Here is a 55,505-nt window from a genome sequence, read left to right on the forward strand (position 1 = left end):
GGCTCCCGGCACGAGACGGCGTCCCCGCACCCAGCGGCTCCCGGCACGAGACGGCGTCCCCGCACCCAGCGGCTCCCGGCACGAGACGGCATCCAAGCGCCCGTCAGTTCCAGGCGCGGGACAGCATCCACGTGCCCGCCGCCCGGTCGTGGCGCAGCTCGTACACCCCGACCGCCCGCTCCGGCGTCGCCTCGACGCGCCAGAACTCTCGCTCGCCGCCCTCCGGCGCCTCCGGGTGGCGTTCGTGCCACCAGTCGCGGGTGGTGACCCAGCGGTCGAGCACCCGCAGGACCGTGTAGAGCCTGCCGCGCCAGACGAACCGGGACGGCCTTCCGTCGGTGAGCCAGACCTCGACGGGATCGCCGTACACGCGGCTCACCGCCCACGACCCGGCGCGTCCGCACCCCTCGCGCGTCCATCGCTCGCTCCGCCCACGCGGGCCGCCCGCCTCTCGGATCGGTGACAGGGAGTGAGCCTGAGGGGAAGACAGGCGACGACTTCGAACATACGTTCGACGAAGAGGAGCGTCAAGCCCCGGATGCGGGCCGGGCCGGGAGACGCGGTTCCCGGCCGCGGGACGCGGACTCAGCGGCCGAGGGCCCGCGCGATCAACTCGGCGGCGCCACCGGGGTCGTCAGCGTCCGCCTGCCCGCCGCCGGCCCACAGATAGGACCACCGGATCCGGGACATGGGCATGGCGACCACGAGGATCCCGTGTCCGCTGGACGGCTCCACCACGCGCAGCATCAGGTCCTCGGTCAGGGTCGCCTGAAGGCCGCGCGCCTCGACTTCGCGGGCGAGCGCCTCCAGGTGACGGCGCCGCGGCCCGATCGCGTATCCCGAAGTGGCGGCCATGAGATGCCACCCCTCTCGCGCTTTGGACGATACGGCAGGAAGGGGTACGCCCTGGGGCGTTCAACAGGTAAGGTGCCTATCCGGTGGTGGCAAAAGGTGCCCAGATGGCAACGGTGAGTGACCTCCCCTGTCAGGATGTCCCGCCCCACTTTTACGTGCAAGCATTTTCGGACCAATAGATCAGACGGATTTGGCATCACCCGTGCACAGTTCAACGGCACCGCCGCGGTCCGGCCGCGGGTTTCGGCCTCACCGACCGCCGACCACCATCGGTCCCCCTTCTCCTCGCACCATGCGCAGGACGCTCGTCATGGAGGTGCCCCATGTCCGATGGCCGTAGTCCCACCGTCCGCCGCCGCCGGCTGGGAATGGAACTGCGCAGGCTCCGGGAGGCCGCGGGCCTCATGATCGAGGACGTCGCGAAGCACCTGGAGTGCTCCATGTCCCGCGTCAGCCGCATCGAGACCGGCAAGTCCGTGGCGCGCATCCGCGACGTCCGCGACATGCTGGACCTGTACGGCCTGCCCGAGGGCTCGCAGCGCGACCAGCTCCTCGGCCTCGCCAAGGACGCCCAGCAGCGCGGCTGGTGGACCGAGTACGAGGCGGTGCTGTCCGCGTCGGCGGGCCTGGACACCTACATCGGCCTGGAGGCCTCGGCCGCGTCGATCCGGACGTTCCAGACTCACCTCGTGCCCGGCCTGCTGCAGACCGAGGAGTACGCCCGCGCGTTGATCAAGGCCGGCCGGCCCGGCGAGTCGCCCGAGAACGTCGACCGGCGCATCGCCCTGCGCACCCGCCGCCAGGCCATGCTCCACGAGTCCGGCTCGCTCGAGCTGTGGGCCGTCCTCGACGAGGCGGTGCTGCGCCGGCCGATCGGCGGGGTGACCGTGATGCGGTCCCAGCTCATGCGGCTGCTCGAGGTCGGCGAACTGCCGGGCGTCACCATCCAGGTGCTGCCCTTCGCCCGCGGCGCCCACCCCGGCGTCGATGGCGCCTTCACGATCATCGGCTTCCCGGACCCCACCGACCTGGACGTCGTCTACATCGACTGCCCGGCCGGGAACATCTTCCTCGAGAAGGAGAAGGACGTCCGCCGCCACACGACCTGGTTCGACCACCTGCGTGCCGCCGCGCTGCCGCCCGACGAGTCGGCCGAGTTCATCACGGCGGCGGCCGACGAGTTCAAGGACGCGTCCCCGCACCCGCGGAGGTGATCCGCCCTCCAGGAAGGAGACCGAGGGATGAACGGCCACCCCGACCTCATCGACGTCGGCTGGCGGAAGAGCGTCCGTAGCTCCAACAACGCCGACTGCGTCGAGGTCGCCGTGGTCGGCGGCACGTCCGGCGACTGATCCGGCACCTCCCCTGGAGGACGGCCGCGGGTCCCGCTCCCGCGGCCCCACGGCCGGCGGCGGCCGGAGCGCGGCGCGGAGACGGGTTAGGGTCGGATCATCATCGGAGTCGCGCGGAAGGACACCGCATGCTGCCCTGGTCGGCCGACCTCGCCGGACGCATCGACGAACACGAGTTCACCAGCGACCTGCTGCGCGGCAACCCCCTCGGCGACCCGCACCGCCGGCCGCTGTGGGTGTACGTCCCGCCGGGCTACGACGACGAGCCCGGTCGGCGCTACCCCACCGTGTACGTCATCCAGGGCTACACCGGGTACCTCCCGATGTGGCGCAACCACGCGCCGTGGCGGCAGCCCTTCCCCGAACTGGCCGACGGGGTCTTCGCCCGCGGCGAGGCCCCGCCCGTGATCGTCGTGTACGTCGACGCCTGGACGGCGCTGGGCGGCAGCCAGTACCTCGACTCCCCCGCCACCGGCCGCTACCACTCCTACCTGTGCGACGAGATCGTGCCGTGGGTGGACGCCCACTACCGGACGCTGCCCGACCGCGACCACCGCGCGATCAGCGGCAAGTCCAGCGGCGGCTACGGCGCGATGATCACGCCGATGCTGCGGCCCGACCTGTTCGGCGCGCTCGCCACTCACGCCGGCGACGCCCTCTTCGACGTCTGCTACCGCCCCGGTTTCCCGAAGCTCGCCCGCATGCTGCGCGACTCGTTCGACGGCTCGATCGAGAGGTTCCTCGCCGACTTCCGCGGCCACATCGCCGGCACCAGGGAGACCGACTTCCCGCTCATCGAGATCTACGGCTACTCCGCGGCGTACTCCGCCGACGAGGACGGCACCGTCCACCTGCCCTTCGACGACACGGGCGCGGTCGTCCCCGAGGTCTGGGAGCGCTGGCTGGAGCGGGACCCGGTGCTGATGCCGCGGCGCCTGGAGTACGCCGAGGCGCTGCGCTCGATGCGGGCCGTCTGGATCGACGCGGGCGACCGGGACGAGTACCACCTCGACCTGGGCGCCCAGGCCTTCCGCCGCGCGGCCGAGGCCGCCGGCGTCAAGGACGACGCCGTGCACTTCGAGCTGTTCGACGCGGGTCACGGCGCGATCGAGTACCGCTACCCGCTCTCCCTCGCCTGGCTCGCCGACCGCCTCAGCCCCTGAGGCCGGTCACCCGCCCGCTCCGGCGAAGATGTCGGCGGCGGTGGCTCCCGGAGCGTCAGAGCTCCGGGAGGCTCGCGCGGTACAAGATGCCGGATCCGCCTACCTCGATGGGGCCGCCGCGGTGCTCGGCGAAGGCGGCGCGGCCCCGGGTCAGCTTGATCGCCTCGCCGTCGCGGCGCAGGTCGACGCGGCCCTCGGTGCACAGGAGCAGCTGCGGGCCGCCCGCGGGCAGCACCGCGCCCTCCCCTGCGTCGACGCGGGACAGCCGGAACTCCGGCGCGGGCGTCAGGTAGACCTCCTCCCCGGCCGTACGGACCGGGTCCAGGACGTCCGGCCGCCCGGGGTCGAAGGAGGCGATTTCCAGGAGCTCCGGGACGTCGACGTGCTTGGGCGTCAGGCCGGCGCGCAGCACGTTGTCCGAGCCGGCCATGAGCTCCACGGCCGTTCCGGACAGGTAGGCGTGCGGCACGCGCGGCGGGACGTACATCGCCTGGCCGGGCGTGAGCCGCACCTCGTTGAGCAGCATCGCCAGGATGACGCCCAGGTCCCCGGGATAGCGCTCGGCGAGTGAGGCGTACGGCTCGCCGGCGACCGCGGCGGCCTCGGGGACGACCCGGTCCGGTTCCGGCCAGGTGAGCACCGTCCGCACGGCTTCGCGCACGTCACCCGCCGCGAGCAGGTCGGCGACGGGGCGCAGCGCCGAGACCTTGCCCAGCAGGGCGGCGGTCTCGGCCGGGTCGCGCAGCCCGCACAGCGCGTGCACGTCGGTCAGCGCGCACAGCAGCTCCGGTTTGGGCCAGTCGTCCTTGTAGTTGCGCGCCGGGTCGCCGGGCGGGGCCTGCTCGGCGGCGTACCCGCGTTCGGCCTGGTCCCGGTCCGGGTGGACCTGCAGGGACAGCGGCGCGGCGATCGCCAGGACCTTCAGCAGGAACGGCAGGCGTGGTCCGAAGCGGGCGAGCGCGGCGGGCCCGAGCGTGCCCTCCGGGTCGGCCGCGATGTGCTCGTCCAGGGACGGGCCCGCGGGCAGGCGCGACGGCGCGGCCGGGTGCGCGCCGATCCAGAGCTCGGCCTGCGGCCGCTCGGTGGGCGACGGCCGGCCGAGGAGGTCGGCGAGGACGGTGTGCGAGCCCCAGGCGTACTCCTGGACGGGATTCTCCAGCAGGTGCATCGTCAGACGAACTCCGGGTCGTGGGCGAGGGCGGCGGCGCCGAGCAGTCCGGCCTCCGCGCCGAGTTCGGAGGGGACCACGGTGACGCGCCGGACGAAGGCGAGACCGGCGTAGTCCCGCATCGCGCGGACGAGCGGGGGTTCCAGGACGTCCCAGGACCGGGACACGCCGCCGCCGATGACGACGCGGTCGAGGTCGCACAGCGCCGCGGCCGACGCGATCCCGGCGGCCAGGCCCCGGCAGGCGCGCTCGAACGCCGCGACCGCCACCGGGTGCCCGGTGCGGGCGTCGGCGGCGAGGGCGGCCCCGTCGGGGGCGGAGTGCGTCCAGCCGTTGCCGAGCGCCCAGCGCACCATCGCGGGGCCGGAGGTCAGCGTCTCGACGCAGCCACGGGACCCGCACGGGCACGGCTCGCCGTTCAGGTCGACCACGGTGTGCCCGACGTGCCCGGCGTTGCCGGTCGGCCCGGCGTACACCCGTCCGTCGAGGACGAGCCCGCCGCCGACGCCGGTCGAGACGACCATTCCCAGCATGGCCCGGCTGCCGCGGCCCGCGCCGTGGCGGTACTCCGCGACCGCGCCGGCGACCGCGTCGTTCACGAGGGTCACGGGCGTCCCGCCGAGGAGGGCGGCGAGCCGGTCGCGCACGGGGAAGCCCCGCCAGGACCGGATGTTCACGGGGCTCACGGTGCCCGCGACGGCGTCCAGCGGCCCGGCGCTGCCGATCCCCGCCGCGGTGACGGTCTCCTCGCCCAGGGCGTCACCGACGACGGCGGCCAGGGCGGCCCAGACCTCCTCGGTGTCACCTCGCGGGGTCGGGCGGACGGCGTGCCCGCGCAGCCGGCCGTCCGGCTCGACGAGCGCGGCGGCCAGTTTGGTGCCGCCGATGTCGACGGCGAGGACGGCGGTTCCGGGCGATCCGCCCGCGACCGCCCCTGTCGTGTCGGGGGCCGTCGCGGGGACGACGCCGGTCATGTTCGCAGCTCCAGCACGCGCACACCATACGGCCCGAGCGTGAACCGGTCATCTCCGGCACCGCCGTTGCCCGCCACGAGGAGGCGCACGGTCGGTTCGGCGTCCGCCTGTCCGACGAGCACGGCGAACCGCGTCCCGTCGGATCGGACGAGGTCGTCGGCCGACACGCGCGGGTCCCCGACCCGTACGGGCCGCCGCACGCCGGCCGGCTCCGCGAGCGCGTCGTAGATCCGGTACGCCGGCTCGGGGTTGACCCGGGGGGTGACGGCCGCCATGTGCTCCAGCGGGTACGTGCACAGCACGAGGTTCTTCTCCTCCGCAGTTCCCGTCGCAGGCCCCGGGCGAGAGTACGGGCGTGGCACCCTGGGGGCATGCGGGTGCGGTGCGTCGGAGCGATCATCCATGACGCCGAGGGACGGCTCCTCCTCGTCCAGCGCGGGCATCCGCCCGGCGAGGGCCTGTGGTCGATCCCGGGCGGGCGGGTCGAGGCGGGCGAGACCGACGCCGACGCCGTCGTGCGGGAGGTCGCCGAGGAGACGGGACTGCGGGTCGTCCCGGGGTCGCTGGTCGGTTCCGTCGACCGCGCCGGCCCCGGCGGGGCCGTCTATGACATCCGCGACTACCGGGCCACCGTCGACGGCGGTGTCCTGCACGCCGGTGACGACGCCCGCGCCGTCCGCTGGGTGGACGCCGGCGAACTGGCCACCCTGCCCACCACCGACGGCCTGAAGGAGACCCTCACTTCTTGGGGCGCCCTCCCCCGCGGCGCCCCGTGACGGCACTTCGCCGCCGCCGTTGCCCGGGGGGAGCCCGGATCGCCGGGTTCGGGACGGCGACGGCGGCGAAGTGGTGCGCGTGTCCGGCGGGCTCAGGACAGGTCGCGCAGGTCGACGCGGCGGAAGGTGATGGTCTCGTTCGCGCCGGTGGTGCCCGTCTCGTAGAGCAGGCCGACGGTGCGGGCGTCGATCTGGACCAGGTCGGAGTAGGCCGCCGGGAGCGGGGACAGCGTGAGCGCGGATCGCCAGGTGGCGCCGCCGTCGTGGCTGGTGCGCAGCGTCATGGCGGCCCGCCTGCTCGGATCGGCCGGGCCGGCGAAGAGCAGCGGCGCCTTCGGCCCGCGCGTCTGCAGGACGCTGCCCTCGACGACCGGTCCGGCGAGCGCCGGCTGCGGCTGGAACGGCCGCCGCAGCGTCCGGCCGCCGTCCAGGCTGTAGGCGTCGGCCCGGTTGCCCGGCGCGGCGCCGTTCTGGTCGCGGGTGTTGAAGTAGACGCGCCCGTCCGGGAGTTCCGTGGCGGTCGTCTCGTTCACGTTGACCTGGCCGTCGGGGACGTCGTCGACGTAGCCGATGTGCCAGGTCCGGCCATTGTCGTCGCTGTAGAGGTCGTGCCCGCCGTAGTACTTGGCCTCGGACCCGAGGTCGGAGGAGCCCGCGGGCGGCGCGACGGAGTGGTTCGCCGGGACGAGGAGCCGCCCGCGGTGCGGGCCGTGGGTCAGCCGTGTCGCGTGGCCGGGCCCGGTCGCGTACCAGCGCCAGTCCGGCCGCTTGGCCGCGGCGGTGATCTCCCGTGGCGTGGACCAGGTCCGGCCGTCGTCGTCGCTGTACTGCACGAACACCCGCCGGCCGTCCTGGGGCGGCACCTGTCCGCGCAGGATCTGCGTCTCGGTGGCGCTGCCCCCGTTGTAGGTGGTCAGCAGCACGACGCGGCCGCTCGCCGTGACGACGGGCGCGGGGTTGCCGGAGGTGTTCGGGCCGCTGTCCTGGACGACCCGCAGCGGTGACCACGTGCAGCCGCCGTCGGCCGACCGTTTCACGACGGTGTCGATGTTCCCGGCGTCACCGAGCCCGTCCGACCGGCCCTCGGCGAACGCCAGCAGGTCGCCCGACCTGGTCTCGACGACCGCCGGGATGCGGAACGCGCTGTATCCCTCTGTCCCCGACGTGTAGGGCACGGACACGTCGCACCGGTCCGGCGCCGCCTGAGCCGGCGGTACCCCGGTGGTCACGGCCGCGGCCAGGGCCACGGCACCCACGGCGAGCGCCGTACTCCCGCGCTTCTGCAGACGCATGTACCTTCCCCAATCCGGACGTAGGACGTCCCATGTCCGGCGAAGGTAACGGGATACACCGAGCGCGTCAAGGACGTCTCCCCACCGTCGGTTCGCCGCCGTCACCGCCGCAGGACGCACGGAACGCCGGGCCCGGGACGGCGGCCACGGCGGTGGGTGAGGGTCAGGTGTAGGCCGCGTCCTCCGTCAGGTCCACCCGGCTGCGGTCCGGGAGGAGCGCGGTGGCGGTCAGGGTCAGAAGAGACGCCACCACCATCGCGAGGGAGATCGCCCACCAGCCGTGGTCGTGCAGGAGCCAGGTGGCCAGCAGGGGCGCCGGACCACCGGCGATCACCGAGGCGAGCTGGTACCCGATCCCCGCCCCGCCGTACCGGAGCCTCGTCGGGAACACCTCGGCGATCAACGACGCCTGCGGGCCGTACTGCATCGCGTGCGGCACCTGGGCCAGGACGATGGTGAGGAAGACTACGGCCGGGACGGCGGTGTTGATGAGCGCGAAGTACGGGAAGGCGATGACGCCGAGCAGCAGGGCGCCCGCCGCGTACACGCGCTTGCGGGACACGGTGTCGCTGAGGTGGCCGAACGCCGGGATGAGGACGAGTTCGAGGGCGGCCGCCACGGCGACCGCGTTCAGCGCGAAGGTCTTCGACAGCCCGGCGTGCTTGACGACGTAGGTCAGCGCGAAGGAGGTGAAGATGTAGAAGGGCATCTGCTCGGAGCAGCGCAGCAGCGCGCTGAGGACGATCTCCTTCGGGTGCCGGCGGATCACCTCCAGGACGGGGACCTTCTCCACCGCGCGGCGTTCGACCACCTCGGCGAACATCGGCGTCTCCATGACGCGCAGCCGGACCCAGAGCCCGATCCCGACCAGCACCAGGCTGAACAGGAACGGGATCCGCCAGCCCCAGTCCTTGAACGCGTCCCCGCTCGCGGTGGCCAGCGAGGACATCGCGACCGTGCCGAGGATGAGGCCGATCGGCACGCCGATCTGCGGCCAGCTGGCCATCAGGCCGCGCCGGCGCGGGTTCCCCCATTCCATCGAGAGCAGCACCGATCCGCTCCACTCCCCGCCGACCGCGATCCCCTGCAGCACGCGCAGGGCCACGAGGAGGATCGGGGCGGCGATGCCGATCGTGCCGGTCCCCGGCAGGACGCCGATGAGGGCGCTGGACACCCCCATGAGCAGCAGTGTGACGATCAGGGTCGCCTTCCGGCCGAGCCGGTCGCCCCAGTGCCCGAAGATCGCGGCGCCGACCGGCCGGGCGGCGAAACCGACGGCGTACGTCGCGAAGGACGACAGCGTCCCGACGTAGTCGGTGGACTTGGGGAAGAAGACGTCCTTGAACACGACGGCCGCGGCCGTGTTGTAGAGGAAGAAGTCGTACCACTCGATCGAGGTGCCGACGATGGCGGCGGCGGCCGCCCTGCGTACCTGCGATCTCTGCGGGGTCTCGGCGACGACCATGAATCCTCCTGTCGCCCCCGAGCCGTAAGGATTGTCGCAGGACGACTACCCGCCTCCCGGACCGCCGGAAACCGGCGGAATGTGACGAAAACACCCCGCCCCGCGGGTCCGGAGGATCTCGCGGGACGCGGCGGAGCCGGCCACCGCGCGGCGGTCAGGGGCGGTCAGGCATGGCCGATCACCCGGTGGGGCCGGTAGGGCGCCTCCAGCCGCGCCCGCTCCTCCTCGCTCAGCGTCACGCCGACCGCCGCCACCGCGTCGTCGACGTGGCCGATCCTGGTCGCGCCGACGATCGGAGCGGTCACCCCGGGCCTGCCGAGCAACCAGGCGAGCGCCACCGTCGCCGGGGGCAGGCCGCGCTCGGCCGCGAGCTCCCGCACCACGTCCACGACGTCGAAGTCGCTCTCCTCGTAGTGCGCCTCGGCGAGCGGGTCGTCCCCGGCCCGTACGGTCCGCCGGGCACCGTCCCGGTCCCGGCCGCCGGCCAGCAGCCCGCGCGCGAGCGGGCTGTACGGCAGCACGCCCACGCCCTGGTCGCGGCAGAGCGGGATCATCTCCCGCTCCTCCTCGCGGTAGACGAGGTTGTAGTGGTTCTGCATCGACACGAACGGGGTGGGCGCCGCGTGCTGCGCCTTGGCGAACTGCCACGCGTACATGCTGGAGGCGCCGACGTACCTCGCCTTCCCCGCGCGTACGACGTCGTGCAGCGCCGCCATCGTCTCCTCGATCGGCGTCGCGTCGTCCCACCGGTGGACCTGGTAGAGGTCGACGTGGTCGGTGCCGAGCCGCGTCAGCGACGCGTCGATCGCGGCCATGATGTGGGCCCGTGACAGGCCCCCGTCGTTCGGCCCGGGCCCCATCGGGAAGTACACCTTGGTGGCGAGCACGTAGTCCGAACGGCGCGGGAAGAGCCGGGCGAGCAGCCGCCCGGTCACCACCTCGCTCGCGCCCTGGTCGTACATGTCCGCGGTGTCGAAGAACGTCACCCCCGCCTCGACCGCTCGCCGCACGATCGGCTCGGCGCCCTCCTCGTCCAGGTGCCATCGCCGCCGCGTGCGGTCCCCGAAGCTCATCATGCCGAGGCAGACCCGCGACACCGTCAATCCGGAAGAGCCCAACCGCGCGTACTCCACAGCGCCACCTCGTTCCCGGCCGGCCCGACGCCGGCGACGCCAAGATCCTCCGCGAACCGGACGCACCGCGTACAGGGCGTGCGGCGGCTCGCGGGAGCGGCGGTTCAGATGTGGATCGCGGCGCCTTCGACCTGGCGGCCCGCGCGGACGAGGAGGCTGAGCAGGGCGGCGATGAACGCCATGACCGCGCTGACGACGAAGGCCAGGTGCATGCCGTCGATGAACGACAGGTGGCCGGCCTTGATGATCAGCTCGGCGACCTGCGGCGGGGTGTTCTTCGGGACCGGGGCGACACCCTGGGAGATGGCGCCCTTCATCAGGTCGACCTGCGCCGGGGCCGGCGCGGGCAGACCCGCGTCCTGCATGTGACCGGGCAGGACCCCGGCCACCTTGGCGGTCAGGACGGCGCCGAGGACCGACGTGCCGAGCGCGCCGCCGACCTGCATGGCCACCTGCTGCAGACCGCCCGCGACACCCGACAGGGCGACGGGGGCGTTGCCGACGACCAGGGGCGCGCGCGGCCCAAGCTTGGAGATCATCCCACCGCCGATCGGAGGGGCCACCATCATGGCGAGCATCATCGGCAGGAGGCGTACGCCGGTGGCCACCGGGGAGAGCCCGTGCACGCTCTGCAGGTAGAACGTCAGGAAGAACATCGCGCGGAACATCCCGAACGCCATCAGCATCATCAGCACGACGCCCACGGACAGCGACACGGAGCGGAAGAGCGTGAGCGGTAGCAGTGGCTGCCGCGCCAGGTGCTCGCGTGCGACGAAGAGCACCAGCAGCACGACCGCGCCGCCGAAGAACGCCAGGGTCTTCGCGTCGGCCCAGCCGTAGGCCGGCACGTTGATGAAGAAGACCGACTCCCAGTTGACATGCTGGACGAGCAGGCCGCCCACGATCGGGCCGGAGGCGGTGGAGGCCGCGATGCAGGCGCCCCACAGGCCGATCGCCATGTTGAGGCGCTCGGCCGGGAACGCGGCGCGCAGCAGGCCGAGGGCGGTGGGCTGGAGCATCGCGCCGAACAGGCCCTGGACGACCCGCAGGGCGATCACCATGCCGATCGTCGTGGAGAAGCCGATCCCCGCCGAGGACAGCGCGAAGCCGGCGACGCCGATCAGGAACACGGGCTTGTGGCCGAACCGGTCACCGAGCTTGCCGGCCGTGATCAGTGAGACGGCGAGGGCCAGCAGATAACCGTTGGTGACCCACTGCAGGTCCGCCAGTGACGCGCCGAGGTCCTTGGAGATCACCGGGTTGGCGATCGCGACGACCGTGCCGTCGAGGGTCACCATGATCACGCCGAGCGCGACGGGGGCGAGCGTCAGCCACGGGTCGCCCATCCCGGGGCGCTTGGGACCCGCTCCCGCGGGCAATCGTTCCTCAACGGCCGGCCCGCACGAGGTCGCCGCGCGCATCGAGCAGGTCTTCGCCGTCGCCGCCGAGACCCTCCCCCGCGCCTGGTCCGCCGCCTGACGCCCCCCGAGCCCCGCGCCGGGGGCTCGAGGGCGGCACTGGTCAGCGCAGCGGGTCGGGCAGGTCGCGGGCGTGCAGGACGGTCAGCCGGGAGACCGCACGGGTGAGGACGACGTACAGCCGGCGCAGGCCGGGTGATCGGTCGCCGTCCGGCTCGGCGTCGACGATCGCCGCGGGTTCGACGACGATGACCTGGTCGAACTCCAGGCCCTTGGCCTGCGTGGCCGGGGTGAGGACGAGCCGTGCCCCCGCCATGCCGTCCGCGAGCCGTACGTGCTCCAGCCCGCACGCGGTCAGGTGCTCGCCCAGCCCGGCCGCGTCGGCCTCGGCGGCGATCAGGCCGATCGAGCCCTCGCCGTCCAGGGCCTCGCGGCAGGCGTCCTCCACCGCCGCGCGCAGGTCGGTGGCCCGGGCGATCCGCAGGGAGCCCGGCGCGGAGCGTACGGACGTCGGCGGCGCCAGCTCCGGGGCGATGCGTGGGAGCAGCCGGCTCGCGAAGTCGATGATCTGGCGCGGCACGCGGTAGCCGCGGTCGAGCACGGTCAGGTCCGCGTCGGGCTTCCCGAGGTGCCGCAGCAGTGCCGGCCAGTCGCCGACCGCCCACGGCGTGGTGCCCTGGGCGATGTCGCCGAGGACGGTCACCGACCCGGTCTCGCAGCGCCGGCCGACCGCGCGACACTGCATCGCCGACAGGTCCTGGGCCTCGTCGAGGACGACGTGGCTCAGGCTGGAGGTGCGGCTGATCAGGTCGGCGGCCTCGTCGACGAGGACGGCGTCGGCGGGCGTCCAGCGGGCCGACTTCGGGCCCCGGGGCGGCCGGTCCCACAGCAGCGCCGCCTGCTCGCCGGGGTCGAGGAGGCCGTCGGCGGCCCGGGCGAGGAACTCGGCGTCGGACAGGAGGCGCATCACGACGCGCACGGGGTCCAGGGCCGGCCAGACGTGGTCGACCATCGCCTTGACCGGGCGGGTCCGGCGGACCGCCTCGTGGGTCCGGTCGTCGCACGCGTCCCCCGCCGTCTCGATCCGCAGCAGGACGGCGTGCGCGATCCGGTGGCCGAGGAGGTCGCGGCCGGCGCCGTACCGTACGCCGCGGTCGCGGAGGGCCTCCGCCAGCTCGGTGATCTCATACGCCGGGATGCGCCACCGGCGGGTGCCGCGCGGTACGACGAGCGCCTCGGACGGCTCGCGCAGGTGACTCCAGACCGCGCGGCGCAGGACCTCCGCCATCCGGGCGTCACCCTTGATCCGCCCGGCCCCGGGCTCGTCGCGGGCCCGTACCGGCACGGTGGCGACCACCTCGTCCAGGGTGCGCTGCTCGACGTTCACCTCGCCGAGGGCGGGCAGCACGCCGCGGATGTAGTCGAGGAAGGACGCGCTCGGGCCGATGACGAGGACGCCGCCCCGGCGCATCCGCTCGCGGTGGGCGTACAGCAGGTAGGCGACCCGGTGCAGGCCGACGGCGGTCTTGCCGGTGCCCGGCGCGCCCTGGACGCAGAGCGTGTGGTCGGCGTCGGCGCGGACGATGTCGTCCTGCTCGGGCTGGATGGTGGCGACGATGTCGCGCATGGGGCCGACGCGGGGCCGTTCGATCTCCTCGATCAGCAGCCGGGACTCCACGGGGGCGGAGAAGTCCTCGTCCTCGAACGCGGTCAGCTCGCCGCCGGAGTACCCGAACCGGCGGCGCAGGACGAGGCCCATCGGGTCGGCGGTGCTCGCCTTGTAGAAGGGCCGTGCCATCGGCGCCCGCCAGTCGATGACGAGGGCGCGGCCGCCGTCGTCGTGGACGTGACGGCGGCCGACGTAGAGTCGTTCGCCCGGATGGTCGAGACGCCCGAAGAACAGGGCCGTCGTCGGGTCGTCCCGCAGGGCCTCGGCGCGCTTGGCGAGGTCGGCGCCGAGGACCTGGGCCGAGACCCAGTCCCCGGCGCCGGAGGCGTCCAGGGACAGGACGTTCTCCCGCATCCGGCGCAGGGCGTCGCGCGAGCGGGTGAGATGCGCGCGTTCGGCGGATATCTCGGGTTCGGTGTCCTCCGCCTCTCGTGTGGGCATGACAAAGGCCTTTCGGTCGTCGTGGAAGCGCGAAGTTCCGAACTTAGTACGTGAGCACGCCGTCCTCAGCCTGTTTTCCCGCGCGCCGGGGAGCGCGCTAGAGTTCGATGGGAATCGAACATTAGGGAGGTCGTAATGCGCGCGATCCTGATGACCGAGCACGGCGGGCCGGACGTCCTGCGGCTCACCGAGGCGGCGGACCCGCGGCCCGGTCCGGGTGAGGTCGTCATCGAACTCGCCGCCGCGGGGGTCAACTTCCGCGACGTATACGAGCGTCAGGGCGTCTATCCGAAGGAGCTCCCGGCCGTCCCCGGCGCCGAGGGCGCGGGCCGCGTCACGGCGGTCGGCGACGGGGTGACCGACGTGCGGGTCGGCGACGTCGTGGCCAGTGCCGAGCTCAGGGGCGCGTACGCCGAGCGCGCCGTCGCGCCCGCCGACCGGGTCGTCCCGGTGCCCGACGGCGTGGCGCCCGACCTCGCGGCCGCGGTGCTGCTGCAGGGCCTGACCGCCCACTACCTGACGCACTCCACGTTTGAGATCAAGCCGGGGGACACCGCGCTCGTGCACGCCGCCGCCGGCGGCATGGGACTGCTGCTCACCCAGATGATCAAACTGCGCGGCGGCCGGGTCATCGGCACCGTCTCCACCGACGAGAAGGAGAAGCTCGCCCGCGACGCCGGCGCGGACGAGGTGCTCCGCTACGACGGCTTCGCCGAAGAGGTCCGCCGGCGCACCGGCGGCGTGCCGGTCGTCTACGACGGCGTCGGCAGGACCACCTTCGACGGCAGCCTCGCCTCGCTGCGGCCGCGCGGCCTGCTCGCGCTGTACGGCGCCGCCAGCGGGCCGGTGCCGCCGGTCGACCCGCAGCGGCTGAACACCGGTGGTTCGCTCTACCTGACACGGCCGACGCTCGGCCACTACGTCGCCACCCGCGAGGAGCTCCTGTGGCGGGCCGATGACCTGTTCGCCTGGATCGCCTCCGGGGAGCTGTCGGTTCACGTCGGCGGGCGGTACCCCCTCGCCGACACCGGCCGGGCCCACGAGGACCTGGAGGCGCGCCGCACGACCGGCAAGCTGCTGCTCGTCCCATAGGTCGGGAAGCCCCTTCAAGTCAGGAACCGCCCGCCCCGCCCGTTAGTCTTATCGCTCATCGAGCGGACAGGAGGGGCGGGCCGTCGTGACGGGAACGAGCGCGATCGATCGGCTGCGGCCCGAGGACCCGCCCCGGCTCGGCGACTACCGGATCGTCGGCCGGATCGGCCGGGGCGGCATGGGCACCGTCTACCTCGGGGAGAGCGCGCGGGGCGAGCGCGTCGCCGTCAAGGTCATCAACCCGGACCTCGCCGACGACGAGATGTTCCGGGACCGGTTCCGCCGGGAGGTCGAGTCCGCCCGCCGGGTACGCCGCTTCTGCACGGCTCCGGTGCTGGACGCCCGGATCGAGGGCGAGCCGCTGTTCATCGTGACCGAGTTCGTCGACGGACCCGACCTGGACGCCTTCGTACGCGACGGCGGGCCGATGCGCGGAGCCGGACTGGAGCACCTGGCCGTCGGGGTCGCCACCGCGCTCACCGCGATCCACGCGGCCGGGGTGATCCACCGTGACCTCAAGCCCGCCAACGTCCTGCTGTCGTCGGTCGGCCCGCGCGTCATCGACTTCGGCATCGCCCGCGCGCTCGACACCGTCTCCGGAGCGACGCGGACGGGGCAGTTCATCGGGACACCCGCCTACATGGCCCCCGAACTGGTGATGGGCGAGACCGCGACCCCCGCCTCGGACGTGTTCGCCTGGGGATGTGTCGTGGCGTACGCCGGAACCGGGCGGCCTCCGTTCGACGGCCCGAACGTGCCCGCCGTGCTGTACCGGATCGCCCACGGCGAGCCGGACCTGGCCGACCTGGACGAGAGCGTGCGCGAGCTGGTCGAGCGGGCCCTCGACAAGGATCCACGACGGCGCCCGTCCGCCCAGGAACTACTCGACCGCCTCACCGGGCGCCCGCACGCGGACACCGCGCACGCCGCGGAGACGATCGGCCGCACCTGGTCCGTGCCGGACGAGCACCTCCCCCCGCCGCAGGCCGGCGGTGGGGGGACCGCCACGGCCTCGATGCCGTACGGGACCCCGGCTCCGGCCGCGCAGGCCGACACGCACACGTGGGCGGCGCCGAGCGGGCGGATCACGCGCGCCGACGCGGGCCCCGGCGGCGGAACGGCACCATCCCACCGTCGGCGTCTGCTGCTCGCCGGGTGCGCGGTGGCCGGGGTGCTCGTCCTCGGCCTCGGCTTCGTCTTCGCGCTGACCGGCTCCGACGGGCCGCCGTCGAAGACGACCCCCGTCTACGCCGATGACTTCTCGAACACCTCGTCGGGCTGGTCCGGGTCGACCTGGCTGTCCGGGAACGGCTACTTCCAGGGCGGGTACCGCCTCGACGCGGGCGGCAGCGTCTACCAGAGGCGGGCGGAGAAGGTCCCGTCCGACAAGGCCGCCAAGGACTCACCCGAACGCGCCCTCGTCAGCGCGGACGTGACGGTGCTGAGCGGTCCGCCGTACGGCATGTTCGGGGTCTTCTGCCGGAGCACCGGCGACTTCGAGGGCACCGCCTACTACGACTTCCTGGTCCGGGCGGACGGCCAGGGCGTGCTGATCCGGAAGGTCGCGGGCAAGAGCGGGTCACGCGAGCTGGTGAGGAGGCAGTCCGCCGCCGGCTTCAAGAAGCACGCGAAGAACCACGTCCAGGCCGCCTGCGAACAGCAGAGCGGCAAGGTCCGGCTGCGCCTGTGGCTGAACGGCACCCTCGCGGCGGAGGTCTCCGACGGGAACGGCCCGCTGGCCAACGGGGCGCCGGGGCTGGTCGCCGCGCAGGAGAACGGCGGGAGCGGCGGCGACATCCGGGTCCTGTTCGACAACTTCGACCTGTCGGCGATCCGTTAGCCCGGCCCGGCGAACCGGCCGGTCAGAGCTCCCGGCCCGGCCCGTCCCGGCGAACCGGCGGCCGGCGGTCCCGGCCCGGCGAACCGGCGGGTCAGAGCTCGAACCAGAAGGTCAGGCCGTCGTCGTGCCTGCGGATGCCGCAGGCCGCCGAGAGCTCCTCGACGAGGAAGACGCCTCGCCTGCCCTCGCGCAGTTCGTACCCGTCGTACATCGTCGGCAGCGTGTCGCCGCCCTCGTCGGTGACCTCGATCCGCACGCGGGCCGAGGTCTCCAGCACGACCACCGTCACCATCCTGCTGTCGGTGTGGACCACGGAGTTGGTGACCGCCTCGCTGGTCAGGAGGACGGCGGTGTCCACCTCCGGGCGGCCGGCCAGTGCCTTGGCGACGAAACGCCGGGCCGTCGCCACCTCACCCGGACGTCCGGGGATGGTGACCGCCCCCAGCACCGACCGGGTCATCAGGATGTCACCGGCGCGTGACGGAATGTGGCGAACTTGCCGGTATCGCCACCACGGCGGGCCTCCCCTGTAGCAAGATGGGCAGGGTGATCGAAACGAACGCGCATGAATCGAAGCCCTCTCAGCGGCGGCCTTTAGGGGGCCTAAACGGGGTAGGGTGTGAGCTTACGGCCACTTTGCGTAATCGCGCAATAGCAAGGCGGAGGCTCCCCGGAAGAAGCGGAGCCGCGACGCGGTGAGCCACAGCAGACTTCGGGAGATCGCGGCGCTGCCCGATCCGATCGAGCGCGCCCGCGTCCTCGGCGCGGTCATGGCGGAGCAGCAGGCACTGGTCGAAGAGGCGGCCCGGATGCGCCGCCAGGCGATCGCCGAGGCACGGGAGAACGGCCATCGCCTCGAGGAGATCGCCGGCACGCTCGGCGTCTCGCCCGGCCGGATCTCGCAGATGCGCAAGGGCGCCACCGCGCCGGCGCCCGAACCGCACACCGAGCGGACCCCATCGCCGACCGCGCCGGCACCCGGACCGCGCACCGAGCGGATCCCGCCGCCGACCGAGCCGGCGGCCACACCACACGCCGAGCGGGCCGCGTCGCCGAGCGCGCCGGACGCCGAGCGGATCCCACCGTCCGCGGAGCCGCACTCCCCGTACGACGAGCGGATGCCCTCGCCCGTCGTACGACGGGCGCTGCCGACCGAGCCGTCGGCGTACGCCGCCGGGTGCACGTTCGCCGGCGCCACCGAGCGGGAGGGCGTCCGCGCCGGGCTGCGCCTCCTGGACGTCGGCCGCGAGCCCGCGCGTGAGCACGTCGCGACCTGCCTGCGTGTACGGCCCGGCGAGGACGTCATCGCCCGCCGCCGCCTGGTGCTCGCCGACGACGTCCCGGTCCGGGTCGCCGTCTCCTACTTCCGCGCCGACCTGTTCGCGGGGACCCCGATCACGGCGCCCGAGCTTCTCGGGCCCGGCCTGCACGAGGCGATCACCGCGCACGGGCACGCGTTCGGGCACGCGGAGGAGACGCTGCTGGCACGGCCGGCCACCGGGCCGGAGGCCGACCTGCTCCGCCTCGATCCCGGCGAGTGGGTCGTGCAGGTCCTCCGGGCCTCCTACTCCACCGAGGACACGCCGGTCCACGTGCTGGAGACCGTCTGCGCCGCCGCGCGCCACGTGTTCTCCGTCAGCCAGGCGGGCGGGTGCGACCTGTTCTGAGGGCCCGCGCGACGGGCCCGGATCACAGGTAGGCCGTCAGCCAGCGGTCGAGTTCCTCGAAGACCTTGGCCCGTACGGGCGCGGCGGACAGCACCAGGTCGTGCAGCCCGCTCTCCACGCGCACGCACGTGACGTGCCGGCCGAGGCGCGTCGACCAGCGGGCGATGTCGTCGGCGTTCAGGACGCCGTCGCCGTTGGAGTAGTCGCCGTTCCTGCCGCGTACCGTCGTCGTGGAGGCCATCACGAGGACCGGCACGTCGATGTCGAGTCCGGCCTTGACCTGCCGCTGGGCCTTGATGATCGCCGCGAGCCAGCCGAGCCGCACCCCGAAGCCCTCGGCGGGTTTCCAGGTCAGGTCGAAGTCCCACTCGCCGTCGTGGTCGCGGTGGATGCTGTGGACGTACGAGCGGCTGACGCCCGCGGGGACGGCCATCTTCGGGCGGCCCTTCGCCAGGGCGCGGACGACGGGGGCGAGCGTACGGCGGACCCCGGTGGGGACGTTCAGCTCCAGGAAGGGGCTGTTGAGGAACAGGCCGTCGACGAGTCCCTGGCCGCGGACGCGATCGGCCCAGAGGGCGGCGACCAGCCCGCCCGTCGAGTGGCCGTTCACCAGCAGCGTGTCGTTGTCCTCGCGGATGAGGCGGACCGCCTCGTCGATCTCGGGGAAGTAGTCGGACATGCTGTGGGCGAAGTTCGGCGTCTGGTGGTCGAGCAGCGACCGCCCGTACTTGCGCAGGTCCAGGGCGTAGAAGGAATAGCCGCGCTCGACGTAGAAGTCGGCGAGGTGCGTCTGGAAGAAGTAGTCGACGAACCCGTGGATGTAGAGCACGGCCCGCCGGCTGCCGGGGCAGGGCCGCCGGACGAGTGTGGCGACCACCTCGCCCTCGGCGTCGTCGTCCAGCGTGAGCCGGATCGCCTCATAGTCCGCCCCGAGCACATCCTGTTCCATGGCGGCACAGCGTACGGCCGTGGCCCCGGCTCGCGCCACGGCCTGACCCCTCACACGAGCCCATACCGTCACGGAATATGCTTGTTTCTGCGCCGAAGCCTTGCGAAGAGAGCACGAATGAGCAATCCTCGGTGCTGGCCGACGGAAGGAGGGCTCTTTCGCGTGCTGGCGTCAGTCCTGCGGACCCTTATGGGCGACGCCACCCCGGCCGCCGCGGAGATTCCGGGGCCGGCGCGTACGGGGAGTGCGGAACAGCACGCATGACGCCCCGTGTTTCTTCGAACTCACGAGGAGCGCCCATGCGCGAAAGAGCACGTCTCGTCGTCGCCGCCCTGAGCGCGGCACTGATCGCCTGTCTCGGCCTGGCCCTCCCGGCCGGCGCGGCGACCCTGCCCGACCCGGTCTCCTGCGGCGGCTGCTGGAAGCCCGCCTTGAACACGAGCTGGCAGTGGCAGCTGAAGACCGTCCCGTCCGCGCCGTACCTCGACGTCGCGATGTACGACATCGACGGGTTCGACGCCACCGCCGCCGACGTGTCGAACCTGCACTCGACCAAGTCCGGTCGCAAGGTGGTCTGCTACATCAGCGCCGGCACGTACGAGAACTGGCGGCCGGACGCCGGCGACTTCCCGGGCAGCGTGCTCGGCAGCGACGTCGACGGCTGGGCGGGTGAGCGCTGGCTGGACGTCCGGCAGTACACCGGCAAGCTGGGCACGATCCTCGGCAAGCGCATGGACATGTGCAAGGCGAAGGGCTTCGACGCGATCGAGTTCGACAACGTCGACGGCTACACCAACGACCCCGGCTTCTCGATCAGCGCGACCGACCAGCTGAAGTTCAACACCTGGCTGGCCAATGAGGCGCACCGGCGCGGGCTGTCCGCGGGCCTGAAGAACGACATCGACCAGCTCAAGACGCTTCAGCCCTACTTCGACTGGGCGCTGAACGAGGAGTGCTGGGCGAATGACGAGTGCACGACCGCGCAGACCGGCTACGGGTACGACAAGTACGTGGCCGCCGGCAAGGCCGTGTTCAACGTGGAGTACACCCTGAGCACGTCGCAGTTCTGCACCAAGGCCAACGCGCAGAACTTCAACTCCATGAAGAAGGACCTCGACCTCACCGCCTACCGCGTCCCCTGCCGCGGCGTCTGAGCCGCACCGTTCCCCGGCTGTACCGGCCGGCGGCGGTCCCGGACCCGGAGCCGCCGCCGGCCACCCCCGCAAGTGGAAGGTTCACCCTGTATGTCCCCGTCCATCCGCATCGCCTTCGTCGGCGCCGGCTCCGTCGAGTTCACGCAGCAGCTCCTGCGCGACATCCTCTCCTTCCCCGAGCTCGCGGACGTACGGCTCGCGCTGCACGACATCGACCCCGAGCGGCTGTCGGTCGCCGAGGCGCTCGCCCGGCGCACGGCCGAGCGGTTCGGCGCCAAGCCGGAGATCGTCGCCGAGCTCGACCGCCGGGCCGCCCTGGAGGGCAGCGACGTCGTGGTGAACATGGTCGCCGTCGGCGGCCACCGGGCCACGACGATCGACTTCGAGGTCCCGGCACGGTTCGGGCTGCGGCAGACGATCGGCGACACGCTCGGCGTCGGCGGCATCTTCCGGGCGCTGCGGACGTTCCCGCTGCTTGAGGGGCTGGCCGCCGACATGGCCGCCGTGTGCCCCGGCGCGTGGCTGCTGAACTACACCAACCCGATGGCCATGAACCTGCAGTACCTTGCCACCGTCGCGCCGCGGCTCAAGGCCGCCGGCCTCTGCCACTCCGTCTACTGGACCGTGCGCGGGCTGTCCGACATCGTCGGCGTGCCGTTCGAGGAGGTCGACTTCCACTCGGCCGGCGTCAACCACCAGGCGTGGATCCTGCGCTGGCAGCACCAGGGCCGCGACCTGTACCCGGCGCTGGACGAGGCGATCGAACGCGACCCCGAGCTGCGCCGCCGGGTCCGCGTGGACATGTACCGCCGGCTCGGCTACTACCCCACCGAGACCAGCGAGCACTCCTCCGAGTACGTCCCCTTCTACCTGCGCCATCCCGCCGAGATCGAGCGGCTGCGCATCCCGGTCGGCGACTACCTGGGGATCAGCGCCGGCAACGTCGCCGAGTACGAGTCGATCCGGGAACGCCTGGCCGCCGGGCAGGACCCGGAGCCCCGCGAGGAGGAGGACGCCACCGAGTACGCCCCGCAGGTGATCCACAGCCTCGTCACCGGGGCCCTGCGCTCGATCCAGGTCACCACCGCCAACACGGGCCTGATCACCAACCTGCCCGGGGGCGCGGGCGTCGAGGTCCCGGCGACCGTCGACCGGCTGGGGGTGCACCCGCACGCGGTCGGCGCGCTGCCGCCGCAGCTCGCCGCCCTGAACCGGAGTTTCCTCAACGTCGTCGAGCTGGTCGTCGCCGCCGCCGTCGAGGGCGACCCCCGGCACATCCGGCACGCGATGATGTCCGACCCGGCCACCACGGCCGCGCTGACCGTCGACCAGATCTGGGAGCTGTGCGACGCGATGGTGGCCGCGCACGGTGACGCCCTGCCCCCCGCCCTGCGGGCCCAGGTCTCCCCGGGGTCGCGGTGACGGCCACGGCACGCCGGTCCGGCGCGCCGGATCTCCTGGTCGTCGGCGACGCCAACCCCGACGTGCTGGTCTCGGGAGCACCGGAGACACCGCCCGCCGGGCAGGCCGAGACCCTGGTCGACAGCGGCACGCTGGCGCTCGGCGGCTCCGCGGCGATCGTCGCGCACGGTGCCGCCCGGCTCGGCCTGTCCACCGCGCTGGTCGCGATGGTCGGCCGGGACGCCGCGGGCGACTTCGTCCTCGACACGCTCTCGGCGGCGGGCGTGGACATCAGCGGGTGCACCCGGCACGACAGCCTGCCGACGGCGCTGACGGTCTGCCTGAACCGGCCGGACGGGGACCGTGCGATCCTGACCGCGCCCGGCTGCCTGCCCGCCTTCGGTCCCGAGCACGTACCGGACCTGACCGCCCGCCACGTGCACGCCGCGTCGTACTTCCTGCAGCCCCGGCTGGCGGCCGGGCTGCCCCGGCTGCTGGCCGATGCGGCGGCCGGCGGCGCGTCGACGTCCCTCGACACCAACGACGACCCGGCCGGAACGTGGCGGCTCGCGCCGGGGCTGGCGGCCGCGTGCACGTTCCTGCTGCCCAACGAGGCGGAGGCCCTCGCGCTGGCCGGCGCGCTCGGCGCGCAGGGCGCCGCCGACCCGGCCGGTGCCCTCCGGGGGCGGGGAGACGAAGTCCTCCGCGGGCGTGGAGACGGTGCCCTCGGCGAGCGGGGAGACCGCGGGCCCGGCGGGCCGGCCGGCACGCCCGGCGGAGCGGGAGACCGCGGGCCCGGCGGGCTGGACGACGCGCTCGGGATCCTCCGCGCGGCGGGCCCCGTCCCGGTCGTGAAGCGCGGCCGCCACGGCGCGGTCGCGCGGATCGGCGCGCAGGACGTCACGGCGCGCGGTCCCGAGGTCGTCCCGGTCGACACCGTCGGCGCCGGAGACGGCTTCGACGCGGGCTTCCTGGCGGGATGGCTCGACTCGGGCGACCTCCCGCAGGCGCTGGCCTGGGGCTGCGCCTGCGGGGCACTGTCCACCCGCGCCGCGGGCGGTACGGCGGCGCAGGCGGGCCGCGACGAGGCGACGGCCCTGGCCGCCCGGGTCGAGATCGGCGTGAAGCCCCTGACCACGGCGTGACGGTGGGCGAGGACGGGATGAAGCGAGCAGGGCCGTGAGCGATCGACCCCTGATCCGACCGTTCGCGAGCGGCCCTGGCCGTCCTATAGTGATCAAGTGCGTCAAGAGGAGCGTCTCGGTCTGATCCTCGACCGGCTGGCCCGGGACGGCTCCGTCTCCGTGGCCGACCTCACCGGGGAGCTGGGCGCGTCTCCCGCCTCCGTCCGCCGGGACCTGCGCGTGCTCGAAGAGCAGCAACTGCTCAAGCGCACCCATGGCGGCGCGGTCTCGGCCGAGGTCCTGTACGAGCTGCCGATCCGCTACCGCTCGGGCCGCCACCACGAGGAGAAGCTGCTCATCGCGCAGGCCGCGGCGCGGCTGGTGACCGACGCGGTGCACTCGGTCGGCCTGGGCGGCGGCACGACGACGACGGAGCTGGCCCGGATCCTCGGGGCGTCTGCCCGCCCGCTGAAGGTGGTCACGAACGCGCTGAACATCGCCGGCGAGCTGTCCGTACGCCCCGCCATCGACCTCGTCGTGACCGGCGGCAGCGTGCGCTCGGCGTCGTACGAGCTGGTCGGGCCGCTCGCCGAGCAGGCGCTGGCCGGGATCAACCTGGACATCGCCTTCATCGGCGTCGACGGCATCGAGGCGGGCCGGGGCATCAGCACCCACGACGACGTCGAGGCGCAGACCGACCGCAGCTTCCTGCGCACCGCGGACCAGGTCGTCGTGCTCGCCGACGGTTCGAAGGTCGGCAAGCGCGCCTTCTCCCGCATCGCGGGCATCGACGAGATCAGCATGCTCGTCACCGACTCCGGCGCGGACCCGGCCGAGCTGGACCGGCTCCGCGCGGCGGGCGTCGAGGTCACCCTCGTCTGACGCCGCACGCCGTGGCCTGCACGAGGCATGCACGGTCGTGGCCTACCCGCCGTGGCCCGCACGTCGTGACCCCGGCCAGGGGCTCCGGCCGGGGGCACGACGGGCCGGGGTCACTTCAGGCCGGACGAGGCGATGGAGCGGACGAAGAAGCGCTGCGCGAGGACGAACAGGACGAGCACCGGGATCTGGCTGGTGACCGTGCCGGCCATCAGCACGGGCCAGTTCGTGAAGTGCTGCCCCTGGAAGTTCTGCAGGCCGAGCTGGATCGTCATGTTCCCGGGGCTCTGCACGGCGATGAGCGGCCACAGGAAGTCGTTCCAGACGTTGAGGAACGTCAGTACCGACAGGGTGGCGAGTGTCGGGCCCATGAGCGGCAGCAGGACGCTCGCGAGCGTCCGCAGCCGTCCGGCGCCGTCGATGCGGGCCGCCTCCTCCAGCTCCTTCGGCACGGTCGTGAAGAACTGCCGCATCAGGAACACGCCGAAGGGGGTGGCGAGGTTCGGCGCGATCAGCGCGCCGAGCGTGTCGGTCAGGTGCAGGTGCTGCATCACGATGAGGGTGGGCAGCATGACGATCTGGAACGGCACCATCAGCGTGGCGAGGACCACGACGAACAGCACCCGGTTGCCGAGGAACGGGATCCGGGCGAAGGCGTAGCCGGCCAGCGAGCACAGCACGAGGTTGCCGATCACGCAGCTGACCGACACGAGCGCGCTGTTCAGCAGCCAGTGCCCGAACGGCCCCTGGTGCCAGGCGTCGAGGTAGTTCTGCCAGTGCACGCCGCTCGGCAGCCCGGGCGGGAAACGCCGTGTCTCCGCCTCGGTGGAGATCGACAGCAGCACCATCCAGATGAGCGGGGCGAGCATCACCGCCGACAGCGGGATGAGGATCAGGTGCAGGGGGCTGGGCCGGCGCCGTCGCCGCGGCGGGCGCTCCCGCTCCGTGGTGCGGGCGTGTCCCCTCGATCGTGCGAGCGCCGTGTCGGCCATCTCAGTTCCCCTCGTAGTGGGAGGCCCGGCGGCTCAGCCAGAGCTGGACCATGGTCACGGCCAGGATCACCACGAACAGCGCGCTGCCGATCGCGGCGGCGTAGCCGCCGTCGAAGTCGACGAACGCCTGCTGGTACAGGTAGTAGACGAGGACCGTGCTGGCGTGCAGCGGGCCGCCCTTCGTGGTCACGTAGACCTCGTCGAACAACTGCAGCGCGTTGATCGTCAGCCAGACGAGGAGGAAGGACGAGGCCGGGGCGAGCAGCGGAAGCTCGACCTTCCAGAAGGCCCGCACCCGGCCGCAGCCGTCCAGGGCCGCCGCCTCCATGAGCTCACGCGGGACGTTCTGCAGGGCCGAGAGATAGATGATCACCGCGAAGCCGAGCCAGCCCCAAACGGTCATCATCACGACCGCGGGCAGCGCCTCGCCCGTGCTCTGGAAGAAGCCCTGCTGCGGCAGGCCGACCTTCCCGAGGGCCGCGTTGACCAGGCCGAACTGCGGGTTGAGGAGCCAGCTGAAGATCACGCCGGTGGCGACCGTGGAGGTCACCAGCGGGACGTAGACCGCCATCCGGTAGAACGTCATGCCGCGCACCTTCTGGTTGAGCAGCACGGCGATGGGGATGGCGAGCAGCATCGTGATCGGCACGAACAGCACGCAGTAGACCAGGGTCTGCCGGGCGGCCTGCCAGAACACCGGGTCGTGCACCATCTTCTGGTAGTTCGCGGCCCCGGTCCACGTGCCCGGCGACGTCAGGTCGGTCTGCTGGAAGGACAGCAGCAGCGACCAGACGACCGGGACCAGGCCGAACACCCCGATGAGGAGCACGGCCGGCGACACGAAGGCCCACCCGGCGAGGTGGTCGGCCCGGCGCAGCCGCGGACCGGACCCGCCGGCCCGGCCGCCACGCCGGGCGGACCGGCGTTCGCCCGCGGCCCGGTCGGCCGCCACGACCGCCATTACGCGCCCGCCATGATGCTGTTCACCTGGTCGCGTGCCTGGTCCAGCGCGGCCTGGGGCTGCGCCTTACCGAGCAGCACCGCCTGCACCGCCAGGCCGAGCGCCTGGGAGATCTTGGAGTACTCGGGGATGTTCGGCCGCGACTTCGTGGCGTTCTTCGCCAGGTTGTCGACGAAGACCTTGTCGCCGGGGTACTTCTTCAGGAACTGCTGGTAGGCCGGCAGTTGCGTCTCCGACTGCCGCAGGGGTAGGTCGCCGGTGGCGATGGAGAAGCGCACGTGGACCTCCGGGGAGGTCAGCCACTGCAGGAAGGCCCAGGCGGTCGCGCGGTCGGACTTGTTGAACATCATGTAGACGTCCGGGCCCGCGATCGTCGCGTGGGTGACCTTGCCGGGCAGGATCTGGACGCCGTACGACACGTCCTTGGTGATGGAGCCCAGGTCCCAGGGCCCCGTCCACAGCATCCCGATCTTCCCGGAGTTGAAGAGGTTGAGGTACTGCTGGTCGCCGCCGTCGAGGTAGACGGAGTGGTCCGTCACGGACATGTCGTGCAGGAGTTGCATGGCGGACAGGCCGGCCGGGGAGTCGAAGGCGGCCTTCTTGCCGTCCGGGGTGAGCAGGTCACCGCCCGCCTGCCACAGCAGCGCGAGGAACCGCCAGACGGTGTCCTCGGTGCCGTCGTTGACGTAGGCCCAGCCGTACTGCTTCTTTCCGGCGTCGGTCAGCTTGCGCGCGGCGTTCTGGAAGTCGGTCCAGGTCCAGGAGGCCGTCGGGTAGGACAGGCCTGCCGCGTCGAACAGCTTCTTGTTGTAGACGAGCGCCAGGTTGTCCACGAGCGCGGGAACGCCGTAGATCTTGCCGTCCGGGGTGGTGGCGGCCTGCCGGGCGGCCGGGAAGAAGTCGTCCCACTTGAAATCGGGCGCGCCCTTGACCAGCGACGTGAGGTCCTGGGTCTGGGGCCGCTTGGCCAGGGTCGTGATCGACGAGCCGAACTCATACGCGACCCCCGGCGTCTTGCCGGACACGAACGCGCCGAGCGTCTTCTTCAGGGCGTCGTCGTTGCTGCCGGCGAAGGTGACGTTCACCTTCTGGTTCGGGTGGGCCTGGTTCCACTCCTGGCCGAGCGCGGCGATCTCCTTCGCCTCCGGCCCGGTGTAGCCGTGCCAGAAGATCGTCGCGCCGTGGGAGGAGCCGGATCCTCCTCCTCCGGAGCAGGCCGCCACGGCCCCGAGAGCGAGCGTGGCGGCCATGGCCATGAGTCGCGTACCGGCCGTACGGCCGAGCAGATGTGATCTTGCGCGCGTCATAGATAACTCCCTGGGCGGGCCGCCCGCGCATCGCTTCAGTCAGGTTCGGTGCTCGTTTGCGAGCAATGCCAGGGACTTTAGATCAGAATCAATCACGTGTACAAGGCGTTCTGCGAACAACACGGTCACATTGCCGCAACCGATCAGCGGTCGATCATCGGCGGTCGCGCCCCGCCGAGACCGGCCCAGGGGCGGCCTCCTCCGGCGCGGCGAGAGGCGAACACCCGGGCGACGGCGGTACGCGGGACCAACCGTTTCCGCCGATAACGAGTTGACGTTAGCGGTGGATAATCACTGATATGGTGATTTCGTTAACACCGGAAACGGCGCGTCCGGCACGGAGAGACCGGCCGGAGCACGACCCCGGATCGCCATCGCTCACAGAGGTGCTCGTGATCGTCATCACCGCCCCCACCGGCCAGATCGGCCACCAGGTCCTCGACGCGCTGCTCAACGGCGGCCGGCCCGTCCGGGTGATCGCTCGCGATCCCGGCCGGCTCGCCCCGCGCACCCGTGACCGCGCCGAGGTCGTCCAGGGCTCCCACAGCGACCCCGGGGTCCTCGCCGAAGCGTTCAAGGACGCCGGCAGCGTCCTGTGGCTCGTCCCCCCGGACCCGGGCGCCGACGACATCCAGGAGCACTACCTCGGTTTCACCCGCCCGGCCTGCGACGCCATCAAGGCTCAGGGCGTCGAGCGTGTCGTGGGAGTCACCAGCCTGGGCCGCGGCTACGGCCGGCACGCCGGGCTCCTGTCGCCCGCGTTCGCGATGGACGACATGATCGAGAGCACCGGGGTCGGCTACCGCGCCCTGGCCATGCCGTTCTTCATGGAGAACCTCCTCAACCAGGTCGATGCGATCAGGAAGCAAGGGATGTTCTTCATGCCGAACCAGGCGGACCGCCCGCTGGCGGCCGTCGCCACCCGCGACATCGCCGCGACCGCGGCCCGCCTCCTGGCCGACGACTCCTGGTCCGGGCAGGGCACCGTCCCGGTGATCGGCCCCGACTCGCTGTCCCCCGACGCCATGGCCCAGGTCCTGACCGAGGTCCTGGAACGCCCGGTCCGCTTCCAGCAGGTCGACCACGAGGCGTACAAGGCGACGATGACGGGGTACGGGATGAGCGACGCCTGGGCGCAGGGTCTGGTCGACATGGCCAGCGCCCAGAGCGACGGCATCTACGACGCCGAACAGCGGGCCGTGACCTCACCCGCCCCGACCGGCTTCCGTCAGTGGTGCGCGGAGGTGCTCAAGCCCGCCGTCCTGGCCTGACCGCCCGTCGTCCCGGCCTCGTAGGCCGCAGCCGGCCTGATCGGTCGCAGCCGGCCGTCCCGGCCGCCGCCCTCGTCTACTCGCCGCCCTCTAGGTCGCCTTCCAGGTCGAGGTACGTCCGGCGCAGCCGGTCCAGCGTCGCCGGGTCGGGCTCGGCCCACAGGTTGCGGTCCGCGGCCTCCAGGAGGCGTTCGGTGATGCCGCGCAGCGCCCAGGGGTTGGACTGCTCCATGAACGCGCGGTTCTCCGCGTCGAAGACGTACTCCTGGGCGAGCGTCTCGTACATCCAGTCGTCCACCACCCCGGCCGTCGCGTCGTACCCGAACAGGTAGTCGACGGTGGCGGCGAGCTCGAACGCGCCCTTGTAGCCGTGCCGGCGCATCGCGGCGATCCAGCGCGGGTTCACGACGCGGGCGCGGAACACCCGGTGGGTCTCCTCGCCGAGCGTCCGCGTCTTCACCTGGTCCGGCAGCGCGGAGTCGCCGACGTACGCTGCCGGGTTCTTCCCGGTCAGCGACCGGACCATGGCGACCATGCCGCCGTGGTACTGGAAGTAGTCGTCGGAGTCCATGATGTCGTGCTCGCGGGTGTCCTGGTTCTTGGCCGCGACCGAGATCCGGCGGAACGCCGCCTCCATGTCGCCGCGCGCCTCCCGCCCGTCCAGGCCCCGCCCGTACGCGTAGCCGCCCCACACGGCGTACACCTCGGCGAGGTCCCGGTCGTCCCGCCAGTTGCGGGCGTCGATCAGCGGCAGCAGGCCCGCGCCGTACGCCCCCGGCTTGGAGCCGAAGATGCGGCTGGTCGCGCGCCGCCAGTCGCCGTGCAGGGCCACGTCCTCCAGCGCGTGCGCGCGGACGTGGTTGTCGGCCTCGTCCAGCTCCGCGACCGCGCTGATCGCGTCGTCCATCAGCGCGATGACGTGTGGGAACGCGTCCCGGAAGAACCCGGAGATGCGCAGCGTGACGTCGACGCGCGGCCGGCCCAGCTCCTCGCGCGAGATGACCTCGAACCCGGTGACGCGGCGGGACGCCTCGTCCCAGACCGGGCGGACGCCGATCAGCGCGAGCACCTCGGCGATGTCGTCGCCCTGCGTGCGCATCGCGGAGGTGCCCCACACCGTGAGGCCGACGCTGCGCGGGTACTCCCCGGTGTCCTCCAGGTGCCGCCGGATCAGCGACTCGGCGAGCGAGACGCCGACGTCCCACGACGTACGGGACGGGATGGCCTTCGGGTCGACGGAGTAGAAGTTGCGGCCGGTCGGCAGTACGTTGACCAGCCCGCGCGTCGGCGACCCGGACGGCCCGGCGGGGACGTATCCCCCGTCGAGCGCGTGCAGGACCGCCTCGATCTCCCCGGACGTCGCGTCCAGCCGCGGCACGACCTCCCGCGCGCCGAACTCCAGCAGCGCCACGACCTCGGGCACCTCGCGGCCGAGCACCTCGGCGCACACCGCCGCCGCCCGGGAGGCGTCCCAGCCGAGCGTCTCCATGCCGACCACGAGCCTGCGCGCGGCCGCCTCCAGCAGGTCGACCACGTCCGACGCGGTACGGGCCGGGCCGTCGACGATCTCGGTCAGCGCCGTGGCCTCCACCCGCGCGCCCGGCACGGCGAGCAGCTCGCGCTCGTCCAGGCCGTGGGCCGCCGCGATCGCCGCCCGCAGTCCCGGCAGCGCCCCGGCCCGGCCCGCCCACACCTGCGCGGCGCGCAGCACGGCGAGCACGAGGTTCACGCGCTGCCCGTCCTCGGGGGCCTGCCCGAGGATGTGCAGGCCGTCGCGGATCTGCACGTCCTTGATCTCGCAGAGGTACCCGTCGATGTGCAGGACGAAGTCGTCGAAGTCGGCCTCGCCCGGCTCGTCGATGACGTGCAGGTCGTGGTGGAGCTGGGCGGCCTGCACGAGCGTCCAGATCTGGGCGCGCACGGTCGGCAGCTTCGCCGGGTCGAGCGCCTGCACGGTGGCGTACTCGTCCAGGAGCTGTTCCAGCTTGGCCAGGTCGCCGTACGTGTCCGCGCGCGCCATCGGCGGTACGAGGTGGTCGACGATGACGGCGTGGCCGCGCCGTTTGGCCTGCGTGCCCTCGCCCGGGTCGTTGACGATGAACGGGTAGACGAGCGGCAGGTCGCCGAGCACCGCGTCCGGGGCGCACTCGGCGGAGAGGCCGAGGCCCTTGCCGGGCAGCCACTCGAGCGTGCCGTGCTTGCCGAGGTGGACCACGGCGTCCGCGCCGAACACCTCGTCCAGCCAGCGGTACGCCGCCAGGTAGTGGTGGGAGGGCGGCAGGTCGGGGTCGTGGTAGATCGCCACCGGGTTCTCGCCGAACCCGCGCGGCGGCTGGATCATCAGCACGACGTTGCCGAACCGCAGCGACGCGAGGACGACGTCGTCGCCGTCCGTGTACAGCTCGCCCGGCGGCTCACCCCAGTGCTCCCGCATCCGCTCGCGCAGCGGCTCCGGCAGCGCGGTGAACCACCCCTCGTAGTCCTTCAGCGCGCCCCGGGCCGGCGCGGCGCGCAACTGCTCCTCGGTCAGCCACTCGACGTCGTGCCCGCCGGCGGCGATCAGCGCGTGGATGAGCTCATCCCCGTCCTCGGGGTACTCGCCGACGTCGTAGCCCGCCGCGCGCAGCGCGGCGAGCAGGCGCACCGCCGAGGCGGGCGTGTCCAGCCCGACGGCGTTCCCGACGCGGGAGTGCTTCGTCGGATACGACGACAGCACGATCGCGAGCCTGCGCTCGCCGGCCGGCGTGTGCCGGAGCCGGGCCTGGCGGACGGCGATGCCGGCGACCCGCGCGGCACGCTCCGGGTCGGCGGCGTACACGGGGATGCCGTCCGGCCCGTCCTCCTTGAACGAGAACGGCACCGAGATCAGCCGGCCGTCGAACTCGGGGATCGCGACCTGCATCGCGGCGTCCATCGGCGACAGCGCGGCGTCCGACGCCTCCCAGGTCGCGCGGGACGTCGTCAGGCACAGCCCCTGGACGACGGGCACGTCCAGCGCGGCGAGCGCCCCGGCGTCCCACGCGTCCTCGTCCCCGCCCGCGGAGGCGTCCGCGGCCACCGCTCCCCCGGCGGCGAGGACCGTCACGATCAGCGAGTCCGCCTGTCCGAGCAGCTCCAGCAGCCCTTCGTCGGCGGAGCGCAGCGAGCCGCAGAAGACCGGCAGCGCGTTCGCGCCATGCTCCTCGATCCGCTCGCACAGGGTGTCCACGAACGCCGTGTTGCCGGACAGCTCGTGCGCCCGGTAGAACACGACGCCGACGGTGGGCCGGCCGTCCCGCGGCTCGCCACCCGTACGGTGCACGCCGTACGCGGGCATCTCCCGTGGCGCCTCGAAGCCCTCCCCGGTGAGCAGCAGGGTGTCGGACAGGAAGCGGGCGAGCTCCCGCAGGTTGTCCACGCCGCCCTCACGGAGGTACGCCAGCGCCTCGGCGGCGACGCCCGCGGGCACCGTCGACAGCGCCATCAGCTCCGCGTCCGGGGCGGCCTCCCCGCCGAGCGCGATGAGAGGGACGTCCCTGCGGCGAAGCTCCTCGATCCCCTCCCGCCAGGTCTTGAGCCCGCCGAGCAGCCGGACGACCACGGCGTCGACCCCCGCGCACAGCGCGTCCAGGTCGGCGACGTCCAGGCGGGACGGGTTGCCCGTGACATAACCGGCGTCCGCGGAGCGCGCGGACAGGAGTTCGGTGTCGGCGGTGGAGAGCAGCAGGACACGCACGTGTCGTTCCTTCCCTCGGGGGTCCTCGCCCCGGCTCGGGTGAAAGGTCGGCGACGGCGGGAAGTCTCCTGACTCCCAGGTCACCGCTCCCCCGCGGCCTTCCAGCTCATCGCCGTGGCCGTACGTGCGGGCTCGCTACCTGGTCACAGTTGCGGGACAGCCCCGGATTCACACCGGGTTCCTTCCCTCGCCGTCGCGCGCTCAGTCTACGAGCGCGACCCCGCCGGCGCACCGTCGTGTTGTACGCCGGCCGGCACGTACGGGCCGGAGACCCGCTCGGGGGCCCGGCGGTCCAGGGCGCCGGAGACGAGGGCCACCGCCAGGCCGGCCGCGCCGATGAGCGCGGCGATCCAGGTCGTCGATGCGTAGCCCAGACCGGCGTCGATGGCCAGGCCGCCGAGGAACGGCCCGACCGTGTTGCCGAGATTGAACGCCGCGATGTTGGCCGCGGACGCCATCGTCGGCGCGCCCGCGGCCTTGTCCAGCACCCGGGTCTGCAGCGGGGCGATCGTGGCGCTGCCGGCCACGCCGAGCAGGAGCATCACGACGACCACCGCGACCTTGCCGTGCACGACGAAGAAGAAGAGGGCCGACACGGCGATGACGGCGGCGAGGATCGCGTACAGGCTGGGCATGAGGGCACGGTCGGCGAGCCTGCCGCCCACCGCGTTGCCGGCCACCATGCCGACACCGAACAGCACCATCAGGATCGGCACCGCCCCCGAGGAGAACCCGGTGACGCGGGTGGCGATCGGCGCGACATAGGTGATGACGGTGAACACCGGAGCCCAGCCGAGGGCCGTCATGGCGAGCGCGAGCCAGACCTGGCCGTGCCGGAAGACCGAGAGTTCGCCGCGCAGACCGGTGCCGGTGGACGGCCGTGGCTGCGCCGGGACGAGCGTGGCGATGCCCGCGAGAGCGACCAGGCCGATCGCGGCGACCACCCAGAACGTCGACCGCCAGCCGAGCGCCTGGCCCAGCGCGGTGCCGCCCGGGACGCCGAGGACGTTCGCCACGGTCAGGCCGGTGAACATCATCGCGATCGCCCCGGCCCGCTTCTCGGGCCGTACGAGGTCGGCGGCGACGACGGAGCCGATGCCGAAGTAGGCGCCGTGGGCGAACGCGGTCACCAGCCGGGCGACCATGAGCACGCCGTACGCGGGCGCGAGCGCGCAGAGCAGGTTGCCGACGGTGAACAGCGCCATCAGCGACACCAGCATGGTCTTGCGGGACATCCTCGACCCGAGTGCGGTCAGCAGCGGCGCCCCGACGACGACTCCGAACGCGTACCCGGACACCAGGAGCCCGGCGGTGGGGATGGAGACGTGCAGGTCGGAGGACAGGTCGGGGAGCAGGCCGCTGATGACGAACTCGGTGGTTCCGATGCCGAAGCCGCCGATCGCCAGGGCGAGCAGCGCGATGGGCATGAGATCTCCTCCGCATACACTGGGGAGCGTGAGCAATAGCCCGCGTAGGCATTAGTTGCACACTCCTGATACTTGCAGACGCCGACTATCTCACCACGCAATCGGTGAGCTGCCAAACGGAAAGAGGGGTGACCCATGCCACTGCCCGATGACGCGGCCGAGGCCCGCGCCCAGGGCTGGCGCACCCTCGCCGCCCTGCACGCCCGGATCGAGGACAGGGTCGAGCGGGCCCTGCAGGCCGAGCACGATCTGAGCGTGAACGAGTACTGCACCCTCCACCTGCTGTCCCGGCAGGAGGACTGGCACATGCGGATGCAGCAGCTCGCCAACGCCATGGTCCTGAGCCAGAGCGCCACGACCCGGCTCGTCACCCGTCTGGAGAAGCGCGGGCTGCTCCGCCGCTACCTATGCGAGGACGACCGGCGCGGCATCTACACCGAGGTCACCGAGGAGGGCGGGGAGCTCCTCGCCAAGGCCACCCCCACCCACAACGCGGCCCTGGAGGCGGCCCTCGCCGACGCCGCCGCACTCCCCGAGCTGGCCCCCCTGGTCCGGGCCCTGGAGACCCTCCCCGACCTCACCCCGAAGGACTGACCGCCCACCGAGCCGTCCGGAGATCCCTCGTCACGGCCGCCAGGACCGGCCGTCCGGATCCCATGCCGCGCCCGCGACCTCGCCGGCCAGCAGCGGATCGGCGAACGCGACGACCCCGGCCACCACCTCGGCGAAGTCCTCCGGGTAGGCGTCACCGTCCGGTCCCAGGCCGATTCGCCACTCGTGGTAGGTGCGCCTGCGGAGGTCGACAAGCGACGTGATCCGCTCGGACAGCGGCCCCGGTTTCAATCCCCGGTGGTCCGCCGTCCTGGCCACCGCCGCGAACAGTCCTTCACCGGTGAAGGCGTTGCCCGCGATGAGCCGCCAGATGTCGGCGTAGTCACGGACCCGTGTATTGGCGTCGGCTCTTTCGAGCGCCGTGAGGATCTTCTCTGCGAGGACCGTCTCGATCGGATAGGCGAGCAACGTGAATCCGGAGTCTTCGAGCTGTTGCGGGAAGTCGATGCGCCGCACTCCTGGCACGATCGGGTCTCCAGAGCTGACATCGATCTGAATGCTGCTTCGGAAACGTGCGACTCGGGCGGGGATGATGACCCGCGTCCCCCCGTAGGGACCATCCTCCCGGATCGCCCGGCTCCGAAGCTGGCCGACCAGGAACTCGACACCGTCGTCGATCGCCATGCCGGCGACACGGCCATCACTGCCACGGCATCGTCTCCCGCGACCGATATACCGATGCCGGACAGATCCGCGTCGCGGGTCGTACGGCGTGCGTCATAGGCGCTCAGCAGCATGCCGCCCTTGAGTGCGAACCGCTCGGACACGTCCGAGCGGCTCAGTCGATACAGGAAGCGTTCGAGGACGAATAAGGTCAGTAGTTCGTCCGTCGGGCGGCCTTCCCTCCGCGCCTTGTTACGCAGGTCGTTGTACGCACGGCCGGCGGGTGTGTCCCGTCGCGGATTCGGAGACATCAGGAGAGCACCACTTCTATCGCTTGGAGCACCGAGCCCCCCACTCCGAGGGTCCGGGCGAGATCCACCAATTCGCCGGGGCGTGCCGCAACGCTCTCCAATGAACTCCGGAGCGCGCGCAACGCGAAGACGTCCCCAACGAGGTGCCGAAGTCGCATGGCGTCGACGACACTCCTGGCGGCACTATATATCCGGACCCACTCAGAGGGCGCTGCCTCATACATTTCAACGCCTATCCCGAAAGAATCAGGATTGAATCGGTGAACCTTCAGTGGCGGGAAATCCATCCTAGGAGGTGTAGTTCCCCTAGGAACTGCTATGTGCACCTTCGCCGGGATTTGGTCAATTAGGCCGTGCAACGCCAACGCCGTTTCGAGGCAGACGACGGCCAATGGCGCTCGCAGTGCCACCGCGATCAGGTCGACCTGCCCCTCAGGCGCCGCAGCCTTCCGGAAGACGCCTCTGCTCAGTTCGTGGACCACACCTTCGTCGCGCAGGCGGTACAGATCGTGCGGCGCCATACCGATCTCCCGCGCCGTTCGGGTCAGGAAGGTCGCGGGCAGGCGCTCCAGGCGAGCGAGAGACGCAGACGAGGTGGTGGCCATGTATCAAAGTATTACCAGCTCGGTCCGAGCTGGTAATACTTTGATACATGGCCGGTCGCGGGAAGGCGGGCTAGCGTGGGGGTGTGGGCGGGTTCGGTTCGGTCGGTCAGAGCGTTCGGGTGCGGCCGTCGGCGCGGCTCGCGGCGGCGGTGGCGCGCTGCGTGGGGTACCGCTACGAGGGCTTCCCGGCGGGCACGCACCTGGGGCTGCCGTCCCGGCATCTGACCGTGGTCCTCAGCCTGGGCGACCCGACCCGTACGAGCGGGCCGTACGGTTCGGCCGCCCTGACGGCGCTGGCCGGGGGGCTGCACACCCGGCCGGTGCACATCGCGCATGACGGTGACCTGGCCGGCGTTCAGCTCGACCTGACGCCGGAGGGGGCCCGGGCGCTGTTCGGGCTGCCCGCCGCCGAGCTGAGCTCGGCCGTCCTGCCCCTCGGCGACCTGATCGGCTCCCGTGCCGGAGAACTCGCCGAGCGGCTGGCGGAGGCCCCGGCCTGGCCGGCACGGTTCGCCGTCGTCGAGGACGTGCTGTCGCGGGGCATGGGCCGGCCGCCCGGCCCGCCGCCGGAGGCCGGGTACGCCTGGCGGCGGCTCGCCGAGACGGATGGCGCCGTACGGATCGGCGACCTGGCGCGCGAGGTGGGGTGGAGCCGGCGGCATCTGAGCGAGCGGTTCGCGGCGGAGTACGGGCTGCGGCCGAAGGAGGCGGCGCGGGTCATGCGGTTCGAGCGGTCCAAGCGGCTGCTCAAGGAGCCCGGCCGGCCGTCGCTGGCGGCCGTGGCGGCGGCGTGCGGCTACTACGACCAGGCCCACCTGGCCCGCGAGTGGAACGACCTCGCCGGGTGCCCCCCGTCCGCGTGGCTGGCCGGCGAGGAGCTCCCTTTCGTCCAAGACGGCGAGGACGCCACCGGACGACGATGAGGCCATGAACGAGATCAGAGTCTGGCCCGCCCTCCGTTACAAGGACGCCCACGCCGCCATCCGCTTCCTCGTCGACGCCTTCGGGTTCGAGGAGGTCACGGTGCATGAGGACGACGGCCGGGTGGCGCACGCCGAGCTGCGCGCGCCCGGAGGCGGCGGCGTCATGCTGGGATCCGCCGAGCGGCCCGACAGCGCGATCGCGGGCCTGCCACCGGGCACCGGGGCGGTGTACGTCGTCACCGGCGCGCCCGACGCGGTGTACGAGCGGGCCGTGGCGGCGGGCGCGACCGTCGTCCAGGGGATCACCGACGAGGACTACGGTTCGCGCGGGTTCACCGTACGGGACCCCGAAGGCGTGTTCTGGAGCTTCGGCACCTACGCCGGCGCCGGGTCCTGAACCGGTGCCAGGACCGGGCAGCCGAGCCGGTCCTCGGCGTGCACCGGTGGCGGGGCGCCCTGCGCGACCGCGATGCGCAGCGGCCAGAACGGCTCGCGGGGCGCCTCCGCCGCCAGCCGCGTCAGGAACGCCGACGTCGAGAGCAGGACGCTCGCCCGGTGACGGCGCACCCGCTCGGCGACCGCCGTGATCGACCGCCGGCCGGAGTCCAGCACCGCGCTGGCCCCGGAGTACAGCGGCAGGAAGACGGTGTTGCGCAGCCCTACCGGGTCGTGGGTCTTGGGAACGGAGAACAGCACGTCGTTCTCCCGGAGCCCGAACGGCTCCATCGCCAGGAACGACACCTCCGGGTCACCGTGCGCGTAGACCTCACTGAACTGCGCGAAGGCCGGCGTCCCCGGATGCACGGGGTGCGCGGGCGGCGCGGTCGCCCGCGCCATGCCGGTGACGAGTTCGCCGGGGGTGATGACGTTCGCGTGCCGGCCGGGCGCGCAGACCGCGACCTCGCCGGGCGGAAGCATGGACGCCTCGGGGTCGGCGATCAGCGCGAGCGCCCCGACGCGTACGGTGCCGAGGAACGCCCACACGAACTCCATCGTCCCCGGCAGCGCGATGACCACCCGGTCACCGGGCCGTACGCCGCACGCCCGAAGGAACCCCGCCGCGCGCCCGGCCCCCCGGTGCACCTCCCCGTGGGTGAAGACGTCGTCACCGCACAGGAACGCCGCCCGGTCCCGCCAGCCGAACGCGAGCGTCCACCGGCTCAGCGACTCGGCCAGATTCGCGTCTGGCGACGGGTCGGGCATGCGTGCTCCCTCGTCGATCGATGACCCCTTTGGGAGATTAGGCCGATCCACCGTGCTGGGACAGACCCGGAGCGTGATCAAATGGCCATGAAGGAGGCCATCTGTGGACAACCTGCGCGTCGCGCTGATCGGGTATGGAACCGGAGGCGCGGTCTTTCACGCCCCGCTCATCTCCGCCGCTCCCGGCCTGGATTTGGCCGCCGTCGTGACCCGCGACCCGGCGCGGCGGGCCGCCGTCCGTGACCGGTACCCCGGCACCGCCCTGCTCGACGCGCCCGGCGACGTCTGGTCCGGCGGATACGACCTGGTCGTCGTCACGACGCCGAACCGCACGCACGCGCCCCTCGCCCGCGCGGCGCTCGACGCGGGCCTGCCCGTCGTCGTCGACAAGCCGGTCGCGGTGACCGCCGCCGAGGCCCGGTCGCTGGCCGGCGGCCCCCTCGTCGTGCCGTTCCACAACCGCCGCTGGGACGGGGACTTCCGGACGGCCGCCCGGCTCATCGGCGAGGGAACTCTCGGGCGGGTACTGCGGTTCGAGTCACGGTTCACGCGCTGGCGCCCGCAGATCAAGCCGGGCTGGAAGGAGACGGCCGACCCGGCCGCCGCCGGCGGCGTCCTGTACGACCTGGGCGCGCACCTGATCGACCAGGCGATCACACTGTTCGGCCCGCCCGTGGCCGTCCACGCCGAGCTGGACGTACGACGGCCCGGCGCCGAGGCCGTCGACGACGCGTTCGCCGCCCTGACCCACGCGAACGGCGTCCGGTCCCACCTATGGATGAGCGCGATCAGCGCGGACCTCGGCCCGCGCTTCCGGGTGCTCGGCGACCGCGCCGCGTACGTCACGTACGGGCTGGACGGGCAGGAGGACGAGCTCCGCGCGGGCCGTACCCCGCAGGACACGGGCTTCGGCGTGACGCCGCCCGAGGCGTACGGCGGAGTCGGCACTCCCGGCGACACCCGCCCGGAACCGACCGACCAGGGCCGCTACCAGGACTTCTACCCGGCCGTCGCGGCAGCGGTCCGCGGCGAGGGCCCGCCCCCGGTCACGCTGGAGGACGCGATCGCCGGCCTGGAGGTCATCGAGACCGCGACGCGGAGCTCCCGTTAGCCCGTCCGCCGGGCGATGACGTGGAGCAGGGCGGCCACGCCGCGGTACGGGTCGGTACGCCCGGCGCGTTCCTCGCAGGACAGCAGCGCGTCGAGTCGCTCGGGCCCGGGAACGGGCGCGTCGTCGGCGGCGGTGTCGGTGAACACGCGCACGCCGTACCAGGCGACCCGGGTCAGGCCCCGCTCGGTGAGCGCCGCGGTCAGGTCGGCGAGCCGGTCGGCGCGGGCGTCGACGCCGATCCGGTTGCGGTAGCCGGTGCCGCCGAAGGCGCCGGCGGCGGCCGCCCAGTCGCCGCGCAGTCCCGGCCGCATGGCGAGGGCGTCGCCGTTCCGCACGAGGAGGGACACGAGCCCGCCCGGCGCGGTGACCGCCGCGACCGCGTCGAGGACCGGGCCGGGATCGGCGAAGTACATGAGGACGCCGTGGCACAGCACCGCGTCGTACCGGGACGGCGCGAGCAGGGCCGCCGCCTCGGCCGCGTCGCCCTCGACGAGGCGGACCCGCTCCCGTACCTCCGGTCGCTCGGCCGCGAGCGCCGCCCACAGGTCCGCGAGCAGCGCGGGCGAGGCGTCCAGCCCCGTCACCCGGTGGCCCCGGCGGGTGAGCGCCAGCACCTGGGTGCCCTGGCCGCAGCCGATGTCCAGGACGTCCAGAACGCCGCCCGGCCCGGCGTCCGGAAGGTGGCCGGCGAGCTGCCGGGTCACGAGCTCCTGGCGGACGACCTGCCGCAGCGTCCCGAGCCGCGACCGCCAGCGGTCCTCGCCGGGTGTGAAGCCGGTCATACGCTTTCCTCCGCCGGAGGAGTCACCGGAGGCGCCGCGCTCATCGACGGGCCGCCCCGCTCGCTCATGGTGTGGCCCCCGCGGGCGGGACGACGGGCAGGGCCGCCGGTGGGCCGTCCTCGATGAGACGCCACAGGGCGCCGGTGTCGAGGTGCTGTTCGACCAGGTCGCCGAGGGCGTCGAGCTGGGCCTCCCGCAGCGCCGCGAAGTCGGTGTCCGGGGCGGGGGTGAAGTCGCGTCCCGCGAGCCGGGCGACCTCGGTGAGGAACGCGCGGCGGAAGCCGTCGTTCTCCAGCGCGCCGTGCCAGGTCGTGCCCCAGACCGCCCCCTCACGGCACCCGTCGAGGAACGGCTCCCCGCCCTCCACGGCTGCGACGCCGTGGTGGATCTCGTACGCGCGGACCGGCTCGCCGTAGCCCGTGCCGCTCGGCCGACCCAGGATCTTCTCCGGCCCGAACTCGACGCGGACCGGCAGCAGCCCGAGACCCGGCACCGGCCCCGCCATCGACTCGATGTCGTCGAGGATCTCGCGGGCCAGCATCTGGTAGCCGCCGCAGACGCCGAGCACCGGCCGGCCCGCCCGCGCGCGGCGTACGACCTCGGCGGCCAGTCCCCGCTCGTGCAGCCAGGCCAGGTCGGAGACGGTGGCCCGGGAGCCGGGCAGCACGACCAGGTCCGCGTCGGCCAGCTCGCCGGGCGTGGTCGCGAACCGTACGCTCACGCCGGGTTCGGCGGCCAGCGCGTCGAGGTCGGTGAAGTTGGAGATCCGGGGCAGCCGGGCGACCGCGACCCGCAGCGTCTCCGCCCCGGCCGCGGGCCGCGTCTCGGGCCGCGCGTCGAGGGCGAGAGAGTCCTCCACGTCCAGCCAGAGCCCGCCGAGCCAGGGCAGCACGCCGTACACCGGCCGCCCGGTCAGCGCGGTGATCCGCGCCAGCCCCGGGGCCAGCAGCTCCGGCGCGCCCCGGAACTTGTTGATGACGAACCCGGCGATGAGCCGCTGGTCCGCCGGCTCCAGCAGGCCCACCGTCCCGTACAGCGCGGCGAACACCCCGCCCCGGTCGATGTCACCGACGACGATCACCGGCATGCCGGGCCCGTCCGGACCGGCGGCGGCGCGCGCCAAGCCCATGTTGGCCAGGTCACCGGCGCGCAGGTTGATCTCGGCGGGGCTGCCCGCGCCCTCGCAGATGACGACGTCGTACTGGGCGCGCAGTTCGGCGAGGCTGCCGAGGACGACCTCGCGCAGCCGCTCCTTGTGCGCGCCGTACCCCATCGCGTCGACCTCGGCGACCGGGTGGCCGAGCACGACGACCTGGCTGCGCCGGTCGCTGCCGGGCTTGAGGAGAACCGGGTTCATGTGCGCGGTCGGCTCGATCCGCGCGGCGGCGGCCTGCATCGCCTGCGCCCGCCCGATCTCCGCGCCGTCGGCGGTGACCATCGAGTTGAGCGACATGTTCTGCGCCTTGAACGGCGCGACCTTCACGCCCTGGCGGGCGAGCCACCGGCAGATCCCCGCCGTGAGGATGCTCTTGCCCGCATCCGAGGTCGTACCGGCGACCAGCAGCATCCCGTTGCGCGTGTCCACGGACGCCGAAGGTAGCAGCCGCGCGCCCACCCCGATCGATCAGGAAGGGGAACATCGGTAAGGACGCGTCGCGTGGGTCGCCCCGTTCAGCGGCGCCGGCTCCGCGACCAGGCCCTGACGGCGGCGCGGACACCGATCGTGACGGCGGCCGCGGCCACCGTGACCGCGCGGGACAGGCGGACGGCCCGCCGGATGTCCCCCGGCTCCGCGGCGCGGCCGTCACCGAGCTCCGGCCGGTCCTCGACGCGGTTGCCGTACACGTTGACGCCGCCGAGCCGGACGCCGAGGGCCCCGGCGAACGCCGCCTCGCACCGCCCGGCGTTCGGGCTGGGATGCGCCGCGCCGTCACGGCGGAGGATCGCGTACGCGGTGCGTGGCGAGCCGCCGGCGACCGGCGCGCAGGCGACCGTGAGCAGCCCGGTCAGCCGGGCGGGCGCCCAGTTCGCCGCGTCGTCCAGCCGGGCGGCGACCCGCCCGAACCTGAGGTACCGGGGGCTGCGGTGCCCCACCATCGCGTCCAGCGTGTTGACCGCCCGGTACGCGAGCAGCCCCGGCACGCCGAGGACGGCGCCCCAGAAGAGGGGCGCCACGGCCGCGTCGGAGGTGTTCTCCGCGACCGACTCGACCGTGGCCCGCGCGAGCTCCTTGGCGTCGAGCGCGCTCGGGTCCCGCCCGCACAGGTGCGGCAGCCGCCGTCGCGCCGCCTCCAGGTCCCCGGCCTCGAGCGCGGCCGCCATGGCCAGCCCCTCGCGGCCGAGGGACGTCCCGCCGAGCACCGCCCACGTCGCGGCGGCGGTGAGCGCCGTCCGCGTGGCCGTACGACGGCCGGTGGCGTCCACGAGCAGACCGGCACCGGCCGCCCCGGCCACGCACACGGCCGTGAACACCGCGCCGCGCGCCACCGAGTCCCGATACAGACGTCGCTCCAGCGCGCCCGCCGCTCGCCCGAACGCCGCCACCGGATGCCCTCGCCGCGGATCCCCGGCCAGCGCGTCCAGCACCAGCCCGGCCCACAGCCCCTTCTCCGTCGTCACAGGGGAAGACGATAGAACCGCCCGATCACCGCAGCCCCCCTGGCCCACCCGCCGCGCGCAGCCTCCACCGAGACGAAGCCCCTTCGTCAGCCCGTCCCTGTCTCATCCCCACCGACCACACCGACCTCAACACAGTCGCTGCCCTGCTGGGTGCCGCTGTAGCTGCTTCTCCGGTACGGCTCGATCAGGTCGATCATCGATACAGCTCCATCTTGGTACGTATCAGGTCTTTCGACTGAGTGTCGTTGAGGGCCTTAAGACTTATCCGGTCATAGCGTTCGAGGTATTTGCGCGCTCCGAAGGAATAGACCATTTTTCCCTCTTCGGGCGACTCGGTGTAGGCGACGTCACCCGTCGCATTGGACAGTACCTTGAAGCTACCATCTAGCCCCATATAAGCCCCCGTCGACTTCGGAACTACCCGAATCCCGACATTGAGCATGTTCGCGGCCTGGAGCAGATGCTGCAGCTGTTCCCTCATGACCTCGGCACCGCCGACCGGCCACTCGAGAACCGTCTCGGCGATGATCGCCCAGAGCAGAGGAGGATCGGCGCGTGTCAGGATGGCCTGCCGCTCCATCCTCTCCTCAACGACCGCTCGGACCACTTCATCGGTGGCGCCACCGGCAATCGCCAGCGCACGCGCGTACTCCGGTGTCTGAAGCAGGCCAGGGATGACGACCGCCTCGAAGATCCGGATCGTCGACGCCGACGCCTCGATGTCGCGATGCTCCTTGCGCCACTGCCCGTCCGGCTCACGGAGGGCGTGGAAGATCAGGGCGGCGAATAAACCGCCGGTTTTTAGGGCTTCGTCCGCAAGTGCGGCCTGCTTCGGGTCGAGCTTGAGGGCGTTGGACTCGATCCGAGAAACAGTCGAACGAACACAGCCGATGCTGTCACCGAGCTGAGTGCCCGTGAGACCGGCTCGCTCCCGCTGGAAGCGCAACTGAAGAGCGATGACGTCCCATAGCGAGGACATCGGATCGAGCGGCGGTCGCGACGTCATCGGCGAGCCCTCCCGTTTCCGCGGGTTTCTGATGTTCCTTTGAAACAGCGCAATGGTAGCGCCACGGGTTCAGTCTGACCATACGGATTCACGAGGCAAGGCAGGGAGCCACCGCCATGGATCAGACGATCATCGAGATGGGCGACACCGCGATTCTAAGAATCAAAGGCCGGCCGGAAAGAGTGAGAGCCGCACGCGCGTTCGCCCGCGCGAGCCTCCGGCGCTTCGGCTGCGATCCGGACGCGGTCGACGACGGAGAACTGATCGTCTCCGAGCTGGTCACGAACGCGATCAGGGTCGCACCCGACCGGGAGATCAGAATCCTGATTTTCCCGATACGGGAATACGTCACCATTCAGGTGTACGACCCGGTGGACGCGCTCCCCCACCAGAGACACGCGGGAGTCCACGACGAATCAGGACGCGGAATCCCCATCGTCAGCCGGTGCGCCCGTCGATACGGCGCCTTCAGGGTGGCCGACGGAAAGATCGTCTGGGCGATGGTGAGGAGGCACGCATGACCGAGGAGACCCGTGGAAGAAGCCGATCCGACGGTGAGTAGGCGCCGCTGCGCGTGTCCGTCCGTGAGCGGGTAGTGGAAGGATGACGCTGATCATCACGAGACGGTTGGAGCCGAAGCATGGAACTCACCGCGGAACCCTGTTCGCCGGTCAAGGCAGAGCACGCCGAGGGACCGTTCTGGTACGGAGACCGACTCGGCTGGGTGGACATCATGGCCGGTCGGCTGTGGCTGGCCGGCTACGACGGCAAGACGCTGACCGACCCGCGTTCGCTACAGGTCGACCGGCCGATCGGCGCGGCCGTGCCCCGGGTGCTGGGCGGGTGGATCATCGCCGCCGGCACCTGCTTCATGGAGCTGGACGAGGACGGCAGGGCGACGGCGCTGACCGGCGACCTGGCCGACGCCTCCGTCATCCGGATGAACGACGGCAAGTGCGACCCGGCCGGACGGTTCTGGGCCGGCACGATGGCGTTCGACGAGACGCGGGGCGCGGGCTCGCTGTTCGTCTTCGACGGCTCGATCCGCACCGTGCTGGACGACGTGACGATCTCCAACGGGCCGGCCTGGAGCCCCGACTACCGCACGATGTACTACGCCGACACGCCCACGCGGCAGGTCGACGTCTTCGACTACGACCTGGAGACCGGGGAGGTCACGAACCGGCGGCCGTTCGTCACCGTCGAGGGCGGTCACCCCGACGGCATGACGGTCGACGACGAGGGTTTCCTGTGGCAGACCGTGTGGGGCGGTGGCGTGGTGCACCGGTACGCCCCGTCCGGGGAGCTGGTGGGGACGGTCCGCCTCCCGGTGACGAACGTCTCGAGCTGCTGCTTCGGCGGCACCGACCGGTCGACGCTGTTCATCACGACGTCGCAGCAGGGCCTCTCCCCGGAGCAGCGCGAGGCCGAGCCGGACGCCGGCCGGATCTTCCGCGTCGACCCGGGCGTCACCGGCCCGGTAGCGACCCCGTTCACGGGCGCCCGCTGAAGTATTCGAATGCTTCCACTGGTGTCCGCTACCGTGAGAACGCAGCGGACACCAGCGATCGATCCACGGACGCGGCCGACCGGGCGGACTCCGCCGCCGCGATGGTCACGCCGCCGCCGTCGTCACCCTGAGCGGCAGTCGGCGCCGAGGATCCGCGTCGCAGGAACGACGAAGACCCTCGGCGCAAGGCGCGCCGCACCCGCGCCGGAGCGGTGTCCGGGCGCTGTCAGGAGTCTTCGTCCACCGGGCCCGGCTCGCCGGTCAGGGCGACGAGCAGGTCGTTGAGGCGGGCGGCGAACTCGGCCGGTTCGTCGACGCGGGCGCCGAGGGTCAGGACGGACTGGCCGTAGAGGACGTGTGCCCAGTCCGCGAGGCGTTCGTCGGACTCGGCGTCGAGCCGCCGGATGAGCGGGTGCTCGGGATTGATCTCCAGGATGGGCTCGCTCGGCATCCCCGAGCCCTGCATCCGGCGGATGAGGTTCATCTCGATGTCCGGCTCACCCGCGACGATGCAGGCCGGTGACGTGGTGAGGCGGTTGGTGGTCCGGACGTCCCGCACGCGGTCGCCGAGGGCCTTCTTCAGGCGCTCCACCAGGGCGGCGAGTTCCGTGCCGGCCTTCTCGTTCGCCTCCTTCTCGGCGGCGTCCTCCAGCGCGCCGAGGTCGGACGCGCCCTGCGCGACGGACTGCAGGCGCTTACCGTCGAAGTCGGGCAGGCTGGTCACCACCCAGTTGTCGACGGGGTCGCTGAGCAGCAGCACCTCGATGCCCTTCTCCCGGAAGATCTCCAGGTGCGGGCTGGACTTGGCGGCGGCGAGTGTGGGGGCGATCAGGTAGTAGATCTTCTCCTGGCCCTCCTGCATGCGGGCCACGTAGTCGGCGAGCGAGGTGTCCGGCGTGTCGGTGCTCGACTTGGTCGTGGTGAAGCGCAGCAGGCGGGCGATGTCGTCCCGGTTGGAGTAGTCCTCGGCGATCCCCTCCTTGAGGACGGCGCCGAACTCGCCCCAGAAGGTGGCGTACTTGTCCGGCTCCTTCTCGGCCAGGTCCTTCAGCAGCTTCAGCACCCGCTTGACGGCGCTGGACCGGATCGAGTCGACGACGCGGCTGCTCTGCAGGATCTCCCGGGAGACGTTGAGCGGCAGGTCGCTGGAGTCGATGACCCCGCGGACGAAGCGCAGGTAGTTCGGCATGAGCTGCCCGGTGTCGTCCATGATGAAGACACGCTGGACGTGCAGCTTCACGCCGTGCCGGGACTCGGGCATCCACAGGTCGAACGGCGCGTGTGCCGGGATGAACAGCAGCAGCGTGTACTCGTAGGTCCCCTCCATCTTGGCGTGCAGATGGGCGAGGGGGTCGGCGTAGTCGTGCGCGACGTGCTTGTAGAACTCGCTGTACTCCTGCTCGCCGATCTCGCTCTTCGGGCGGGCCCACAAGGCCGACGCCCGGTTGACGACCGTCTCACCCGGCGCGTCGCCGGACTCGGTGCCCTCGGCGGACTCGGTGTTCTCGTCCGGCATGAGGATCGGCAGGCTGATGTGGTCGGAGTACTTCCGGATGATCGTGCGCAGGCGGAAGTCGTTGAGGAGCTCGTCCTCGCCCTCGCGGAGGTGGAGCACGATCTCGGTGCCGCGGGCGGGACGCTCGATCGTCTCCAGGGCGTACTCGCCGCGGCCGTCGGACTCCCAGCGGACTCCCTCCGCCGCGGGGAGGCCGGCCCGGCGGGTGGTCAGCGTGACCCGGTCGGCGATGATGAACGCCGAGTAGAAGCCGACGCCGAACTGGCCGATGAGGGTCGCGTCCTTCCGCTGGTCCCCGGTGAGTGCCTTGAGGAATTCGCGGGTGCCGGACTTGGCGATGGTTCCGATGTTGTCCATCACCTCCTGCCGGCTCATTCCGATGCCGTTGTCGGAGATGGTGATCGTGCGGGCGTCCTTGTCGAAGGAGACCCGGATCTGCAGCGGCTCGTCGGACTCATCGAGGCCGGGGTCGGTGAGCTTGGCGAACCGCAGGCGGTCGATGGCGTCCGAGGCGTTGGAGATCAGCTCCCGCAGGAAGATCTCCTTGTTGCTGTAAAGCGAGTGAATCATCAGGTCGAGAAGCTGGACGACCTCGGCCTGGAAACTGAACCGCTCCTGTTGCGTCGGTGTGCTCATCGGACGAACACTTCTCCTTGCGATCGTCGCTTTCCGGCGTCTCCGGATCGGCCAAAAGCGTACCGAGACTTCTCCCCTTCGGGCGGCCCGTGACGGGCCCGCGCCGTGCCTGCGCCACGCCGGCGGAATCCCCGGCGTGGCGCAGGCGGCGCACGGGTCCGGGCCGGCTTAAGGCGCTCCGGGCGGTACGGGGCGTGAAGCCCGCAGGAGCGGCAGGGCGAGGACCAGCGCGATGGCGATCAGGAGGCCGCTGACCCAGACGGGACCGTCGCCGGCGGCTGAGCTCAGCGCAGGGCGAAGCGCGCGATCGGGGGGCGGCCGTCGACCAGGTCGGCGGCGAGTTCGCCGATCAGCGGGGTGAACTTCGCGCCGTGCCCGGAGCAGGCGGAGCAGACCACGAACGGCCCGCGGCGGTCCAGCACGAAGTCCTCGTCGGGCGTCGAGGTGTAGAGGCAGGTCAGCTCCGCGCGCGGCTCCGGGTCGACGCCCGGCAGCCAGGTCCGCGCGTACGCGATGGCGCTCTCGCGGGCGGCCGGGTCGACGACGAAGTCCCGGTCGTCCGCGGTCGTCGCCGTGCCGCCCACGTGCGCGCCAAACTTCAGGTACGGGCCCTCCGGCAGCGCGTACACGTCGAGGGTCGTCTCGCCGTGCACGATGGTCGGCCACGGGCCGGGGTCCGTCCGGTCGAAGAAGAAGACCTGCTGCTGGGTGACGCTCAGCGGCGGGAGCGGGACCAGGCCGTCGAGCAGCGGACCGGTCCAGCCGCCCGCCGCGACCACGACCGTACGGGCGTGCCACGTCTCCTCGTCGGTGTGCAGGAGGACGCCGGTGGGGTCCGGTTCCAGGGCCCGGATCGGCGTGTCGTACGCGAGGTGCGCACCGGCCTCGGCGGCGAGCCGGGCCAGGGCGGCCATCGTCGCCTCCGGGTCGAGGACCCCGCCCTCCGGGTCGAAGACGACCGGGCCGGTGAAGCGGACGCCGGGCCAGCGGTGGGCGGCCTCGGCGGGATCGAGCAGTTCGGCGGCGACGCCGTGGTCGCGCAGGAGGGCGGCCATCCGTTCCGGCTCCCGCCCGGGTCCGTGGTCGACGCCGCCGGTCCGGGTCAGGAGCGGCTCCCCCGCCGACGCGTTCAGCTCCTCCCAGAGCCGCCCGGCCCGGCCGGTCAGGTCGACGTACAGCGGGTCCAGGTAGGCGCGGCGGAAGATCCGGGCGCGGCCGTGTGAGCTGCCGCGCCGGTGGCCCGGGCCGTACGCCTCAAAGGCGGCGACGCTCCGGCCCCGCCGGCTGAGCGCCCAGGCGGTGGCCGATCCCGCCAGCCCGAGCCCCACGATCGCTACGTCGATGTCGTTCATGCCCCGAATAATGCCTGGTAAAAGGGGTAGGTTACGATAACTGCAGAATACAGGTATCCCGTGGGAGGACTCCGGTGATCCAGCCCCGCCCCGTCGCGACCCCCGTCGCGGACACCGGCCGAACGGCCCCCCGATGACCACGCCGACCTCCGCCGCGTACGGCTGTCCCCTCCTCGACGACGCGACCCTCGGCGCGCTGCTCGCCGGAGCGGCCGCGCGGCGCACCGCGCCCGTACGGCTCATCGGCCCGGGCCTGCACGACCTCGCCGCCCGGCTCACCGCCGACGGCGTGCCGGTCGAGGCGTCCGTGCCGCACCGGCGCGACGCCCGCGCCCTGCGGCGCGCCGTCCAACGGGCGGGCGGGAACGTCCCGCCGGTCGGCGTCGGCGAGATCGACATCGACCTTCCGTTCCCCGCCACGAGCGTCTCCGCGCTCGTCTGCCGCCTCGACCCGAAGACCTTCGCCTTCCCCCGCCACACCGTCCGCGAACTGGGACGGGCCCTGGAGCCCGGCGGCGTCGCCGTCGTCCTCCCCGGCGCCCGGTCGTCCTGGCCCGCCGGCCTGGTCGACGCGTGGGCCGCGGCGGCCGGGCTCGCGCCGCCCGACGAGCGTGCGGCGGGCGGCGCGCAGCCCTTCGGCGGCGCGATCTACCTGGCGCGCGACTGACCGCCGGGGTGCGGCCTCCGGGCGCCCCCACCCCGGCGGTGAGCGATCGAGCGTCGCCTCGTCCGGCGACCGATCTTCGTCCGCGAAGGACCTCAGACGGGCGCGAAGCCCATCGACTCGTACAGGGCCCGTGCCCGCGCGTTGTCCTCGGTCACGGCGAGGGAGAGCCGGTCGTATCCGAGTTCGCCGAGCGCGCCCATCGCCGCGCGGATGAGCCGGCGGGCCAGGCCGCGGCCGGTATGCGACGAGGCGGTGAACACGAACGCCAGCAGCGGCGTGCCCCGCCACACCGTCACCAGGGCGGCCGCGACGGGGCGGCCGTCCTCTTCGGCGACGAAGGACGCCTCCGGGACGAACGGGCCGTGCTCCCCGTCGAAGGTCAGCCGGATCTCCTCGGTGGCCGACGCGATGCCGTCGCCGGCGTCCCGCTCGTCCGGGGTGCCGCGGTAGGCGTCCCACATGAGGGCGCCGAGGAGGGGCAGGTCCGCCCGGGTCGCCGGGCGGAGGGAGTCGTCGGCCGGCGCCGGCGGCCCGGGCAGCATCGCGTCGAGCCGGTACCGCCGGGGCTCGGCCGGAGTCTGCGTCACACCGGTGAGACTAAACCGAGGGGCGGACCGGCATCCGCAGGATGGTGCGCATCTTCTCCGGGTCGGTCTCGCGGACGTCGGACAGGTACACCTCGTGGTGCAGGCCGTTCCCCGTCAGCCCCTCCTGCTCGAGGTAGGCGTCCATCCGGGCGAGGGTGCGCGGCTCGTCGGCGTACGCTCCCCGGTGCAGCACCTGGACGCAGCGTCCCTCGGTGTAGGTGACCAGCTGGACCCGTGGCGCGGCCGGGTGCGGCGCGGCCTGGCGAGCCTCGTCGTACCAGGCGTCCTCCACGGTGTCCGGCAGCCGGAGGAACAGGTGCCAGTGCCACTCCTCCCGTGGCACGTCGAACGGCGACCGCTCGTCCTCGACCCACCAGCGGCCCTCGAGCGGCGGCAGATCGAACGCCCGGCCGTTCCGGGCCGCCACGCCGCACAGGCTCCCCGCGACCGCGTAGAGCGCTCCGGCGCAGGTGTTGTACGCGGCGCCGCCCGGCTCGCCCTGCCCGGAGACGGACAGACCGCGGGCGGGGCCGAACTCGACGAGCTCCGGCTCATCGGCGGCGATGTAGGGATTCACTCGGACTCCTCGATCTCGATCATCAGGTGGGTGACGAGCCGCTCCGGCGGCGTGTTCGCCGGGTCGGAGACGTAGACCTCGCGCAGCGGCCCGGCGGGCGTGTGCCCCCGGTCGCCCGCCCAGGCCAGCAGCGCGTGCGCGGTGAGGCTGATCTGGTCGTACGGCCCGACGTGGGTCGCGGACGCGAACAGCCCGCCGCGCAGCAGGTCCGGCGCGGTGCCCGGCACGGCCGCGTCGGTCTCGGCGGCGACCGTGACCGGGACCTGCCGGCCCAGGTCGAGGGGGAACAGCCCGATCGGCGCCACGACGAGCCCGGCCGCGGCGAGCGCGCTCATCAGGCGTGCCACGCACGCCGACGTGACCACGCCGATCCCGTCCGGCGGCGCGACGTCGCGGACGGCGACGACACGGCGGGCCGGTTCGCGGACCAGGCTCACCTCCGGGCGGGGCAGCCCGTCGGCGAGGATGCGCTCCAGCGCCGCGAGGTTGCGCCGCCGGCGCGCCAGGTCGGCCTCCATCGCGTCCCGTACGCCGCCCAGCGCTCCGGTCCCGTCGGCGAGCACCCGGGCGATCGCCGGGAGCGGCACGTCGAGGGAGCGCAGCAGGCCGATGACGAGGGCGTCCCGGGACTGGCCGGGCCGGTAGTACCGGTATCCGGTGTCCGGATCGACGTGGGCCGGGACCAGCAGGCCCAGGTCGTCGTAGTTCCGCAGCTGCTTGACGCTCAGCCGGCAGAGCCGGGCGAACCGCCCGATCGGCAGGTATCCCTCGTTCACGGGAATCAGCATGGCGTCTCCCCTAGAAGGAGAGTCCAGCGATTCGGGCCGTCAGCCCGTAATGTCGCCTTCGTGGTCGAGCAGATGTGGCGGGCGGTCGGGGTCTACCGGCTCATCAGCCTGGTCTACGCCGCGGTCATCATCGTGCGCGACCACGAGCGGTACGCCCACCCGAACGGCGGCCTGGCGGTGCTCGCCGTGATGGCGGCGTGGTCCGCGCTCGCCACCGCAGCGTACGCCCGCGTGCCCGCGCGGCGACCCTGGATCGCCGGGGTGGACGTCGCGGTCGCGATGGCCCTGGTCCTCGCCACCCGGCTCGTCGACACGGCCGCCCGCATCGACCACGGCGCCGGGACGCTGCCCCTGTGCTGGGCGGCGGCACCGGTGCTCGCCTGCGCCGTCGCCGGCGGCCCGTGGGCGGGCCTCACCGGCGCGGCCGTCGTCTCCGTCGCCGACCTGCTGGAACGCCAGGCACTGCCGCGCAACACGTTCAACGGCATCGTGCTGCTGGTGATCGCGGGCACCGTCGGCGGTCACGTCGTACGCCTGGTGCTGCGCGCGGAGGCGGCCCTCGACCGCGCGGCCCGCCGGGAGGCGGCGACGGCCGAGCGGCAGCGCATCGCGCGCGACATCCACGACTCGGTGCTGCAGGTGCTCGCGCTGGTCAGCGCGCGGGGCCGGGAGCTCGAAGGCGAGGCAGCCGAGCTCGGCCGGCTCGCCGGTGAGCAGGAGACGGCGCTGCGCACGCTGATCGCCCTCCCGCCGACGCCGGCCCCGGACGGCCGGCTCGACGTGCGGACGCTGCTGGAACCCCTGGCCGGGGACCGGGTCACCGTCTCCTGCCCCGCGCAGGAGGTGCTGCTCCCGGAGGCGGCGGCCCGTGCCGTCGCCGCCGCGACCGGCGAGGCGCTGGACAACGTCCGCCGCCACGCGGGCCCGGACGCGCGGGCCTGGGTGCTGCTCGACGACGAGGGCGAGGCCGTCGCGGTGAGCGTCCGGGACGACGGCGCCGGGTTCCCCGCGGGCCGCCTGGAAGAGGCGGCCGCGGCCGGGCGTCTCGGCGTCGCGCAGTCGATCGTCGGCCGGATCGCCGAGCTCGGCGGGGAGGCGGACGTGACGTCGGCGCCCGGCCGGGGCACCGAGGTCGAGCTACGAGTCCCGAGGAACGAGGTCGAACACCATGGACGCTGACGCGCGCTCCGGGGAGACGAGACCCGAGACCGTGGACGCCGACGCGCGCTCCGGGGAGACGAGACCCGAGACGGTGAACGCCGACGCAAGCTCAGGAGATACGGAACCCGAGACCGTGGACGCCGGCGGCCCGCCTCGTCTGCTGGTGGTGGACGACCATCCGATCTGGCGCGACGGCGTCGCGGAGCGGCTGTCCGCCGCGGGTCTCCCGGTCGTTGGCACGGCCGGCGACGGGGCGCAGGCGCTGCGGGTCGCGCGGGCCACGCGGCCCCAGGTCGTCCTGCTCGACCTGCACCTGCCCGACCTCGGAGGCGCGGAGGTGACGCGGCGGCTGCTGGCGGCGGACCCGTCCGTCCACGTGCTGGTCCTGTCGGCGAGCGGGGAGCGGCAGGACGTCCTGGACGCCGTGACGGCGGGCGCCACCGGCTACCTGACCAAGTCGGCGTCCCTGGAGGAGGTGATCGCGGCGGTGCGCTCCGCCGCGGCCGGGGAGGCGGTGTTCACGCCCGGGCTGGCCGGCCTGGTCCTCGGGGAGTACCGCCGGCTGGGCGGGGCACCGGAGCGGGAGACGCCCCGGCTGACGAACCGGGAGACCGAGGTGCTCCGGCTCGTCGCCAAGGGCCTGACCTACCGCGAGATCGCCGAGCGCCTCGTCCTGTCGCACCGTACGGTGCAGAACCACGTGCAGAACACCCTGACCAAGCTGCAGCTGCACAACAAGGCGCAGCTCGTGCGCTACGCGCTGGAGCAGGGCCTGGGCTGACCGCCGCCCGACGGCCTTGCGGAAACTCTCCGCGCCTACTGGTCGGCGGAGCCGAGCGGGCCGGTGGAGCTGCGGACGACCAGCTCGGGCCGGAAGACCAGCTCGGTGTGCGGCGCGCCGACGCCCTGGATCTCGTCGAGGAGGCTGCGCACGGCGACCAGGGCCATCTCACGGACGGGCTGGCGGACCGTGGTGAGCGGCGGATCGACGTAGGCCATCAGCGGCGAGTCGTCGAAGCCGATGACGGACACGTCCTCCGGCACCCGCAGGCCGCGCTGCCGGGCCGCGCGGATCGCCCCGATGGCCATCAGGTCGCTGCCGCAGCAGATGGCGGTGCAGCCCCGGTCGAGCAGCCGCTTCGCGGCGGCCTCGCCGCCCTCGACGGTGAAGATGGTGTTGACGATCCACTCGTCGGTCTCGGCCACTCCGAGGTGCTCGGCCATCCCCCGCCGGTAGCCCTCGGTCTTGCGGATGACCGGCACGAACCGCTCCTGGCCGACGGCCAGGCCGATGCGGCGGTGCCCCAGGTGCGCGAGGTGGGCCACGGCCAGCTCCATCGCCCCGACCTCGTCGCTGGAGACGAACGTGGCGTCGACCCCTTCGGCGTAGCCGTTGATCAGCACGATCGGCAGCCCGCGGTCGGTGAGGCGCTTGTAGCGGCCGTGGTCGGCCTGTGAGTCGGCGTGCAGCCCGGAGACGAAGACGATCCCGGAGACCCCGCGTTCGAGGAGGAGGTCGGTGTAGTCGTCCTCGTTGATGCCGCCGGGCGCCAGCGCGCCGAGCACCGCGGTGTAGCCGTGTACGGCGAGGGTGTTCTCGATGACCTGGGCGAACGCCGGGAAGATGGGGTTGTCCAGCTCGGCGACGATGAGTCCGATGAGCCCGTTGCGCGGCGGGCGCAGGCGGGCGGGCCGGTCGTACCCGAGGACGTCGAGCGCGTCGATGACCGCCTGCCGCGTCGCCGGCGCCACGCCCTGCCTGCCGTTGAGCACCCGGCTCACGGTGGCCTCGCTCACTCCGGCTTGGGCGGCGATGTCCGCCAGGCGCATGGTCACAGGCACGAATGTACCGCCGGACGTGACGGGCGGGATCGGCCCGCATCCTGCAACTTTTCGCAACTTTGCAGAAAAGTCTTGATGAGGATCCGGCGAGGGTTTACGGTCACGGCAACACAGCGGAAACACTGCGGCCGCAGATCCTCGGGGGACCCCGCCCACTCCCCTCACCCAGGAGGCCCCGCATGCTGAAACGCCTGCTGCCGGCGCTCGCCCTCGCGCTGGCGGCCACGATCGCGCCGGTGGCCGGCGCCGGCCCCGCCACGGCGTCGCCCACCGGTGACCACGACGTCATCGCCAATCTCTTCGAGTGGAACTGGAACTCCGTCGCCTCCGAGTGCACGAACGTGCTCGGCCCCAAGGGCTACGGCGCCGTCCAGGTCGCTCCGCCGGAGGACTCCCTCACCCGCGGCGGCCATCCGTGGTGGGAGGTCTACCAACCGGCCGACTACGACGTGAACAGCCGCATGGGCACCCGCGCGCAGTTCGCCGCCATGGTCTCGGCCTGCCACGCCGCCGGCGTGAAGGTCTACGCGGACGCGGTCATCAACCACATGACCGGCCAGGGCAGCGCGAGCTACGGCGGCAGGACCTTCTCCAAGTACGACTACCCCGGCATCTACTCCTCGGCCGACTTCCACACCTACCCGGCGGACTGCCCGGAGTCCGACGACCAGATCCACAACTGGAACGACTACACCGAGGTCACCAAGTGTGAGCTGAGCAGCCTGTCGGACCTGCGCACCGAGTCCGACTACGTGCGCGGGAAGATCGCCGGCTACCTCAACGACCTGCTCTCCCTCGGCGTGGACGGCTTCCGCGTGGACGCCGCGAAGCACATCGGCGCGACCGACCTGGCCGCCATCGAAGGAAAACTGACTAAATCCGCGTACGTCTACCAGGAGGTCATGCCCGGCAGCGGCGGCAGCCTCGCGCCGAGCGCCTTCGAGGGCACCGGCGACCTGCTGGAGTTCGTCTACGGCCAGAAGCTCAAGGAGCAGTTCAACGGCGCCATCGCCAATCTGCAGAGCTTCGGGCAGTCCTGGGGCATGGAGCCGAGTAACAAGTCCGTCGTCTTCGTCGCCAACCACGACACCGAGCGGAACGGCAGCACGCTCTCGTACAAGGACGGCACCAAGTACCGGCTGGCCACGATCTTCTCGCTGGCCTGGAACTTCGGCACCCCGCAGGTCTACTCCGGCTTCGACTTCAGCGGCAGCGACGACTCCCCGCCCGCGAACGGGAACGGGTACGTGGCGAACACGAACTGCGCGAGCGGCTGGCAGGGCTGTCTCGACCGCGTCCTCGGTGGCATGGTCGGCTGGCACAACGCGGTCAAGGGCACATCCGTCGCCAACTGGTGGTCCGACGGCTCGAACCAGATCGCCTTCGGCCGGGGCGCGAAGGGCTACGTCGCCATCAACAACTCCGGGAGCACGCTGAGCCGGACGTTCGCCACCGGGCTGCCCGCCGGGACGTACTGCGACGTCATCGGCGGCGGAGTGTCCGCCGGGAAGTGCACCGGCACGGCCGTCACCGTGGACGGCTCCGGCAACGCGACGTTCTCCGTCGCCCCGGGCACCGCGGTCGCGATCGACGTCGCGGCCACCGGAAC

Annotated in this window: 53 protein-coding genes, 2 pseudogenes and 1 riboswitch (1 of these 56 running past the window's edge); of the genes and pseudogenes, 23 read left to right on the forward strand and 32 right to left on the reverse strand. The window is 72.5% G+C overall.

The genetic code is table 11. The features are described from left to right. Positions 1-103: 103 nt before the first annotated feature. Entirely contained in the window at positions 104-370 is a 267-nt protein-coding gene (locus tag NE235_RS33885) for a DUF6504 family protein (protein ID WP_308206195.1), read from the reverse strand. Between the two features lie 215 nt (positions 371-585). Beyond that, positions 586-855, reverse strand: coding sequence for a hypothetical protein (locus tag NE235_RS33890; protein WP_252810391.1), 270 nt, complete (start codon positions 853-855; stop codon positions 586-588). 323 nt (positions 856-1,178) lie between these two features. Here NE235_RS33890 and NE235_RS33895 point away from each other — a divergent pair, with 323 nt between their 5' ends. The 3 genes from NE235_RS33895 (at position 1,179) to NE235_RS33905 (ending at position 3,370) form a co-directional block, all read left to right on the forward strand. Continuing rightward, on the forward strand, positions 1,179-2,069 hold the full coding sequence (locus NE235_RS33895) for a helix-turn-helix domain-containing protein (RefSeq protein WP_252810394.1): 891 nt from the start codon (positions 1,179-1,181) through the stop codon (positions 2,067-2,069). A 27-nt stretch (positions 2,070-2,096) separates the two neighbouring features. Next, a complete protein-coding gene (locus tag NE235_RS33900) occupies positions 2,097-2,207 on the forward strand; it encodes a DUF397 domain-containing protein (RefSeq protein WP_252810396.1) in 111 nt (36 codons plus the stop codon). Between the two features lie 128 nt (positions 2,208-2,335). Further along, positions 2,336-3,370 (forward strand): alpha/beta hydrolase-fold protein, encoded by a 1,035-nt coding sequence (locus NE235_RS33905; protein WP_252810398.1) that lies wholly within the window; start codon positions 2,336-2,338, stop codon positions 3,368-3,370. Positions 3,371-3,425: 55 nt separating this feature from the next. On the opposite strand, the gene manA is transcribed toward NE235_RS33905, so the two are convergent. From manA to NE235_RS33920, 3 genes are read right to left on the reverse strand one after another with little or no spacing between them, the layout of a single operon-like run. After that, a complete protein-coding gene (manA, locus tag NE235_RS33910; RefSeq protein ID WP_252810403.1) occupies positions 3,426-4,538 on the reverse strand; it encodes a mannose-6-phosphate isomerase, class I in 1,113 nt (370 codons plus the stop codon). Between the two features lie 2 nt (positions 4,539-4,540). Beyond that, the gene (locus NE235_RS33915; RefSeq protein WP_252810405.1) at positions 4,541-5,512 is read right to left on the reverse strand and encodes an ROK family protein; all 972 of its coding nucleotides are present in this window, start codon (positions 5,510-5,512) and stop codon (positions 4,541-4,543) included. Next, positions 5,509-5,814 carry a hypothetical protein gene (locus tag NE235_RS33920; RefSeq protein ID WP_252810406.1) on the reverse strand — a complete coding sequence of 102 codons (306 nt, stop codon included), beginning with the start codon at positions 5,812-5,814 and terminating at the stop codon, positions 5,509-5,511. Before NE235_RS33920 ends, NE235_RS33915 begins: the two co-directional genes overlap by 4 nt. A 69-nt stretch (positions 5,815-5,883) precedes the next feature. Here NE235_RS33920 and NE235_RS33925 point away from each other — a divergent pair, with 69 nt between their 5' ends. Continuing rightward, a complete protein-coding gene (locus tag NE235_RS33925) occupies positions 5,884-6,288 on the forward strand; it encodes an NUDIX hydrolase (RefSeq protein WP_252810408.1) in 405 nt (134 codons plus the stop codon). Positions 6,289-6,380: 92 nt separating this feature from the next. Here the strand turns inward: NE235_RS33925 and NE235_RS33930 are convergent, their stop codons facing one another. The 4 genes and pseudogenes from NE235_RS33930 to NE235_RS33945 form a co-directional block, all read right to left on the reverse strand. Next, the gene (locus tag NE235_RS33930) at positions 6,381-7,580 is read right to left on the reverse strand and encodes a sialidase family protein (protein WP_252810411.1); all 1,200 of its coding nucleotides are present in this window, start codon (positions 7,578-7,580) and stop codon (positions 6,381-6,383) included. Positions 7,581-7,743: 163 nt separating this feature from the next. Further along, positions 7,744-9,045, reverse strand: coding sequence for an MFS transporter (locus NE235_RS33935; RefSeq protein ID WP_252810415.1), 1,302 nt, complete (start codon positions 9,043-9,045; stop codon positions 7,744-7,746). 164 nt (positions 9,046-9,209) lie between these two features. Continuing rightward, a complete protein-coding gene (locus NE235_RS33940; protein ID WP_252810417.1) occupies positions 9,210-10,178 on the reverse strand; it encodes an aldo/keto reductase in 969 nt (322 codons plus the stop codon). A 344-nt stretch (positions 10,179-10,522) separates the two neighbouring features. Next, positions 10,523-11,524 (reverse strand): annotated as a pseudogene (locus tag NE235_RS33945) (MFS transporter); the annotation flags it as partial. Between the two features lie 10 nt (positions 11,525-11,534). Between NE235_RS33945 and NE235_RS37925 the strand changes: the two are divergent. Further along, a complete protein-coding gene (locus tag NE235_RS37925; protein WP_289849608.1) occupies positions 11,535-11,657 on the forward strand; it encodes a hypothetical protein in 123 nt (40 codons plus the stop codon). A 42-nt stretch (positions 11,658-11,699) separates the two neighbouring features. On the opposite strand, the gene NE235_RS33950 is transcribed toward NE235_RS37925, so the two are convergent. Then, the gene (locus NE235_RS33950; RefSeq protein WP_252810420.1) at positions 11,700-13,706 is read right to left on the reverse strand and encodes a HelD family protein; all 2,007 of its coding nucleotides are present in this window, start codon (positions 13,704-13,706) and stop codon (positions 11,700-11,702) included. Positions 13,707-13,841: 135 nt separating this feature from the next. On the opposite strand from NE235_RS33950, the gene NE235_RS33955 reads away from it, so the two are divergent. Continuing rightward, positions 13,842-14,798: a quinone oxidoreductase family protein gene (locus NE235_RS33955; RefSeq protein ID WP_252810422.1), complete on the forward strand. Its 957-nt coding sequence runs from the start codon at positions 13,842-13,844 to the stop codon at positions 14,796-14,798. A gap of 85 nt (positions 14,799-14,883) precedes the next feature. Next, positions 14,884-16,638: a serine/threonine-protein kinase gene (locus tag NE235_RS33960; RefSeq protein WP_252810424.1), complete on the forward strand. Its 1,755-nt coding sequence runs from the start codon at positions 14,884-14,886 to the stop codon at positions 16,636-16,638. 91 nt (positions 16,639-16,729) lie between these two features. Here NE235_RS33960 and NE235_RS33965 read toward each other — a convergent pair whose 3' ends face one another. Further along, a complete protein-coding gene (locus NE235_RS33965; RefSeq protein WP_252810427.1) occupies positions 16,730-17,098 on the reverse strand; it encodes an ATP-binding protein in 369 nt (122 codons plus the stop codon). A 235-nt stretch (positions 17,099-17,333) separates the two neighbouring features. On the opposite strand from NE235_RS33965, the gene NE235_RS33970 reads away from it, so the two are divergent. Next, a complete protein-coding gene (locus NE235_RS33970) occupies positions 17,334-18,305 on the forward strand; it encodes a GntR family transcriptional regulator (RefSeq protein ID WP_252810429.1) in 972 nt (323 codons plus the stop codon). A 22-nt stretch (positions 18,306-18,327) separates the two neighbouring features. Here NE235_RS33970 and NE235_RS33975 read toward each other — a convergent pair whose 3' ends face one another. After that, complete coding sequence (locus NE235_RS33975) at positions 18,328-19,254, reverse strand: alpha/beta hydrolase (RefSeq protein ID WP_252810431.1); 927 nt, start codon at positions 19,252-19,254, stop codon at positions 18,328-18,330. Between the two features lie 299 nt (positions 19,255-19,553). Here NE235_RS33975 and NE235_RS33980 point away from each other — a divergent pair, with 299 nt between their 5' ends. The 4 genes from NE235_RS33980 to NE235_RS33995 all read left to right on the forward strand — a co-directional run bounded on the left by NE235_RS33980 (position 19,554) and on the right by NE235_RS33995 (position 23,815). Beyond that, positions 19,554-20,408, forward strand: coding sequence for an endo alpha-1,4 polygalactosaminidase (locus NE235_RS33980; protein WP_252810433.1), 855 nt, complete (start codon positions 19,554-19,556; stop codon positions 20,406-20,408). Between the two features lie 90 nt (positions 20,409-20,498). After that, a complete protein-coding gene (melA, locus tag NE235_RS33985; protein WP_252810435.1) occupies positions 20,499-21,830 on the forward strand; it encodes an alpha-glucosidase/alpha-galactosidase in 1,332 nt (443 codons plus the stop codon). After that, complete coding sequence (locus NE235_RS33990) at positions 21,827-22,954, forward strand: carbohydrate kinase family protein (RefSeq protein ID WP_252810437.1); 1,128 nt, start codon at positions 21,827-21,829, stop codon at positions 22,952-22,954. The genes melA and NE235_RS33990 overlap by 4 nt, the downstream gene beginning before the upstream one ends. A gap of 96 nt (positions 22,955-23,050) precedes the next feature. Then, positions 23,051-23,815: a DeoR/GlpR family DNA-binding transcription regulator gene (locus tag NE235_RS33995; protein ID WP_252810439.1), complete on the forward strand. Its 765-nt coding sequence runs from the start codon at positions 23,051-23,053 to the stop codon at positions 23,813-23,815. Positions 23,816-23,925: 110 nt separating this feature from the next. Here the strand turns inward: NE235_RS33995 and NE235_RS34000 are convergent, their stop codons facing one another. The 3 genes from NE235_RS34000 to NE235_RS34010 are packed head-to-tail and all read right to left on the reverse strand — an operon-like array spanning position 23,926 to position 27,072. After that, complete coding sequence (locus tag NE235_RS34000; protein ID WP_252810440.1) at positions 23,926-24,804, reverse strand: carbohydrate ABC transporter permease; 879 nt, start codon at positions 24,802-24,804, stop codon at positions 23,926-23,928. A 1-nt stretch (position 24,805) separates the two neighbouring features. Further along, a complete protein-coding gene (locus NE235_RS34005; RefSeq protein ID WP_252810443.1) occupies positions 24,806-25,765 on the reverse strand; it encodes a carbohydrate ABC transporter permease in 960 nt (319 codons plus the stop codon). Next, positions 25,765-27,072, reverse strand: coding sequence for an ABC transporter substrate-binding protein (locus NE235_RS34010; RefSeq protein WP_252810445.1), 1,308 nt, complete (start codon positions 27,070-27,072; stop codon positions 25,765-25,767). Before NE235_RS34010 ends, NE235_RS34005 begins: the two co-directional genes overlap by 1 nt. A 392-nt stretch (positions 27,073-27,464) precedes the next feature. Here NE235_RS34010 and NE235_RS34015 point away from each other — a divergent pair, with 392 nt between their 5' ends. Then, on the forward strand, positions 27,465-28,343 hold the full coding sequence (locus NE235_RS34015) for an NmrA family NAD(P)-binding protein (protein WP_252810446.1): 879 nt from the start codon (positions 27,465-27,467) through the stop codon (positions 28,341-28,343). Positions 28,344-28,419: 76 nt separating this feature from the next. On the opposite strand, the gene cobN is transcribed toward NE235_RS34015, so the two are convergent. Both cobN and NE235_RS34025 read right to left on the reverse strand, forming a co-directional pair. Further along, on the reverse strand, positions 28,420-32,058 hold the full coding sequence (cobN, locus tag NE235_RS34020; protein ID WP_252810449.1) for a cobaltochelatase subunit CobN: 3,639 nt from the start codon (positions 32,056-32,058) through the stop codon (positions 28,420-28,422). 41 nt (positions 32,059-32,099) lie between these two features. Then, positions 32,100-32,298: riboswitch (cobalamin riboswitch) on the reverse strand. Next, entirely contained in the window at positions 32,265-33,485 is a 1,221-nt protein-coding gene (locus NE235_RS34025; RefSeq protein WP_252810451.1) for an MFS transporter, read from the reverse strand. It overlaps the preceding riboswitch by 34 nt. Positions 33,486-33,620: 135 nt before the next feature. Between NE235_RS34025 and NE235_RS34030 the strand changes: the two genes are divergently transcribed. Beyond that, positions 33,621-34,079, forward strand: coding sequence for a MarR family winged helix-turn-helix transcriptional regulator (locus NE235_RS34030; RefSeq protein WP_252810453.1), 459 nt, complete (start codon positions 33,621-33,623; stop codon positions 34,077-34,079). Between the two features lie 30 nt (positions 34,080-34,109). On the opposite strand, the gene NE235_RS34035 is transcribed toward NE235_RS34030, so the two are convergent. From NE235_RS34035 to NE235_RS34040, 3 genes and pseudogenes are all read right to left on the reverse strand, one after another. Continuing rightward, a complete protein-coding gene (locus NE235_RS34035; protein ID WP_252810455.1) occupies positions 34,110-34,721 on the reverse strand; it encodes a nucleotidyl transferase AbiEii/AbiGii toxin family protein in 612 nt (203 codons plus the stop codon). Between the two features lie 65 nt (positions 34,722-34,786). Beyond that, positions 34,787-35,011 (reverse strand): annotated as a pseudogene (locus NE235_RS38805) (nucleotidyl transferase AbiEii/AbiGii toxin family protein); the annotation flags it as partial. Continuing rightward, positions 35,011-35,616 carry a type IV toxin-antitoxin system AbiEi family antitoxin domain-containing protein gene (locus NE235_RS34040; protein WP_252810457.1) on the reverse strand — a complete coding sequence of 202 codons (606 nt, stop codon included), beginning with the start codon at positions 35,614-35,616 and terminating at the stop codon, positions 35,011-35,013. The gene NE235_RS34040 and the pseudogene NE235_RS38805, both read right to left, overlap by 1 nt. Before the next feature lie 83 nt (positions 35,617-35,699). On the opposite strand from NE235_RS34040, the gene NE235_RS38490 reads away from it, so the two are divergent. Beyond that, complete coding sequence (locus NE235_RS38490) at positions 35,700-36,539, forward strand: helix-turn-helix domain-containing protein (protein WP_252810459.1); 840 nt, start codon at positions 35,700-35,702, stop codon at positions 36,537-36,539. 4 nt (positions 36,540-36,543) lie between these two features. Further along, on the forward strand, positions 36,544-36,936 hold the full coding sequence (locus NE235_RS34050) for a VOC family protein (RefSeq protein ID WP_252810461.1): 393 nt from the start codon (positions 36,544-36,546) through the stop codon (positions 36,934-36,936). Here NE235_RS34050 and NE235_RS34055 read toward each other — a convergent pair. After that, entirely contained in the window at positions 36,915-37,742 is an 828-nt protein-coding gene (locus NE235_RS34055; protein ID WP_252810463.1) for an AMP-binding protein, read from the reverse strand. The genes NE235_RS34050 and NE235_RS34055 overlap by 22 nt on opposite strands. Before the next feature lie 103 nt (positions 37,743-37,845). On the opposite strand from NE235_RS34055, the gene NE235_RS34060 reads away from it, so the two are divergent. Beyond that, a complete protein-coding gene (locus NE235_RS34060; protein WP_252810465.1) occupies positions 37,846-38,853 on the forward strand; it encodes a Gfo/Idh/MocA family oxidoreductase in 1,008 nt (335 codons plus the stop codon). On the opposite strand, the gene NE235_RS34065 is transcribed toward NE235_RS34060, so the two are convergent. The 5 genes from NE235_RS34065 to NE235_RS34085 form a co-directional block, all read right to left on the reverse strand. Beyond that, a complete protein-coding gene (locus NE235_RS34065; protein ID WP_252810467.1) occupies positions 38,850-39,635 on the reverse strand; it encodes a class I SAM-dependent methyltransferase in 786 nt (261 codons plus the stop codon). The two genes, NE235_RS34060 and NE235_RS34065, sit on opposite strands and share 4 nt — an antisense overlap. A gap of 64 nt (positions 39,636-39,699) precedes the next feature. Beyond that, positions 39,700-41,202: a cobyric acid synthase gene (locus NE235_RS34070; protein WP_252810503.1), complete on the reverse strand. Its 1,503-nt coding sequence runs from the start codon at positions 41,200-41,202 to the stop codon at positions 39,700-39,702. Between the two features lie 104 nt (positions 41,203-41,306). Then, positions 41,307-42,254, reverse strand: coding sequence for a cobalamin biosynthesis protein (locus tag NE235_RS34075; RefSeq protein ID WP_252810469.1), 948 nt, complete (start codon positions 42,252-42,254; stop codon positions 41,307-41,309). Positions 42,255-42,340: 86 nt separating this feature from the next. Then, a complete protein-coding gene (locus NE235_RS34080) occupies positions 42,341-42,451 on the reverse strand; it encodes a DUF397 domain-containing protein (protein ID WP_252810472.1) in 111 nt (36 codons plus the stop codon). Continuing rightward, positions 42,448-43,260 carry a helix-turn-helix domain-containing protein gene (locus NE235_RS34085; RefSeq protein WP_252810473.1) on the reverse strand — a complete coding sequence of 271 codons (813 nt, stop codon included), beginning with the start codon at positions 43,258-43,260 and terminating at the stop codon, positions 42,448-42,450. Before NE235_RS34085 ends, NE235_RS34080 begins: the two co-directional genes overlap by 4 nt. A 116-nt stretch (positions 43,261-43,376) precedes the next feature. Between NE235_RS34085 and NE235_RS34090 the strand changes: the two genes are divergently transcribed. After that, entirely contained in the window at positions 43,377-43,781 is a 405-nt protein-coding gene (locus tag NE235_RS34090) for an ATP-binding protein (protein WP_252810475.1), read from the forward strand. 119 nt (positions 43,782-43,900) lie between these two features. Continuing rightward, a complete protein-coding gene (locus NE235_RS34095) occupies positions 43,901-44,770 on the forward strand; it encodes an SMP-30/gluconolactonase/LRE family protein (protein WP_252810477.1) in 870 nt (289 codons plus the stop codon). Positions 44,771-44,996: 226 nt separating this feature from the next. Here the strand turns inward: NE235_RS34095 and htpG are convergent, their stop codons facing one another. Both htpG and NE235_RS34105 read right to left on the reverse strand, forming a co-directional pair. Beyond that, the gene (htpG, locus tag NE235_RS34100) at positions 44,997-46,922 is read right to left on the reverse strand and encodes a molecular chaperone HtpG (protein ID WP_252810479.1); all 1,926 of its coding nucleotides are present in this window, start codon (positions 46,920-46,922) and stop codon (positions 44,997-44,999) included. Between the two features lie 284 nt (positions 46,923-47,206). Then, complete coding sequence (locus NE235_RS34105) at positions 47,207-48,274, reverse strand: FAD-dependent oxidoreductase (RefSeq protein ID WP_252810481.1); 1,068 nt, start codon at positions 48,272-48,274, stop codon at positions 47,207-47,209. 133 nt (positions 48,275-48,407) lie between these two features. On the opposite strand from NE235_RS34105, the gene NE235_RS34110 reads away from it, so the two are divergent. Next, on the forward strand, positions 48,408-48,941 hold the full coding sequence (locus tag NE235_RS34110) for a hypothetical protein (RefSeq protein ID WP_252810483.1): 534 nt from the start codon (positions 48,408-48,410) through the stop codon (positions 48,939-48,941). Between the two features lie 92 nt (positions 48,942-49,033). Here NE235_RS34110 and NE235_RS34115 read toward each other — a convergent pair whose 3' ends face one another. From NE235_RS34115 to NE235_RS34125, 3 genes are read right to left on the reverse strand one after another with little or no spacing between them, the layout of a single operon-like run. Further along, on the reverse strand, positions 49,034-49,528 hold the full coding sequence (locus tag NE235_RS34115; RefSeq protein ID WP_252810484.1) for a GNAT family N-acetyltransferase: 495 nt from the start codon (positions 49,526-49,528) through the stop codon (positions 49,034-49,036). 10 nt (positions 49,529-49,538) lie between these two features. After that, positions 49,539-50,105, reverse strand: coding sequence for a GyrI-like domain-containing protein (locus NE235_RS34120; protein ID WP_252810485.1), 567 nt, complete (start codon positions 50,103-50,105; stop codon positions 49,539-49,541). Further along, positions 50,102-50,893 carry a MerR family transcriptional regulator gene (locus tag NE235_RS34125; protein WP_252810486.1) on the reverse strand — a complete coding sequence of 264 codons (792 nt, stop codon included), beginning with the start codon at positions 50,891-50,893 and terminating at the stop codon, positions 50,102-50,104. The genes NE235_RS34120 and NE235_RS34125 overlap by 4 nt, the downstream gene beginning before the upstream one ends. Positions 50,894-50,953: 60 nt before the next feature. Between NE235_RS34125 and macS the strand changes: the two genes are divergently transcribed. Then, positions 50,954-52,072 (forward strand): MacS family sensor histidine kinase, encoded by a 1,119-nt coding sequence (macS, locus tag NE235_RS34130; protein ID WP_252810487.1) that lies wholly within the window; start codon positions 50,954-50,956, stop codon positions 52,070-52,072. 142 nt (positions 52,073-52,214) lie between these two features. Continuing rightward, positions 52,215-52,835: a response regulator gene (locus NE235_RS34135; RefSeq protein ID WP_252810505.1), complete on the forward strand. Its 621-nt coding sequence runs from the start codon at positions 52,215-52,217 to the stop codon at positions 52,833-52,835. A gap of 35 nt (positions 52,836-52,870) precedes the next feature. Here NE235_RS34135 and NE235_RS34140 read toward each other — a convergent pair whose 3' ends face one another. Next, a complete protein-coding gene (locus tag NE235_RS34140; protein ID WP_252810506.1) occupies positions 52,871-53,884 on the reverse strand; it encodes a LacI family DNA-binding transcriptional regulator in 1,014 nt (337 codons plus the stop codon). Between the two features lie 191 nt (positions 53,885-54,075). Here NE235_RS34140 and NE235_RS34145 point away from each other — a divergent pair, with 191 nt between their 5' ends. Continuing rightward, positions 54,076-55,505 carry the 5' portion of a carbohydrate-binding module family 20 domain-containing protein gene (locus NE235_RS34145; protein ID WP_252810488.1) on the forward strand. It continues 313 nt past the right edge of the window, so 1,430 of the gene's 1,743 nt are visible here — the first part of the coding sequence; the start codon lies at positions 54,076-54,078; its stop codon lies off the right edge, out of view.

Source organism: Actinoallomurus spadix, assembly GCF_024055725.1.
Classification (GTDB): domain Bacteria; phylum Actinomycetota; class Actinomycetes; order Streptosporangiales; family Streptosporangiaceae; genus Actinoallomurus; species Actinoallomurus spadix.

What these genes read in the sequence shown, in the direction of transcription:
- NE235_RS33890 (WP_252810391.1), bottom strand. Translation starts at nt 855, where the DNA reads ATGGCCGCCACTTCGGGATACGCGATCGGGCCGCGGCGCCGTCACCTG.
- NE235_RS33895 (WP_252810394.1), top strand. Translation starts at nt 1,179, where the DNA reads ATGTCCGATGGCCGTAGTCCCACCGTCCGCCGCCGCCGGCTGGGAATG.
- NE235_RS33900 (WP_252810396.1), top strand. Translation starts at nt 2,097, where the DNA reads ATGAACGGCCACCCCGACCTCATCGACGTCGGCTGGCGGAAGAGCGTC.
- NE235_RS33905 (WP_252810398.1), top strand. Translation starts at nt 2,336, where the DNA reads ATGCTGCCCTGGTCGGCCGACCTCGCCGGACGCATCGACGAACACGAG.
- manA (WP_252810403.1), bottom strand. Translation starts at nt 4,538, where the DNA reads ATGCACCTGCTGGAGAATCCCGTCCAGGAGTACGCCTGGGGCTCGCAC.
- NE235_RS33915 (WP_252810405.1), bottom strand. Translation starts at nt 5,512, where the DNA reads ATGACCGGCGTCGTCCCCGCGACGGCCCCCGACACGACAGGGGCGGTC.
- NE235_RS33925 (WP_252810408.1), top strand. Translation starts at nt 5,884, where the DNA reads ATGCGGGTGCGGTGCGTCGGAGCGATCATCCATGACGCCGAGGGACGG.
- NE235_RS33930 (WP_252810411.1), bottom strand. Translation starts at nt 7,580, where the DNA reads ATGCGTCTGCAGAAGCGCGGGAGTACGGCGCTCGCCGTGGGTGCCGTG.
- NE235_RS33935 (WP_252810415.1), bottom strand. Translation starts at nt 9,045, where the DNA reads ATGGTCGTCGCCGAGACCCCGCAGAGATCGCAGGTACGCAGGGCGGCC.
- NE235_RS33950 (WP_252810420.1), bottom strand. Translation starts at nt 13,706, where the DNA reads ATGCCCACACGAGAGGCGGAGGACACCGAACCCGAGATATCCGCCGAA.
- NE235_RS33955 (WP_252810422.1), top strand. Translation starts at nt 13,842, where the DNA reads ATGCGCGCGATCCTGATGACCGAGCACGGCGGGCCGGACGTCCTGCGG.
- NE235_RS33965 (WP_252810427.1), bottom strand. Translation starts at nt 17,098, where the DNA reads ATGACCCGGTCGGTGCTGGGGGCGGTCACCATCCCCGGACGTCCGGGT.
- NE235_RS33975 (WP_252810431.1), bottom strand. Translation starts at nt 19,254, where the DNA reads ATGGAACAGGATGTGCTCGGGGCGGACTATGAGGCGATCCGGCTCACG.
- NE235_RS33980 (WP_252810433.1), top strand. Translation starts at nt 19,554, where the DNA reads ATGCGCGAAAGAGCACGTCTCGTCGTCGCCGCCCTGAGCGCGGCACTG.
- melA (WP_252810435.1), top strand. Translation starts at nt 20,499, where the DNA reads ATGTCCCCGTCCATCCGCATCGCCTTCGTCGGCGCCGGCTCCGTCGAG.
- NE235_RS34000 (WP_252810440.1), bottom strand. Translation starts at nt 24,804, where the DNA reads ATGGCCGACACGGCGCTCGCACGATCGAGGGGACACGCCCGCACCACG.
- NE235_RS34005 (WP_252810443.1), bottom strand. Translation starts at nt 25,765, where the DNA reads ATGGCGGTCGTGGCGGCCGACCGGGCCGCGGGCGAACGCCGGTCCGCC.
- NE235_RS34010 (WP_252810445.1), bottom strand. Translation starts at nt 27,072, where the DNA reads ATGACGCGCGCAAGATCACATCTGCTCGGCCGTACGGCCGGTACGCGA.
- NE235_RS34025 (WP_252810451.1), bottom strand. Translation starts at nt 33,485, where the DNA reads ATGCCCATCGCGCTGCTCGCCCTGGCGATCGGCGGCTTCGGCATCGGA.
- NE235_RS34030 (WP_252810453.1), top strand. Translation starts at nt 33,621, where the DNA reads ATGCCACTGCCCGATGACGCGGCCGAGGCCCGCGCCCAGGGCTGGCGC.
- NE235_RS34035 (WP_252810455.1), bottom strand. Translation starts at nt 34,721, where the DNA reads ATGGCGATCGACGACGGTGTCGAGTTCCTGGTCGGCCAGCTTCGGAGC.
- NE235_RS34040 (WP_252810457.1), bottom strand. Translation starts at nt 35,616, where the DNA reads ATGGCCACCACCTCGTCTGCGTCTCTCGCTCGCCTGGAGCGCCTGCCC.
- NE235_RS34050 (WP_252810461.1), top strand. Translation starts at nt 36,544, where the DNA reads ATGAACGAGATCAGAGTCTGGCCCGCCCTCCGTTACAAGGACGCCCAC.
- NE235_RS34055 (WP_252810463.1), bottom strand. Translation starts at nt 37,742, where the DNA reads ATGCCCGACCCGTCGCCAGACGCGAATCTGGCCGAGTCGCTGAGCCGG.
- NE235_RS34065 (WP_252810467.1), bottom strand. Translation starts at nt 39,635, where the DNA reads ATGACCGGCTTCACACCCGGCGAGGACCGCTGGCGGTCGCGGCTCGGG.
- NE235_RS34070 (WP_252810503.1), bottom strand. Translation starts at nt 41,202, where the DNA reads ATGCTGCTGGTCGCCGGTACGACCTCGGATGCGGGCAAGAGCATCCTC.
- NE235_RS34080 (WP_252810472.1), bottom strand. Translation starts at nt 42,451, where the DNA reads ATGATCGACCTGATCGAGCCGTACCGGAGAAGCAGCTACAGCGGCACC.
- NE235_RS34085 (WP_252810473.1), bottom strand. Translation starts at nt 43,260, where the DNA reads ATGACGTCGCGACCGCCGCTCGATCCGATGTCCTCGCTATGGGACGTC.
- NE235_RS34090 (WP_252810475.1), top strand. Translation starts at nt 43,377, where the DNA reads ATGGATCAGACGATCATCGAGATGGGCGACACCGCGATTCTAAGAATC.
- NE235_RS34095 (WP_252810477.1), top strand. Translation starts at nt 43,901, where the DNA reads ATGGAACTCACCGCGGAACCCTGTTCGCCGGTCAAGGCAGAGCACGCC.
- htpG (WP_252810479.1), bottom strand. Translation starts at nt 46,922, where the DNA reads ATGAGCACACCGACGCAACAGGAGCGGTTCAGTTTCCAGGCCGAGGTC.
- NE235_RS34105 (WP_252810481.1), bottom strand. Translation starts at nt 48,274, where the DNA reads ATGAACGACATCGACGTAGCGATCGTGGGGCTCGGGCTGGCGGGATCG.
- NE235_RS34110 (WP_252810483.1), top strand. Translation starts at nt 48,408, where the DNA reads ATGACCACGCCGACCTCCGCCGCGTACGGCTGTCCCCTCCTCGACGAC.
- NE235_RS34125 (WP_252810486.1), bottom strand. Translation starts at nt 50,893, where the DNA reads ATGCTGATTCCCGTGAACGAGGGATACCTGCCGATCGGGCGGTTCGCC.
- NE235_RS34140 (WP_252810506.1), bottom strand. Translation starts at nt 53,884, where the DNA reads ATGCGCCTGGCGGACATCGCCGCCCAAGCCGGAGTGAGCGAGGCCACC.